Annotated in this window: 33 protein-coding genes; 2 read left to right on the top strand and 31 right to left on the bottom strand. The window is 45.2% G+C overall.

Annotation, left to right across the window (positions count from 1 at the left end; translation table 11 throughout):
- Positions 1 to 135: 135 nt before the first annotated feature.
- The 11 genes from ABZD21_RS12525 to ABZD21_RS12475 form a co-directional block, all read right to left on the bottom strand.
- Positions 136 to 2,349, bottom strand: coding sequence for an alpha-galactosidase (locus ABZD21_RS12525; RefSeq protein ID WP_372775358.1), 2,214 nt, complete (start codon positions 2,347 to 2,349; stop codon positions 136 to 138).
- A 72-nt stretch (positions 2,350 to 2,421) separates the two neighbouring features.
- On the bottom strand, positions 2,422 to 3,999 hold the full coding sequence (locus ABZD21_RS12520; RefSeq protein ID WP_372775357.1) for a glycoside hydrolase family 32 protein: 1,578 nt from the start codon (positions 3,997 to 3,999) through the stop codon (positions 2,422 to 2,424).
- A 36-nt stretch (positions 4,000 to 4,035) separates the two neighbouring features.
- Entirely contained in the window at positions 4,036 to 5,556 is a 1,521-nt protein-coding gene (locus ABZD21_RS12515) for a GH32 C-terminal domain-containing protein (RefSeq protein WP_372775356.1), read from the bottom strand.
- Between the two features lie 85 nt (positions 5,557 to 5,641).
- Entirely contained in the window at positions 5,642 to 7,384 is a 1,743-nt protein-coding gene (locus ABZD21_RS12510; protein ID WP_372775355.1) for a RagB/SusD family nutrient uptake outer membrane protein, read from the bottom strand.
- Between the two features lie 21 nt (positions 7,385 to 7,405).
- Positions 7,406 to 10,885 (bottom strand): TonB-dependent receptor, encoded by a 3,480-nt coding sequence (locus ABZD21_RS12505; RefSeq protein WP_372775354.1) that lies wholly within the window; start codon positions 10,883 to 10,885, stop codon positions 7,406 to 7,408.
- 206 nt (positions 10,886 to 11,091) lie between these two features.
- Entirely contained in the window at positions 11,092 to 12,075 is a 984-nt protein-coding gene (locus ABZD21_RS12500; protein WP_372775353.1) for a FecR family protein, read from the bottom strand.
- A 111-nt stretch (positions 12,076 to 12,186) separates the two neighbouring features.
- The gene (locus ABZD21_RS12495; protein ID WP_372775352.1) at positions 12,187 to 12,798 is read right to left on the bottom strand and encodes an RNA polymerase sigma-70 factor; all 612 of its coding nucleotides are present in this window, start codon (positions 12,796 to 12,798) and stop codon (positions 12,187 to 12,189) included.
- 266 nt (positions 12,799 to 13,064) lie between these two features.
- Positions 13,065 to 14,297, bottom strand: coding sequence for a sugar MFS transporter (locus tag ABZD21_RS12490; RefSeq protein ID WP_372775351.1), 1,233 nt, complete (start codon positions 14,295 to 14,297; stop codon positions 13,065 to 13,067).
- Positions 14,298 to 14,359: 62 nt separating this feature from the next.
- Complete coding sequence (locus ABZD21_RS12485) at positions 14,360 to 16,030, bottom strand: hypothetical protein (protein ID WP_372775350.1); 1,671 nt, start codon at positions 16,028 to 16,030, stop codon at positions 14,360 to 14,362.
- 69 nt (positions 16,031 to 16,099) lie between these two features.
- Complete coding sequence (locus ABZD21_RS12480; protein WP_372775349.1) at positions 16,100 to 17,053, bottom strand: hypothetical protein; 954 nt, start codon at positions 17,051 to 17,053, stop codon at positions 16,100 to 16,102.
- A gap of 88 nt (positions 17,054 to 17,141) precedes the next feature.
- Positions 17,142 to 19,799 carry a TonB-dependent receptor domain-containing protein gene (locus ABZD21_RS12475; RefSeq protein ID WP_372775348.1) on the bottom strand — a complete coding sequence of 886 codons (2,658 nt, stop codon included), beginning with the start codon at positions 19,797 to 19,799 and terminating at the stop codon, positions 17,142 to 17,144.
- Between the two features lie 325 nt (positions 19,800 to 20,124).
- On the opposite strand from ABZD21_RS12475, the gene ABZD21_RS12470 reads away from it, so the two are divergent.
- Entirely contained in the window at positions 20,125 to 21,138 is a 1,014-nt protein-coding gene (locus ABZD21_RS12470) for a LacI family DNA-binding transcriptional regulator (RefSeq protein WP_372775347.1), read from the top strand.
- Positions 21,139 to 21,444: 306 nt separating this feature from the next.
- Here the strand turns inward: ABZD21_RS12470 and ABZD21_RS12465 are convergent, their stop codons facing one another.
- Complete coding sequence (locus ABZD21_RS12465; protein ID WP_372775346.1) at positions 21,445 to 22,467, bottom strand: DUF1593 domain-containing protein; 1,023 nt, start codon at positions 22,465 to 22,467, stop codon at positions 21,445 to 21,447.
- A 19-nt stretch (positions 22,468 to 22,486) separates the two neighbouring features.
- On the opposite strand from ABZD21_RS12465, the gene ABZD21_RS12460 reads away from it, so the two are divergent.
- Positions 22,487 to 22,687 carry a hypothetical protein gene (locus ABZD21_RS12460; protein WP_372775345.1) on the top strand — a complete coding sequence of 67 codons (201 nt, stop codon included), beginning with the start codon at positions 22,487 to 22,489 and terminating at the stop codon, positions 22,685 to 22,687.
- Here the strand turns inward: ABZD21_RS12460 and ABZD21_RS12455 are convergent, their stop codons facing one another.
- The 19 genes from ABZD21_RS12455 to ABZD21_RS12365 form a co-directional block, all read right to left on the bottom strand.
- Entirely contained in the window at positions 22,688 to 23,659 is a 972-nt protein-coding gene (locus ABZD21_RS12455; protein WP_372775343.1) for a glycoside hydrolase family 43 protein, read from the bottom strand.
- A gap of 97 nt (positions 23,660 to 23,756) precedes the next feature.
- A complete protein-coding gene (locus tag ABZD21_RS12450; RefSeq protein ID WP_372775342.1) occupies positions 23,757 to 24,896 on the bottom strand; it encodes an endo-1,4-beta-xylanase in 1,140 nt (379 codons plus the stop codon).
- Between the two features lie 84 nt (positions 24,897 to 24,980).
- On the bottom strand, positions 24,981 to 26,444 hold the full coding sequence (locus tag ABZD21_RS12445; RefSeq protein WP_372775340.1) for an MFS transporter: 1,464 nt from the start codon (positions 26,442 to 26,444) through the stop codon (positions 24,981 to 24,983).
- Positions 26,445 to 26,478: 34 nt separating this feature from the next.
- Entirely contained in the window at positions 26,479 to 28,401 is a 1,923-nt protein-coding gene (locus tag ABZD21_RS12440) for a sialate O-acetylesterase (RefSeq protein ID WP_372775338.1), read from the bottom strand.
- Positions 28,398 to 30,944: a glycosyl hydrolase 115 family protein gene (locus tag ABZD21_RS12435; RefSeq protein WP_372775336.1), complete on the bottom strand. Its 2,547-nt coding sequence runs from the start codon at positions 30,942 to 30,944 to the stop codon at positions 28,398 to 28,400. Before ABZD21_RS12435 ends, ABZD21_RS12440 begins: the two co-directional genes overlap by 4 nt.
- Before the next feature lie 49 nt (positions 30,945 to 30,993).
- A complete protein-coding gene (locus ABZD21_RS12430; protein ID WP_372775335.1) occupies positions 30,994 to 31,725 on the bottom strand; it encodes a nucleoside hydrolase-like domain-containing protein in 732 nt (243 codons plus the stop codon).
- 20 nt (positions 31,726 to 31,745) lie between these two features.
- A complete protein-coding gene (locus tag ABZD21_RS12425; RefSeq protein WP_372775333.1) occupies positions 31,746 to 33,233 on the bottom strand; it encodes a DUF1593 domain-containing protein in 1,488 nt (495 codons plus the stop codon).
- A 70-nt stretch (positions 33,234 to 33,303) separates the two neighbouring features.
- Positions 33,304 to 34,572: an alpha/beta hydrolase family protein gene (locus ABZD21_RS12420; protein ID WP_372775331.1), complete on the bottom strand. Its 1,269-nt coding sequence runs from the start codon at positions 34,570 to 34,572 to the stop codon at positions 33,304 to 33,306.
- Positions 34,573 to 34,684: 112 nt separating this feature from the next.
- Positions 34,685 to 36,307: a glycoside hydrolase family 30 beta sandwich domain-containing protein gene (locus tag ABZD21_RS12415; RefSeq protein ID WP_372775330.1), complete on the bottom strand. Its 1,623-nt coding sequence runs from the start codon at positions 36,305 to 36,307 to the stop codon at positions 34,685 to 34,687.
- Positions 36,308 to 36,522: 215 nt separating this feature from the next.
- On the bottom strand, positions 36,523 to 37,317 hold the full coding sequence (locus tag ABZD21_RS12410; protein WP_372775329.1) for a sugar phosphate isomerase/epimerase family protein: 795 nt from the start codon (positions 37,315 to 37,317) through the stop codon (positions 36,523 to 36,525).
- Positions 37,318 to 37,546: 229 nt separating this feature from the next.
- Entirely contained in the window at positions 37,547 to 39,760 is a 2,214-nt protein-coding gene (locus tag ABZD21_RS12405; protein ID WP_372775328.1) for a glycoside hydrolase family 3 C-terminal domain-containing protein, read from the bottom strand.
- Between the two features lie 164 nt (positions 39,761 to 39,924).
- A complete protein-coding gene (locus tag ABZD21_RS12400; RefSeq protein WP_372775327.1) occupies positions 39,925 to 42,417 on the bottom strand; it encodes a glycoside hydrolase family 9 protein in 2,493 nt (830 codons plus the stop codon).
- A 112-nt stretch (positions 42,418 to 42,529) separates the two neighbouring features.
- On the bottom strand, positions 42,530 to 43,675 hold the full coding sequence (locus ABZD21_RS12395; RefSeq protein ID WP_372775325.1) for an iron-containing alcohol dehydrogenase: 1,146 nt from the start codon (positions 43,673 to 43,675) through the stop codon (positions 42,530 to 42,532).
- Positions 43,676 to 43,844: 169 nt separating this feature from the next.
- Positions 43,845 to 45,998: an alpha-glucuronidase family glycosyl hydrolase gene (locus ABZD21_RS12390; RefSeq protein ID WP_372775324.1), complete on the bottom strand. Its 2,154-nt coding sequence runs from the start codon at positions 45,996 to 45,998 to the stop codon at positions 43,845 to 43,847.
- Between the two features lie 188 nt (positions 45,999 to 46,186).
- A complete protein-coding gene (locus ABZD21_RS12385; RefSeq protein WP_372775323.1) occupies positions 46,187 to 48,136 on the bottom strand; it encodes a RagB/SusD family nutrient uptake outer membrane protein in 1,950 nt (649 codons plus the stop codon).
- 11 nt (positions 48,137 to 48,147) lie between these two features.
- The gene (locus ABZD21_RS12380) at positions 48,148 to 51,471 is read right to left on the bottom strand and encodes a TonB-dependent receptor (protein ID WP_372775322.1); all 3,324 of its coding nucleotides are present in this window, start codon (positions 51,469 to 51,471) and stop codon (positions 48,148 to 48,150) included.
- Between the two features lie 180 nt (positions 51,472 to 51,651).
- A complete protein-coding gene (locus tag ABZD21_RS12375; protein ID WP_372775321.1) occupies positions 51,652 to 52,650 on the bottom strand; it encodes a FecR family protein in 999 nt (332 codons plus the stop codon).
- Between the two features lie 69 nt (positions 52,651 to 52,719).
- The gene (locus tag ABZD21_RS12370; RefSeq protein WP_372775320.1) at positions 52,720 to 53,295 is read right to left on the bottom strand and encodes an RNA polymerase sigma factor; all 576 of its coding nucleotides are present in this window, start codon (positions 53,293 to 53,295) and stop codon (positions 52,720 to 52,722) included.
- A 309-nt stretch (positions 53,296 to 53,604) separates the two neighbouring features.
- On the bottom strand, positions 53,605 to 53,745 hold the full coding sequence (locus tag ABZD21_RS12365) for a mannonate dehydratase (RefSeq protein WP_372775359.1): 141 nt from the start codon (positions 53,743 to 53,745) through the stop codon (positions 53,605 to 53,607).
- Positions 53,746 to 53,782 lie beyond the last annotated feature (37 nt).

Raw genomic sequence — 53,782 nt, 5'->3', positions numbered from 1 at the left:
AATCCCAGCCATATTCAATCCGAAAAGCAGGCCGCCGTTAATGGCTACAAAAGTGGTCCAGTATAAATAACCTGCACCGGTTGGTTGATTCTGTTTCATAAAATTCGCGTATTAGCTTTTTTTCGTTTTTCAATTTTATTTCATTTCCTTCAGAAGGAAAACCGCGCTGTCAAACTGATCGGAGATGTTCAATTCGATACCAACATTCATCAGGTAATCACCTGCAAAAGTTTGTCCGTCACCCCAGAAACGAACGCGTCCATTCTTATTAATTTCTTTAACCTGATAGTGTTTCGTTTCGTCAAGACCATTCAATTTGACCGTTGGAAAAACACCCCGGGTATGCGGCGCAATGCTGAAGGCAAACAACACGGCCTCCGCTTTATCTTTGGCGACATACATTTGCGAAGCCCATCCCCCATCGTCATAAGGCGAAATCAAGCGGTACAAATCGCCGACGGTAACCAGCGGACGAATCGTCTGCTTATAGTTTCGAATGGACTCAACAGCAAATTCACGCTCCTTTCCCTGAATATTTTTAGGTTGAAGTTCCATCCCCAGACGGCCTGTTGTTGCCACATCAAAGCGAAACTTCAACGGAGTCATCCGTTGCGTCTGATGATTCGGGCTGGTTGAAACATGAGAAGCTGAACCGACAGGCGGATAAATTAAGCTTGTTCCGTATTGAATGAAAATCCGGGACAATGGATCGGTATTATCCGAAGTCCAGTATTCGTTGTGATATTTTAACGCGCCATAATCCAACCGACCGCCTCCTGACGCACAATCCTGGATCATAAAGTTGGGATATTTGGCCCGGATTCGCTCGTAAACCGTATACAATCCCTTGGTGTACAACACCCAGAAATGCGTTTGTTCCGAAGCCGGGAGCCAGGTCGATCCGGCCTGTTCCACATGGCGATTGGCGTCCCACTTGATGTATTCAATCCCCGGATGCGTTGTCAATAGACTATCAAACACGTTGTACACAAAATCCTGTACTTTTGGGTTTGACAAGTCCAGCAACAGTTGATTCCGCCAGGCAATTTTTTCGCGACCGGGACTTTGCACAATCCATTCCGGGTGATTTTCGGCCAACTCACTTTCCGGATTAACCATCTCCGGTTCAATCCACAAACCAAATTTCAATCCTTTCGAATGAGCGTAGTCGATTAAATAATCCAGACCACGAGGCAACTTATTTTTGTTCGTTTGCCAGTCGCCCAGACCGGCATCATCGTTGCTTCTCGGGTATTTGTTACCGAACCAGCCGTCATCCAGCACAAAGGTCTCAATGCCCAATTCAGCGGCATCGTCCATCATGCCGGTCAGGGTATTTTCATCAAAACTGAAATATGCACCTTCCCAACTGTTGAGCACGATATCGTGTATTTGATCGCCACCGACCATTCCGTATTTACGGCCCCATTCGTGCAAATTGCGTGAAACTTGTCCTCTCCCCTCGTTGCTGTAAGTATAAATCATTTCGGGGGTTGTAAAACTTTCGCCCGGGTTCAGACTCCATGCCGACAAAAAAGGATTGATGCCTGAAATGATATTCAACTTTTTCAATTCATCAAGCTGAAAGGCCAACCGGTAATTTCCCGACCAGGCCAGGCTTCCGCCATAACAATCGCCTTCGTTTTCCAGAGCCGGGTGGTTCAAGCTTAAAATGAAAGACGGATTTTCAGTTTGTGTTGTCCGAACGCCTTTTTTACATTCAATTACTTTGATTCCATTTTCCAGCTTTTCTTCCACCATTCCCATTTCACCTGCCCAAGCACCGTAGAAATGAGTCAAGTAGTAACTTTCAGCTTTGAGCGGAAGAAATGACGACGCAAAATTCGTCAAATGAACCGGTCCTTTTTCAAGGTTTCGGATGACTACCCACTGGCTGATTACATCTTCTGAAAAAAAAGCGTTCGTGTGTAATTCAACTTCAAAATCATAAACCCGGTCTTTCAGGTGAATGACTGTTTTTTCCAGATCCGACCGTGAATCATCCCTTTCAACCGAAAGAAATTCCAGTTCCGTATTCAAACTTCCATCGGCATGAATCGCCGCCAAGGCTGGCTCGTTAATATTGCCCAAGCCAAAAGTCGGATAGGCTTCGTACGAATAATCGCGGTTTGTATCCGGTTTCGGATACGCTTTTTGTTTCAAAAATCCGGCAGGCGATGCAGTTGCCCTCCCGAAATATTGAAATACCAGCCTGTTCGTTTGATCAACAGTGTAAACCAGCGATGTGGATTTGGTCTTGATCTCAATCACTTTTGTGGTTTGTGACATCGCCAAATCACTGAAAGACAGAATCAGACAAAGAATGAGAAGATATTTCAAGGATTTCATTTGCATTGTTTTATTAGTTTAGCCGAAAACAAGAACTGTTGTTCACACAGCGTTGCTTCATAGATCATACAATTACCAGATCGATTTTACGCTAACAATTTCTGATTTTGTGAGGGTCACCGGATGACCTTCGGCGAAAACGGTCAGTTTTGTAAACGGTTTTGTACTGAAGAATATCTCCGTCATTACCAATTCGCCTCCGTCAACAAAGATCTCTGCAGAAGCGGCATCGACAAAAATTTCCAGTTTCAGCTTGGCATTTGCCTCATAGGGCGCTATATCCACCCCTGTGAATTTATCGGAGAATCGCATATCGCCCGACTTCGTACGGTCGAAAAAGAATTGGTTATCGGCTGAAGAATAGCCGAGTTTGAGTTGTTCGCCCAAGTCGTTCTCGAACACCAGGCCAACTGATTCCGGAACTTGTTCTCCCAATTCAAATTCGAACGATAACCGACTTTGATTCAAATTGATGCCATGTAAATCCATTGCTTTCCCGCCTGCTATTTCCATCACTTCATTCTGAACTGTCAGCTTCCGGTCAGTAATCAGATCCATTTCTGCAACCGGAGCCGATTTCAGTTTGTAGCCTCCGTCCCCCTTCGCCAGGCTTAATACTCGAGGTAAAGTCATGGCGCTGCGCCACCTTTCGGTTGGAACGACCTGCGCATAATCCCAGTTGCTCATCCAGCCCATGAAAATCCGCCGTCCGTCTTCTTTCGGCACATCCGACCAGGTTACGCCCGCATAATTGTCGCGCCCCCAATCAACCCAATTCGTTTCTTTCGAGTCTGCCACAAACTGGCGGCCGTCAAAGTCGCCCAAAAAATATTGTGTCCCGGAGCCGCCGTTTGGTCCCCCGGGATTGATGTTGACAATCAGCACCCACTTAATCTCGTCGGTCCCTTCAACAGTCATCGGGAAGATATCAGGACATTCCCAAACGCCGCCGTGCGCGCCGGCATCGGCACCAAACTCACTCTCGAATTGCCATTCTCTCAGGTTGGTTGATGAATAAAAATGAACCCGATCGGCAACCGAAAGCACCATGCTCCAGCGCTTGGTCTCCTCGATCCAATTCACTTTCGGATCGCGAAAATCGGGAACACCCGGATTACCCAGCACCGGATTCCCGTCATATTTATTCCATGAACGCCCTTTATCCAAACTGTAGGCAATCCCCTGGGTTTCATCTTCCACCACACCAGCTTTTTCCTTTTCCATGTCATGGTAGGTGAAAATGGCGATCAACGGAGGATTTTCTGCGGTGCCAAAGCCACTGGAATTGTTCCAGTCAACCACCGCACTTCCTGAGAAAATGTAGCCCAAACTATCGGGATACAAAGCAATTGGCATATGTTCCCAATGCACCAAATCGGTGCTGATGGTATGCCCCCAGTACATGGGGCCCCATACGGTGCTATCGGGGTAATATTGATAAAACAGGTGATACTCACCATCGTAATACACCATCCCATTCGGATCGTTCATCCAGGCCGAATCAGGTGAGAAATGGTACTGCGGACGATAATTCTCACTGTAATAGGCATTCGCTCCGTCGGCATCTGCTTGCTGCTTTGAATTGGACGTACACCCAAAAACAGCTATCAACAGCAGGAAGAAAATTGAATTAATATTTTTCTGATACATAGTTGATGAATTTTATCTGTTAGTATAGTTTTAAAATTATTGCCAAACTGAGTTTAGTTCCGTGATGCTTCCTCCGTTTAACCTGATGGTTCCTCCATCAGCAAACAACTCGATGGAGTTCCAATCTCCGGTAAAAGCAAATTTTCGCGTTAAGGTTACAAGCCCGTCCATCGCATACAGTTCAACCGATGTCTGGTCGACGATGATCTTAAAATTCATCGTTGGTTCGCTCGTCACATAAGGAGCATAGTTAAAGCCGTCCCAGGTATCGGGATGTTGCTGACTGATTGCCGGCTCGGCGATGAAAAAATAGCGACGTTCCGAATGGTAGCCCATAATTAGTTCTTGTCCTTGTGTGTTTCTCATGCGAACACCAAACACCTCGGCCATACCTAAGTAAAGCCGGTTATCGACGTCAAAAGAAAGATTTATTTCAAATGGAATACTCAGTGTTTCTTTGATTTTCAGATTGCCTGACATGTCCGTTTCTGCCAGCTGTTGTGTTTTATTTTCAAGGCTTTTCAAACTCGCCATTGGCTTCGAAACCAAATAATAATCATGGTACATTTCTTTCAGCGACATTTCCCGCGGAAAGCTGAAGACTCCTGATTTTTCAGGATGAATGTTGAATTTCGTGTAGATTGAATTCTCAATAGCGGACATAAAGCAGGCTGGTTGGCTATTCGCAAAATAGTCGCCTAAAACAACTCCGGCATAGCTGTCGCTGCCATGGTCAATCCACTTGGGTTTGTTGTGGCTCGCCCGGTAAACGAAACCGTCAAAATCGCCGACAAAATACTGAATACCGCTTCCTTCGTTCGGAGAGCCTGCATCTGAGCTGATTGTCAGTACCCATTTCAGTTCTTTCGATTCATCCAGTTCCATCGGAAAGAAATCAACCGTTGTCCAGTTGCCATCTTTCAGGTAAACATCGTCGCCAAACCGACTTTGGTATTCCCAGTCCACTAAATTACCGGAAGCATAAAAACGGATTTCGTAACCGGCCAATACAAGCATGAGCCATTTCTGGCTTTCCTCGTGCCAAAATACCTTGGTATCGCTAACCCGGTCATAAAGGTTGTCCAGAACAATTGACCGATCCGCTGCCGCATGCCAGCTAAGGCCGTTATCGCTACTGTAGGCAACCTCTAAAAACTGCGCCGATCCGATGGCTAAATTTTCAGGATCAACAGTATTGTAAAATGCGATCATCGTGGGTTCACCGGCAGACAGGCCACTAATATTATTCCAGTCGTACACCATGCTGCCCATTCCCATTGAGAGGGTTGAATCAATCTCTAAATCAAACGACTGATGTTCCCAGTGAGTTAAGTCATTACTTACCGATTGTCCCCATCTGTAGATGGATCCGTTACTTAAGTACCGATAAAAAAGATGGTAATTCCCGTCCTGATAAAGCAGATCAACCGGCAGATCCAGTTCGTCACCAGACAGCCTGAAATGAATGGCTGATTCTGTTTCGTGCTCTTTTTGGGACGATTGGCAAGCTATCAGCCCCAACAAAATCATCAGGGGAATTAGAATCTTTCGTTTCATTGGTTTTAGTTCAGGTTTCTATTTTAAAAGCGGTTTTAAACATGGAGTAAACCCTATTTGTCCACTCCATGTTTTTTATAGCCGGTTAGTATCCGGTATTTTGTATGTACAATCCTTTCGTGAAGTCAATTTCACGCTGTGGAATCGGGAAATATTCATCCCTTGCAGCTGTGAACTTGGCATTGTTCAGAAAATCCTTTCTGGTTTTTTCTTTGGCCAGATAAGCATTCAGCGTTGGCTCAGCAACTCCCCAACGAACCAAGTCGAAGAAGCGTGGGCTTTCCAATGCGAATTCCAATCTTCGCTCCCAGCGCAAAGCCATGCGGGCATTCTCCTGAGTCCAGGATAAATTGACACCATCATATTCAGCAATCTCGTAATTTGAAGGTGCAGTTCCATCGGCAAAACGGGTTCTGCCGGTACTTTCGGAAGCACGCTGACGAATTTGGTTGATCAGCGGCCGGGCCATGTCCTGCTGTCCTAATTCAATATAAGCTTCCGCCTGCATCAATAGCACATCAGCGTACCGAATGATATCGATGTTTTTGGAAACCCCCATAAACGGGCCTTGCTTTTTGTAGCATGAGCAATCGGCAGCCTGCTGCTCTTTCATACTTTGGAAATAACCGTAAACACCGGCATCGCGAATCCAACTGTTTTTGAAAATATAGGCCTCTTCGTTCCGGTATTTGTAGGGGTGTCCGTCCATACCAACTGAATGGTCGATACGCGGATCAACCGGAACGCCTGTTGGTGTGAAATCAGCAGCGCTCAGGGCAACATCATTAAACGTGTTGAACTTTGGCAGCCCGTTTCCATCGGTAGCAAATGCATTCACCATATTCTGACTCGGCTGGTGAAATCCACAGCAACCGTATTGCGGTGCTCCGTGCGGATAGTTCAATCCGTTTTCAAAATTCAAACGTCCGGCAGTTGTTCCGTCGCTAATCGAGAACTGGATCGCAAAAACCGATTCGGTTCCGTTATCATAGCCATTGAGGAAGTTTTCGCCAAAATCAGGCTGTAAGCTGTAGTTGCCCGATGAGATTACCATTTGACAAAGCGTTACAACTTCCTGTAATCTTGTCTGGTTGATACTGGTTACCTGGTGATTTTCATTTTGCTCGTAGGCTTGATACAAACGCAATTTGGCAAGGTAGGCAGCAGCAGCATATTTATTGGCACGGCCTACTTCAGCTTGCGTTTCGGGCAAATTATCCAATGCAAACTGGAAATCTTCGGCAATTTTGTTCCAAAGTTCATCATTACTGTATTCCCGATTCGACGTTTGAAGAATTTCCTCATTGCTTTTCACTTCGTCGATGTACGGAATGTGCTTAAACAAAACTTTCAGCATAAAATGAGAATGAGCTCTCAGGAAACGTGCTTCGGCAATCCGTGTTGTTCGCAAGGCGAAATCATCATCCGTCAATTCATTCAAGGTACGCAAAGCTGAGTTGGCGCGCGAAATAGCACGATAATAATTTTCCCAGGTGTAAGGCAAACCAGCCAGCCAGCTTTGGAAAGGCTGGGTCAGGTTATATTGCTCATAAAAGTTAAAGGGTTCCACATCCGAAACTCCACCGCCTCCTTTGTAGGCATCGTCGGAGCGAACACTACCATACACCCACATGCTGGCAATCGGGCCAATCATATCATCGTTACCGATGCCTGCATAGGCGGCCGTAACCAAGCCTTCCGCTCCTTCGGCAGTTGGCGAGCCAGCAGAAATAAATCCCTGAGGTTCGGTTTCCAGGTAATCCTTACATGATACAGCCAGTAAACTGATCATGGCGATTAATGCGATATTTAGATATTTTATATTCATAATTCTTAAATTTTTAGCTGATTAGAAAGAAACATTAACACCAACTGAGAAAGTCTTTGGAATTGGAATCACATTCACATCCGTACGTTCCGGGTCGGGTCCCTGGAATTCTTTACTTTTGATCCAGAATAAATTCTCTGCCATGACGTAAAATCTCAGTTTTTCCATCCCTAATTTATTCATCGTTTGTGCTGGCAAACTGTACCCCAATTGCACGTTTCTTAATTTGAAATACGATGTGTTAACGTTGAAATAGTCAGAAGTCCGGGTTTCATTGTTACTGTCAGACAAGGTCAATGCCGGAACATCCGAATTCGGGTTTTGTGCTGTCCAGGCTCTGAACACGCCAGGCCCAACATTATCGCGTCCGCGGATGAAATCGTTATAAAAGGTATAAGGGTCGAAACCATATTTGCCGGCAACACCGGAACCAAATACCGACAGGTCGAAGTTTTTATAATTCAAATCAATTCGCAAGCTGTACTCCAGTTTTGGCAACAAGGTTCCGATGAATTTCTGATCCGATGAATTTATATCACCATCGTTATTCAAATCAGCATAACGAATACGGCCCGGAGCAGCGCCAACCTGAGTTGCATGTGCATCCACTTCAGCCTGGTTTTTAAAGATCCCCTCGGTTACATAACCAAAGATTGACAACTCGGAATGACCTAAGATTGTTTGTTCCGGATTACCGGGATAGGCTGTCCGTACTTCTTCGGGTAAGTCCGTAATTTTATCGGCGAAGTGGCTGGCGCTTCCGGCAACTTCGTACGAAAAATCATTGCTCACATCCTTGCGATAACTCAACGCAAATTCCCATCCGGTGTTTTTCTTTGTTGCGCCGTTCAGGAACTGCAATTGTCCTTCACCAAGGGCCGAAGCAACTGGTGGCTGAATCAAGATATCGGTGGTTTTACGTGTATACCAGTCGAACGAACCAACCAATTTGCTGTCGAAAAATCCAAAATCGATACCGAGGTTTAGTTCATCGGTTGTTTCCCATTTCAAAGCCGGGTTAGCAGCCTGCACCGATACGAAACCGGATGGTAAGTTACCGGTATCCTGACCACCTAAAGCATAGGCAGAACCAACGTTCCAGAAATCGTCGAAGAAGTCGTTGTGGAAAATAGCCTGAATCTGACTGGCAACAGCTCCGTAACGAGGTTCGAATAATCCGAGACTGGCAAAATCACCCACATCCTGATTACCAACGCGTCCAACACCTGCACGAAACTTCAAATTGGATAGCTTATCCATGCCATCCATAAACGACTCTTCGCTCAAACGCCATCCGAAGGTGGCTGCCGGGAACAAACCATAACGATTTTCCTGACCAAATCGTGAAGAACCATCGCGGCGCAACGTGAACGAAGCTAAAAACCGTTCGTCGAAATTATAATCAATTTTTCCGAACTGCGAGAAAAGGCGACTACCAGTGGCCGTTCCAAAACTGTTTCCGTTGCTGGTACCAGCGCTCAATACAAAAAAATCTTCTGTTTGCGTTGAGAAACCTTCTTTGTAACCTGTGAAATCCTTGAAGTTATCTTTCACGGCTTCAATACCTAATAAGAAACCAAATTTACTTTTACCAATCTCCAGACTATATTGTGCCGTATTTGACCAGGTGATACTGGTAAAATCGCTGTTATAGATGGTCATGTTATTGACCGACCGTGCGATAAACCCATTGGTAAAGCTAGGTTCAATGTCTTTATCTTTCACCATTGAATAGTCAATACCAACAGTTGTCCTCAATACCAAATTATCAATTGGTCTGGCTTCAGCATAAATACTGGAGAACAAATAACTGCGGTTGGTATTATCCCAACGGTTGATGTATTGCATCATCACCGGGTTATTCCGGTCGGAATAGCCAGCGCCGATTGGGCCGCCATATTCACCGGTTTTGGTATACAACGGAATTGTTGGTGCCAATGTGATTGCCAGGCCAGGAGTAGGCGCACTACCCAAGTCGGGAGTTTCAAGGGTTTCGTTCGATGAAACAACTTGCGCGTTAATTCCAAATTTCAGTTTATTGTCGAGCAGACTGGTTTGTCCGTTGATACGCGCTGTGATACGGTCGTAGTTGGTATATTTCAACATACCCGTATTTTTGATGTAGCCAATATTCATCAGTACCGATGATTTTTCGGTTCCACCGGAGACAGTCAGGTCGTTACTAATAACAAAGCCTGTTTCGTAACTTGCGTCCTGCCAGTCGGTGTCACCAACCGGTACATTCATATCTCCGCCAACAAAGGGTTGCGGAGTTACACTGTTCAATACCGGATTATTGAAATCCCCATTCCAGTCGAAGTTGTAGATTTCGCCATAACCACCTGCCGGATCAACACCATCGTTAACAGAAGCCTGCCACAAAGCACGACCACGATCAGCAGAATTCAGCATATCAAAACGTTGTGATTTTTCAGATTGAGTAGAAAAGTTAGAGTTGAACTCTACGCGAACTTTCCCTTTCTTCTCTGAGCCGTTTTTGGTGGTAACAATGACCACACCGTTTGATGCCCTGGCACCATAAATAGAAGAAGCAGAAGCATCTTTCAAAACCTGAACGGATACAATCGATCCGGCGCTCAGGCCCTGGAACACTTCAGGCCGTTTTGTTGGAACACCATCGATAATATAAAGCGGATTGTTGTCGCCAAGGGTGTTGACACCACGAATAAGAATCCGGCTGTTGGCTGCATTTGGCGAACCCGATTTTTCAATATACAACCCCGGAACACGCCCTTGCAATGCTTGCATCGGGTTTCCGGAACTCATACTCACGTTCTCAATTGATTGCAACTCGATGACTTCAATCGCACCTGTCAAGTCGGCTTTCCGTTGAACAGAATAACCAACGGCAACAACCTCAGCCAAGCCAATTGTTTCTTCCTCCAGTATGACGCTAATGACGGATTGTCCTGCCACCTCAACTTCTTTAGATTGCATGCCGACAAAGGAAAACACCAGCACATCGGTGCTGCTAACTTTTCCCAAGGTGTAGTTTCCGTCAAAGTCGGTAATCGTTCCGTTGGTTGTACCTTTTACCACGACCGTTACGCCTGGGAGCGGAGCACCTGAAGTATCGGTTACTTTTCCCGATATTTTTTCTTGCTGCATGATGTTTTGTACTTGTGTTGCACCCTCAGTCACCGCAATATACCGGTCAATAATTTTATACGAGTAGCCGGTATCTCTGAACAGACCTTCCAAAACCTGATCGATGTTCTCATTTTGGAAATCCACCGATACCACTTTGTCCAGAATAGCCTGGTCAAATTTTAAAACAAAATGATAGCCAGAAACCTCTTCGATTTGTTCGATGACGTCTTTCAATGCCGAATTCATGTTTAAGGAAATCTTACCGGACTGACCGAAAGATGACGCATAAATCTGCATACTAAACAGAAATACAAGGAAGGCCGTTAGTTTCATAATTCGCATAATTTGTTTGAGCCCCACATAAGCGGAGGCGTACTCAATTTTTTTCATAAATTTGAAATGTTTAAGTGACTACTTGCCTTTTTGCCGAAGGCTTGATTACTTGATGTATAATCGCGATGCTTCCAACATCTGATTATACCTTGCAGGCCGGTTATACTCTTCGTGTTTCCGGTCTGTTTCTTTTGATTAGTCTGTCATGATCAGTTTTTCGTTTTAGGTTATTCGTTAAGTTTTTCTTTTCCAAAATCCGTAGCTTATTCCCAGTAGATTAAAGTGGGCTCACCGGGGCGGGGTATGATCCGGTATTTGAGTGATGAAGTCATGCTGAACACCTCCAAAATCTGATCAATTGGCTTATTTTTCATGATTGTTCCGAAGTAGGTTTCATCAGCTAATTTTTGATTTTTAATCTGAATCTCTACATTATACCAGCGTTCCATTTTTTTTGCGATATCCTGCAGTTTTTCGTTGCGAAAAGAAATCAAACCATCTTTCCAAGAGGTATAAATGTCCAGTTTAACATTCTTAATTTGAAGCTCCTGTGAATTCTTTGCGTAGTTTGCATTTTCGCCCGGAACCAAGCGGGTAATCTCTTTACCGCTTTTCCCTATTACAGCAAGACTACCTTCAACCAAAGTGGTATTTACCTCTATGTCTAACTCATACGCCTGAATATTAAAAGATGTTCCATAAACTCTGAAGTCGAGCGAATTGGTTTTCACAATGAAGGGATGATCGGGGTCTTTGGCCACATCAAAAAATGCTTCGCCATCCAAATGAAGGACACGTTCACCAGCGCTGAAGTTGCCAGCGTAGCTCAGGCGGCTTCCTGAATTCAGCTGGACTGTCGTTCCATCGGGTAACTCTACATTCGACATTTGCCCAAGCGGCACATCAATAAACAGGGCTGCTTCATAAACAGGAATCGGTTGATCGTCTCTGGTCAGTTGATTTTGAATGATCATACCCAGGCTGAAAAACAAGACAATCACCGCAGCATAGCGGACAAAAGTATATAAATGGCGAATCTTGTCTTTACGGCGAATACGTCCAACCATAACCTCATTCCAAACTTTTTGAGTATTGTCATTCGATTTTGCGGTTAACGCCCAGGCTTTTTTAAGACGGATGAATTCGTCCCGGTTTTCAGGTGATGCATTGATCCAGTCATAAATAGCCGAAACTTCTTGTTCTGAAGCTTCACCTGCGAAGTATTTATAGATGATGGTGTAGTCCATTTTTGCGGTCTTGTAGTTTAAGTACACGCATCCGCAGATGAACCCTATATGGATTTGGTGAAAAAATTAAGTTTTTTTTAAGAATTGCGGAAAAATGGGAATTATATTCGATTAAGACATGTAGCTAAGTATGATTTCGACTAACACAGCCGGAAGGTATTCAGACAGTCGCTGGCTTAATGTTTTCAATGCGCGGGTAATATTGGCTTCGACCGATTTTGGGGAGATCTGAAGTTCTTCTGCTATTTCCTTATTTTTCTTCCCATCGAACCGGCTCATGATAAAAACCTGCCGGCACTTTTCGGGCAACTCGCGAATTGAACGATGAATCAACTCTTCCATCTCCGAAAACTCCAGCGCATCAAAGTCAAAGCTTTCCAAAACTTCATTATTGATTTGAGATTCCAGCTTGTGAAGTTGTTTGTCTTCGTACTTAGCCTCCACCTTTTTGTGCCGAATGTAATTCAAACAACTCGACTTGGCATAGGTGTACAAAAATGATTTGATACCGTTAGGCGATTGAATCTCTTCCCGGTTCAGCCAAAGGTTGATAAAGGCTTCCTGAGCCAGACTCGCAGCTTTGTCGTGGTCGAAAATAAACTGATTGCAAAAGCCAACTATGGGATTGTAGTGAGCTTTAAAAATTTGTTCAAAAGCAGATTCATTTCCATCCTTAAACTGAAGAAAAAGAAAATCGTTCAGGTCGCCAGGTTTCACTAACATCGTAGTTCAAGTACAGGTTTGGTTTTGTAAATATGTTGCTTTTTCCGGAATTGATCACATTTTATCCTCCAGAAATTCATGTGCAATCCCGGTTCAATGCAATAACACCCCAATATTTCCAACACAAAATAAGAAAAAAGAAGCGGAAGACATAAAGCCTTCCGCTAACCTTCTCATCTAACTAAAAAAATAGGGGGAAACGAACAACTTGGCCGGGCAAAATGCTATCCGCATTGAGTTTCCACCCTCCCTTAACTATCTAAAAACTAATATTCACTCATTTCCAACTGCAACAAACGCTGCTTGGTTGGGTCGAAAAACAGATTGTACAAGGTTCCAAAAAACAACACAGCGGCAAACACTGTCGCCAGCATAAAGCCATAGATCGCATTTTGTCCGAAAGCATCGCTAACAGCTCCCATTGCCAAAGGCCCCAGAGCCGCACCTGCTGCCGTAAAAAACAAAATAACTCCTGCAACCGACCCATGTTTTGCCTTCGGGAAACAGCTGATTCCCTTTGAATTGATTGTTGGATAGATGACCGACATAAATAGTCCGGACAGTGGAAGAAGCACAACTGCCGCTTCAATTCCGATAATCACACTAGCCAGAAAACATATTAAAATGAGGAAACTGAATATGCTTAGTACAGCAGACCAGTTGAAGTGCTGCATGAGCCATGCCCCCATGAAACGCCCCCCTGCCCGCAGAACAAAAAAGATTGTTAACGAGTAAGTAGCAATCAATACCAGGTTTCCTTCGTAATTGGCTATCAGGGTTGGCATCCAGACATAGATGGCGCATTCAACCGCTACATATAAAAAGGCACCAAATGAAAAACCTAGTGCATAGGGATCCTTAAGCATCAACATGGCACCTTTAAGGTTCACCGGTTCTTCTGAGGTTTTGATTGTTTTCGGGTATTTCACCACCAAGGCCATTAATATCAGCAACACACACATGGTTCCGGCTACAACATAGAGCCATTGCCAGGCAACACCTTGAGTAAGAAAAAAAGTGACAATGAAGGGCCCAATAATCGCACCAACTGCGAAGAAACCCTCAACAGCATTCATCATAGATGTGTGTTCTTTGGATGACTTGCTGATATCGCCGATCAAAGCCAAAGCTCCGGTCTTAAATACACCAATTGATAATCCACCAATAGCCATCAGCCCCAGAATCAAGCCAAAAGTATTTGCTGCAATATACATATAGGAGTTAACTGCAAAAATTGCAAGGCCTAACATGATGGTTACTTTTCGCCCCAGCCTGTCGGCCAGAAAGCCAAGTAACACCCCAGCCAGCGCAATAGCAATCATCGGTGTGTAATGCATCAAACCTGCAGCGGTCATGCTCACCTGGAATTGCTTCATCACTTCCGGAATGATGACACCGACTGCATCGGTTGTCATGGCAAACATCATGAACATTAAAAATGTCAGCCACTTGATTATTCGCAGATTTTGACCATCCTCTGCTTGTGCTTTTGTTGTCATAAGTATTCGTTCGTTAGTTATTGCTATTGTATATCTTCAGTATTATTGTGGGGTTGATTCCCTCAATCAAACTTATAAACAAGATCGCCTTTTTCATCTATTCCAGTAATCTTGTATGTAAATTCTTTCAGGTTGGCATGCAGAGTTGCAACACAATTGTTGTTCTCCCAGCGAAGGTATAAAGATTCCGTTCCTTGTTCTTCAATACTCAGCTTGGCATCGAAGCCAAAGGCTGGAAAACTCTTTCGAAACTTCAGCAATGAAATTTGCTTTTCAACCACGTTCTTCGCCAAATTCCCCAGAGCTTGTTCTAAGCCAAGGTTTGTCCGGTTAATCTCTTTATGACCTCCCGAACCTGCTTTTGCTACAGCCTCGTGGTCGTTTTTTCCGGCCAAAAGATCCAGGTACCAGACCTGTGGTTTGCCAGGCATAAAAATCTGAATAGCACGTGCTAAAAGGAGTTTTGCATCATCTTCGCCCAAAGCACTGTAATAGGTTGCATTTACCTGGTAGTACATATTCTTCTTTCCGTGCAGATCTTTTACATATCCACCACGTTTAACGACTGTATCAATCAGCATTTGAATTTGCTCGTCAGCCAACAAACCTTTAAGATCGAGCAGCGGGATACCATCGTGGCAACCAAGCATGTTGACAACCTTAATGTCTTTTTCCAGCATGTCATTGATCCATTTGATCAACACCTCGTTGGTATTTCTTTCGAATGCATCAATGATCAATCCGGGCAGGAAGAAATCGTAGGTTAAATAACCTTTTTCTGTGAGCTTCTCATGGATTTTCTCTTCGTATTTTGAATGAATTTCGGGCAAAAGTGTCAACCCATAATTATCGGCCAGATTTTTGATTTCCTCCAGGAAATCCCAAGTTCCGGGATCATTCAGAAAATTTTTGGCGCCCGGCTCCTTGGGAGCATAAGCAAAAGCATCAAGCCTGATAATTTCAGCACCATAGCTTGCCAGTTTTTTCAGTGTATCTTCGTAAAATTCCCAAACCAGCGGCGATTTAATGTTCAAATCCATTTGTCCAAGATATCTGCGTTTGGATTCAAGCAAATTGATCAACTCTTTGCTGTAACGCTCAAATCTTCCAAATTCAATATCGGAGGGTTTCTTGCCTTCAACTAAAGCTGTATTGGCTGTTTCTGCGAGCATTTGGGCCACACTGTACTGAATATCCATAGCTTCCATTAAATCCTGAGCATCAACTTTTCCATAGTTGACTTCCTGGTAAAAAGTATTCCAGTAAGGCACTTCTTTCCCGTCCGGCATACGTACCATCAAAATGGGTAACCCCGGCTTGCGAAAAAACATATCCTTGATATGCTCGGCCTCCGGTTGAATGTATCCTTCATCAGTCATTTTCCCAAATCCATCCCAGAACTTATTCCACTGAATAAAAAAATCCTTGAATATTGAATTTTCACCATTTTTCAGGATATCCCTGAACTGGGGCGAAAGTACCGATGAATGATTTAACACAAAATCGAATTTCAGGGCAATACCCATTTTTTTCAGCTCTTTCAAATCGTCAGGCGAAGCATAAAGTTGGTTCAATTCATAATCGATAACCGAAAATCCCCGATCCAAATCGGTGTTGAAAACGCTTGGCAAAATGTAGAAGGATTGAAAAACTCCTTGCACGTCAGGGTGCTGAACAAATTTAACTATATCGCCTAAAGTCCCTCCCATGCTATCCGGATATGCATTCAGCATGGGTCCGGAATTTATTACTGGCTTACGCCGTATTTTTGTGCTTTGTCCCATAAATTCTGTTTTCTGCAATTATACTTCTGCCATGAGTTTCCGGAAATCACCGTAGCTCAACAGTTCTCCGTTTTTTGATACAATTAATTTGGCTTTGTGTGCCTGCGATATGAGCAAGCCCTGCTCCAACTCCAACACCGTTGTAATAAAAGTGCTGTCGGTTCCACCGTCGCGGTTACGCGATTTACGGTGTTCCAATGTTTCAGCCGGGGTACTATTGAGCAAAATCGGGATATCAACCCCCTGAAGATTATCGTTGTTTCCATGGGTCCATTCAATGATGAGAACCTGTTTTTCGCTGAAGTCAACGGAGTCGTACCAAAGTGAACATTCATCTCGCCCCATTCGCTTAAGAAATATCCCGGATGCTCCGTTTTTGAATTGGGAGACAATCGAGGACAACTCGGTAAAGTTGATCTCTCTTTCAGTTCCGAGGTAATTTTTAAGACCGCAGCGTCCGGCATGCTGATACAGAGAAAGCCAGGGATAACGCGTGGCATATTCAGGATTTGAGTCCTGCCCGCTTTCCTGAATCTCTTTCAGGATGGTGTATCTTCCCTGGTTGTACTGCCCATTGGCAATTAAACCATCGATTCCGCTTTTTCTGAAAATTCGTAATCTCTCTGCATCATTATATTGAGGCAACCGGTGCGGATAATTATCACCAGACAACGTATAGCTGCCTACCCCTATTTGATTGAGGTAGTGTGCCAATAAGGAAGCTGTTTCTGATTTTCCGACGCCCGATCCTCCGCAAACAACAACGACTGCCCTCTGGGAAGGATTTTGCTCCATAACAGGTATTAGCTCCTCCAGTAAATGAGGGAAAATAACCTGTGCCTTCTCAATATGTTTCGGGCCAATCTCAATTTTATCCCCGGGCATATCTCCCTTGGGAATGCGCTCTGTATCCTTTATTTCGAAGGGCCTCCAAGGGATATTTTCTCTGATTTGGTCGATAATATTTTTCATAAAACTTGTGTGGATTAAACTAAAAACTACCAGCTTCTGAAAAGAAATCCGGAAGAAATGCCCTCCGGATTTCGATAGATGCTTTCACTTAAAAACTATAGGTAATTGTAACACTGGTGGCTGTTCCGGTAATCGGTCGTGCACGGAAGTAATTGGTACTATTGTCAACAAACGTATCGCCTTCCATCTCTGTGAAACCTAAAGTATTTGTCAGGTTATTCACGTTAACCCGGGCTGTAAGTCCATTAACAATTTTATAACTGGCAAAGGCATTTAAATAAGCATAGGCAGGCAGTTCAATTGTGTTGTCATCCTGTGCATATACTTTGGTTGTTCCCACCAGACTGCACCCCAGAATAAATTTACCATTCAACAGCGGATAAGACGGATTGATGTTGTAAAGCAGAGCAGGTACCCGCCGTGGAACATTTCCTTCTTCAGCTGAATTTATGCTTTTCAAAATTTCTGCATTGGTATAAGTCGCACCTGAGGTAATATTCAATTTGCCAAGCTGAGCAACAAGTTCCAATTCTACACCCATCGTACGAAATTCCTTGTTGATGGAACGACCAAACTCCTCGTTCTGCTCACTAATTTTAGTGTAAAATCCGGTCGCAATCAGTCCAATTTTAGGAGATTTATATTTGTAGCCTAGTTCCGCCTGAGAAATCTTATCGGCAGAAAGTCCGTCGATGGTATTCCCCTCATCCGTCAGGAAGGGCGTATAAAGCAACCTGTCGGCATTAGCGCGTCCACCTTTACTGTAGCGAGCATAAACGGCTTTGTCCTTATCGATCTTATAGTTAGCCCCTACTGAGTAGGATACATAGTCGTAGTCATAATCTACCAGGTTCGGATTGGCATTATCCAAGGTCGGAACGCTTGATTCCACCGGAGAAATATCACCATCTTTGTTCACATCCACTGCCGCTGTGTGATTGTTCAGGTAATAGCCATTGGCACTACCGAAATCATATCGAACACTGGCGTCAACATTGAGTTTGTCTGATACTTCAAGCTCCATATTGGCATAAGGGGCATCGATCGAATAGCCCACATCATACCCTCGAGTGATATTGCCCCAATAAGGTGTTCCATGAGAAATCAATCCATTCTCACTGTAAAAAGAGCCGTCTGCACTTTCGATATTCATCAGCCTTGGGCCGCCATGTGAGCTGACATCTGTAAGGAAGGTTTGCCACAACCATGTCATCGCAATTTTCTGATAAGCTTTGTAATAACCAAGTGTTACCTTCAACTTATCAATCGATTTGGTAAGGTAAATGTCATTGGTAAAGTTATTCAGGTTATTCATCTCTGTGTCAAACAAATGGATGCGCATCAACAAGCCATTGCCATTTAGGTTTTGAATTTCACTTCCGGATAAGGCTACACCGGCATTGGCACCGTTTGCGTAACTCAACATATATCCGGCTCCGGCAATATCCTGAGCAATTCCATCAGCAGCACCAACCTGGGCCGGAAACGGAGAGTTAAATGTTCCCTTGGTGAACGACATACGAAACTTTTCTTTCAGGTTCCACCCCTCGCCAATATCAAAGGAGAATTCTCCCCCAACTGAGCTCGACACCGGATGCATTCCGTCTGAAATATTACTGGTGCGTGAATTTCCCTGACCGTCAACTCCGTTCACCAACAAGAATCCGGCACTTTGCATAGCACCATGCTTGAGATCGAAGCCCGGAATAGAACTGTAACTTGGATTGTCGGCTGTTCCGGTAATCATTACCGGCATCGGCATGTAGCTAATCGCTTTATCATTCAAATACTTGAAATATAGACGGGCATACCCCTTCTCAAATGTTTTAGTGATGTTGGCCTTTATCTGGCCTCCAAAGTTAGCGGTGTAGCCCGGATCACGAGGGCCTGTTCCCTGGCGAAAGAATCCGCCAACGTGAAACTTCAGGTCTTCACCAACCGGAGAACCGTATTCAAAATCAGTTCGAAATGAATTGTAATCAACTCCGAAGGTTGTTCCAATACTTCCACCCGCGAAATCACCGGTTTTGCTGATAAAGTTAATAATCCCTGCAGGCGAATTACTGGCGAATGTAGAGGCACTACCACCTTTTATAGCTTCGACACGACCAACCGTTTGGTCGGCACGCAGGAAGATATCGGCATTACCAAAAGAGATGTCACCGAACTGAAGGATTGGCAAACCGTCTTCTTGCAGCAACAAAAACTTGGAACCACCTGAGGCAACAGGAACACCCCGAACTGCAATATTTGCATTACCTTCGCCACCGGAAGATTCGGAACGTATCCCGGGGATCGCTTTAAACATTTCGGCTGTAGTAACAGCACCAAACTCTTTCATAAATTTCGGCTTGATGGTTGTCATCGCCACACTTGACTCGAGGGCTGATTTCTGATTTACCACACCGGTAACAACAACCTCATCCAAACCAATTAAATCCTGCGACAACTGGACATCATAGGTAACCACTTGGTCGGCAATGATCTCTATTTTTTGTTCAACCGGAGAATACCCAATGAAAGAAGCCTGAAAAACATAAACACCCGGCTCCAGCTTATCTATTGTATATTGTCCGTCAAAATTAGTGATCGTCCCGGTAGTACTGCCTTTTATCATCATGGTAGCACCAATCAATGGATCATTGTTGGCTTTGTCGGTAAACATCCCAGTTAAGGTCCCCTTTTGAGCCATCGCCCCAAAGACACCGAAACACAGCAGAAGAAAAATTGTAACTACTCTTTTCATAAGACTAAATTTTACAGTTTAATAATTCGATAGGTTTTAAATCTTTAACACCCTACAAAATTACCTCGACAAAAGCTTAAAAACAACACCCATTCGACTGCTGTACTGCCACTTACACGCCGCAACCGGTTGCACAACCGGTTGCACTAAGCACATCTTAACTATTTCTTAACATACAATTCTCAAACTTGACCACCCTCCCCCGATTTATTCAAAACACGCTAAATACCCTAAACTAAACCCGGCAGGCAGAGAATTCGTGGCTAACCATGGCTATTCCAGCGATTTTATTTTTATATTTTGAAACCATTTCAAATCCTGACCTATGATTAATAATCCGGCAACAATACTGGACATTGCCAAAAAATTAAACCTTTCAAAATCGACTGTAAGTCGAGCTTTACGCGACCATCCGGACATTAGCCAGAAGACCAAAGATGCTGTTCGCAGGGTGGCAAAGGAACTAAACTACATGCCAAACGCCATTGCGGCTTCATTCCGGTATAAGCGAAGCAAAATCATTGGCTTAATTGTTCCTCAAATTTCCTATTTCTTCTTTCCTTCTGTCATACGGGGCGTTGAAGAAATTGCACACAAAAATGGTTACAAGTTGCTTATTTTACAGTCGAACGAGTCCTATGAGCGAGAAATTGCCAATCTGGATATCCTGGTCGCGAACAACGTGGAGGGAATTCTGGCTTCTGTTTCGAGAACAACCAAAAAATTCGACCATTTTGAAAGGATCATCAACATGGGTATGCCGATTGTATTCTTCGACCGCGTTGTGAAAGGCCTGAAAGCCTCAACAGTTTTGGTTGATGATATTACTGCCTCATTCAACGCGGTGAATCATCTGCTTGAAAGAGGTCGCCAAAGAATAGCCATCTGCACCGGCAACCTTAACCTGCTAATTAGCAACAACCGATTGCAAGGTTACAAAATGGCTTTACTCGAACATGGCCTTCCGGTTAACGAGGAACTTGTCATTTCCTGCGAAAGCCCAGAGGAAGCAGAAGAGGAAACCATCAGACTACTAAGTTCACCAAAGCCGCCAGACAGTATATTCGCAATCAGCGACTTAACCATGACAGGAGTGATGCGAGGCATTCACCGAAAGAAAATGCGCGTGCCGGAGGAAATAGCCGTAATTGGCTTTTGCGAGGATCCTTTCCGCAGCATGTACGAACCACCACTTTCGGTCATTCAGCCAATGGGATTCGAAATAGGCCAAAAATCAGCGGAGATCTTGTTGGAACAAATTAAGAATGAACCGTATTCTCATAACGAGCCGAAAGTTGTATATCTCGAGGGGAATTTGGTAATCGGTGGATCAACTTAGATCTTTACAAAAAATGGTCAGAAAAGAATCAAAAACGTTCTATTCTATTTAAGCTGAATTATTCAACCAATGCTACAATTAAAAAACCGGGTAAAGCAATCTCCTCAGAGATGCCTCACCCGGTTGTGGGAACAGAGCTGGCTAGCATCGGTACAAAGCAGATGGGTGGCCGCGACACCATTGATACAACCTAAAGACAGGGTGGCGCTTGAACGAATCCCGAAAATTGCCAAAGCATGCAGAAAAGTTCGCGATAATCTGAAAAAACATGAAGCTGGCTTTTCAACCGGTGATGAAGTAGTCGGTCTATTCAGATCTTCTTTGGTCAAACGGCTTAATGCAACGGTCCGCGCGTTCCATAAACTCTTTCTGAAAGTCGTTTTTCCATTTCGAAATAGTTGATCCGCCAAGCCCGTCAACATAATGTTTCGTACCTTTTTTGTGAACATACTGCCCACCCCAGCTTGGTTGAGTTGGATCTTCAGGATCATTGATTCCCCTCAAGGCGCTAACCAGATAAAGAAAAGCTGGCGAATCTCCTTCAATCACTCCGGGCCCACCCATTGCCTTAGGAGGATATATCGCACAAAGGGGGCCATGGTTGTTGATGATATTTTTTTCGACCCACTCCTGACTATCGCTCCGAAAAATGCCCTGATAAGTTTTTTTCGATTCGATGATAAACAAGTCGGGAAACTCATTCATCAACCATTCGTGTGAAGCGTCCTGACAGGCAATCAGAAAAATTCGAAGTTTGCTGATAAAAGCTTTGGTTTCCTTCTCGCTCCGGGTATTTCTAACATCCCAGATGGCCTGTGCAACTTCTCTCGGACCTCCCCAAACACTTACCCAAACCGGGCGCGGATCTGGTTTATCAACCGAAGCGATTATGGCATTTGAAGCTTCGCTGTCGAGGCCTTTTCCGATAATTTCACTCACTGGTTGCTTGCCACAACCCCATTTGATTTTAATCCCATTATTATTGCCTTTTCCTTCGTAGGTAACAGCACGCAAGGCATCGGCAGTTGGGTATTTTGGATCGTGTTCTCTAAGGATTTCATCTACTTTATCGTATTCGTCGAGTGCCGCAAGCATTGTTTTCTTATCGGCAACCATATCAAAAGTTCCGGCTGAAACAACCAGACCTTCCACATCAAATTCATTGGAGTAAAGCAAAAAACGCACAATCGACTGAACATCGTCGGGATCGCTGTTGGTTACCGGAAACGACGGAAAGTCGGAAGTTACTATGATTCGGAATTGCGAAAATCCAATTTTACAGGTAAGCAGCAATATTGAAATTAAAAGTATTTGTTTCAATTTTTTCATCTTAATATAAAATTATCGCATGAGTAACATACTATTAGTCACGCATAAATTAAAAGGAATCTTAGGTTACACACTTTTAGGACAGCATCTGGCTCTCCGTTCTATTTTACTATCGGCTCAGCAACTACATTTGAGTCTGACAAAAGCCAAACCAAAATGGCTGGTCATCCGACATTTTCGAATCCAACCAGCCATTCAAGTTCTACCTACTACGATCTAATTATGAATTAATGCCTTCAATCGTCTTTATCGTTCCATCGTTGCTGTATTCCAGTTCTACCACTTTCATACTTCTCAACCAGGTTTTACCACCTGACGGCACGCTGTCGTGATGAAACAGATACCACTTGCCCTTGAACTCCACAATCGAATGATGGGTAGTCCAACCAACTACGGGTGTTAAAATCACCCCCTTATATGTGAACGGCCCGTATGGATTATCGCCCACCGCATAACACAATTTGTGTGTATTTCCGGTAGAGTACGAAAAGTAGTATTTCCCCTGATATTTGTGTATCCACGAAGCTTCGAAGAAGCGGCGATCGTGATCTCCGGCGGTAATTACAGCACCGTTTTCATCCAGGATAAGCAACTCTCTGGGTTCCTCACCAAATTCCAGCATATCATCGCTAAGTTTCACAACCCGCGAAGGCAATGCCGGTTCATGATCTTTGGGCTCGTGACCACACTCGACGGCCTTGTTGTTCCGGTAGCGTTGCAATTGGCCACCCCACAACCCGCCAAAGTACATGTAATGCGCTCCATCCTCATCTTCAAACACACATGGGTCGATGGAATAGCTACCCTTCATTGGGGCATCTTGCGGAATGAAAGGCCCTTGAGGCTTATCGCTGATGGCTACTCCAATGCGGAAAATATCAGTTTGATCTTTCAACGGAAAATATAGATAGTATTTGCCGTCTTTATGCGCACAGTCGCAATCCCACAACTGGCGGCCTGCCCAGGCAATATCTTTCACATCCAACCCCACGCCATGATCGGTAACTTCACCATCGATGTCATCCATCGAAAAGATGTGGTAATCACGCATGTCAAAATGGTCGCCATTGTCATTTTCAGGAATACCCGACTCTACGTCGTGCGAGGGGTAAATGTACAGTTTGCCGTTGAACACATGCACGGCCGGATCGGCGGTGTAGAGGTCTGGAACCAGGTATCTTGCTTTCTTCATGATATAATTTTTAAGTCTGTTATTCTTCTGTCATTCTGAACATGTTTCAGGATCTTCAATTAATAATGGAAGATTCCGAAATGAATTCGGGATGGCACTACTCCTCTTTCGTTAATTGTATAATCTTCGCCACCACCGACTTGGGTTGAAAATTGCGATCGAACAAAAGCGGATAATCCGTACGTCCATGAATCGGAAAATCATTTTTCCAGGAGTCACGATCCGAAACGCCCCAAAGTGTAACCCGGCTCACATCGTCAGCATGTTTCAAAAATAAGTTGAAGAAATCCACCATTCGTGCATCCCATTCATCTTGTTTTTCCTGTGGAATCACTCCGTCTGTATACGGATTCAGTTCTTTCTCGTATTCGATTTTCGTTGAAATATCGGCACCAACATCCTGGCGACGGTTTGGTAGAATCGACATATCGAGCTCGGTTACCATCACTTTCATACCTTCGCCGGCGTAAGCAACCATGGCTTCTTCATAACTTTCCAGCGAAGGGCTGTTCAGACCGATGTGTCCTTGCATGCCAATGCCGTCGATGCGGATTCCTTCAGACTTCAAACTACGGATTAGTTGCACGATGGCATCACGTTTTCCCGGGAACCATTCGTTGTAATCATTGTAATACAATTCGGCTTCCGGGTCGGCTTCGTGGGCAAACTGAAATGCCAGTTTAATAAAGTCTTCTCCCACGATCTGGTAAAACTTGCTGTTCCGATAAGAGCCGTCTTCCATAATAGCTTCGTTTACCACATCCCAGCCTTTAATGCGACCTTTGTAACGGCCAACCACTGTATGAATGTGTGTTTTCATGCGCTCAATCATCAGCTCTCGCGATGCGTCGTTACCCAAACTATCGGTAAAAAACCATTCGGGAGCTTGCGAATGCCAAATCAAACAGTGTCCAGTAATAAACATATTGTTTTGCTCTCCAAAATCAACAAATTGATCGGCCAGCGTGAAATCAAATTCTCCCTCTGCAGGGTGAATTTCGACACTTTTCATGCAGTTTTCAGGAACAATTGCATTGAATTGCTCTTTAACGACTTCAAGCGAGGCCGAATCCTGCCCGGTGATCTGCCATTCATTTAACGCTGTACCAATATAAAATCTACCGGCAAAAGCATCTTTCAGTGTTTGAGTTTTTTCCGATTGAGTCCCGCCTGTGCAGGAAGCAAACAATACGACCCCAAGCACAAACAAAATTTGGTTTGAATTAAACTTCTTCATTTCTATCCTACTTTGTTAAAAATTATTTCTATTATTGAACACACCCATATTTAGAGTTTATTTCTATTATCATCCTTCGAGGAACTACTTCCTTCTGTCCAGCAACTCTTCCTGAATCTGAATTTCTTTCTTCTTGTTAATTTCGTAAAAGAACAGGCAAACCACACTCACACAGAAAGTTAGGGTCGGATAAACGCTAAGCGACAGTTTGATGCCGTTTATTGTCTCCGGAGTTTGAACCACCAACTGTTCATCGTATCCGTAAAACGCCAAGATTCCGGCAACCAGCGCACCACCAACGGCGAGCCCAGCTTTTAGCCCAAATATCATTGCAGAGAAGATGATTGCTGTCGCCCGACGGTTATTTTTCCATTCCGAATAATCAGCCACATCGGCAATCATAGCCCATAACAACGGTGTGCCAATGCCATAGAAAAACCCGTGTGCCAGCTGCGTCAAAAACACCAGTGCGATTGATTGAGGAGCATAAAAATAAAACAACAGCAAACACATTGCCGAGATAAATAAACTTATGCCAAACACATCGCGTTTGCCATATTTATCGGCGAGCTTTTTTGATACTGTAATTCCGACTATCATCATAATGATCCCTCCGGCGTTAAATAGGCTGAACCCGGAAGTCGGGGCATCTTCAGGCCAGGTAAATCCATGCAGCCCCATGCTGGTCAGCATACTGTTCAAGCCCGCAATAAAGCCGTTAAAACCTATATCTTCCAAAAAACTGGCCAGATGCTGTTCACTCAGAAAATTCTCGAAATAGTACACATACATCCCACCTTTCAACGAAAGGGTAACAAAAATGAAAATCGTAATTATCAGCATCATAACCCAAGGCTTGTTTTTCACCAAGTCGCCCAGGTCCTCTCTCACGCTCGACTTTTGTCCCGCCTTTGGGATAATTCGCTCTTTGGTCGTCAAAAAAGTGATGATAAAGAAAATGACACCGATAATTGCAAACAGGGTCATGGTGTTTTCGAATCCTTTGGTTTTATCGCCATCGCCAAAAATGAGTACCAGAGGCAAAAGCAAAGCCTGCACGATAAACTGGGCAATCATAACTGCTACAAAACGGAACGATGAAATGCTGTTCCGTTCTCCCATGTCACCGGTTAAAACCCCGCTGAGCGAAGCATACGGAAGGTTGTTGGCCGAGTACACAATGACCAGTAACATATAAGTTACCAGTGCATAAACAATTTTACCACCCGGACTAAAGTCAGGCGTACTGAATGCCAGCATGGCCATCACGCCAAAAGGCACAGCAGTCCATAAAATCCATGGTCGGAATTTACCCCAACGGGTCACCGTGCGGTCGGCAATGATCCCCATCACCGGATTGAAAAAGGCGCCAATCATCCCACCTGCAAAAATAATGGCCGACGCCGTGCCCGGCGGAATTTTATACACGTCGGTATAAAAGAAGGCCAAAAAGGTCATTAGTGTCTGGAAAATCAGATTCGCAGCCAGGTCGCCCAGACTGTATCCGATTTTCTCGATAACAGAAACTTTCTGTGAAGTTGAATTCATTGTTTTTTTTTATTGGTTTTTATTCTATAAGTTTTTATTCTTCTGTGGTAAAAGGCGATGCAGGCAGGCCTCTCTTGTTCTTTAGATTGGCACCGGCAGGATTGTCATCCCAGGCATAACGCACCACTTTGGGGTCGGATACAGTTCGACTCCAAACCTTGACTGTGTTTCTGCTCAGAACAACAGCATTCGCCCATACAAAGACACCATCGTCTCCGGCAATTTGGAAGCCCTGCAACAGGCTGTTGGCAAACAAGCCTGAACCAACCGAATTAAAGCGAAGAACGATGCTGCCATCCTCAACCTTCATCGACTCATACAATGGTCCGGAGCTAACAACCGAGCTGTCGCCATAGGCAACCCGCCGCGCTTCGAGGAACAAGCGACGGGCAACTTCTTTTTTCTTCAGCGGGTGAATATCATTCCATTCGCCCAGGTCAAAAGCTACGGCCATCCCGGTATTTGGCAATTCAAGCGTCCGTCGCTGCGCATCGCGCAAGGTGGCCCAGCCACTTTCAACCGGTTGTTTGTTGGGAATACCCAGATTGGCCAGTTGTACGAATACGAACGGTAGTTCGGGTTGGGCCATTTGAGTGCGCCAGTCTGTAATCATGTCCTTGAAAAGCTGCCGGTATTCCTTGCCACGTCCGGCATTGGATTCGCCCTGGTACCAAATCACTCCTTTTAATCCATAGCCGACAGCCGGACTGATCAGGCTATTAAATAACCCCCCAGGCACGAAACCACCACCTCCCAATCCTTGTGGAGGGTTTAACACTGCACCAATATGGTAGTTCCAATCACCAGTCAAATCAATGGTTTGCGATCCAACGCGGACTTCGTAAGGTTTCTCTTCAACAAATCCGCCTCGTCCGCCTTGACTAAATACCCGAACCATCAGTTTGTTTTTGCCTGGTTTCAATACACCTTCAGGCACCTTGTAAATACGTGGTGGGTATTGGTATGAAATGGTTCCGACGAAGGTACCATTGACAAAAGCCGAATCACTGTCGATGATTCGCCCCAGACGCAAGACAGCCTCCCTGGCCGCCAATGAATCGGCCACCTCGAATTCTTTATAAAACCAGATGGATCCGTTACGCAGCTCAACGCCTTTGTCGGACCAATAACCGGGCAGAGAGATCTGAGGCCAGTCGGAAACATCCACATCCGCTTTCGACCAACGACCGGCACCCGGATCGTTTTTATTCACTTCAAGCCCCCAGTTAAACGGAACTTGCTCGCCTTCTTCGGCTTGTCGTTTGGCACGAATGGAGTCGATACGGGCCTCGTTTGCTTTCCATTGGTCCAAATACCCGGCAACCTTGTCTTTGCTTAACCACGATTCGGCAGGAGATCCGCCAATCGCTGTGCTGATAATTCCGACCGGAACATGGTACTGTTGATACACATCATCAGCAAAGAAATACGCAACTGCCGAAAACTCCATGATGTTTTCAGGAGTCGCGGTCAACCAATTTCCATCGGGATAATCAGGCTGCGCATGTTCAGGCTCTTTTCGCGTTGATGAGCGGAACAACCGGATATTGGTATTGTCAATCTGCTTAATCTCGTCAGCATACAAATCCATTACCCGGCGAAGCTGCAGCTCCATATTCGACTGTCCCGAAGCCAACCAAACATCGCCCACCAGGATATCCGAAATTTCGATGCTGTTCACTTGCATCTTATAGGGACCTCCGGCAGTCAATGCCGGAAGTTCCAACTCCCAATTCCCTTTTTTGTCAGCTTTGGTCTGATAGCTCTTCCCCAAAAAATCGACCTTTACCTTTTCTGAAGGATCAGCCCAGCCCCAGATTTTGACCGGAACATCCCGCTGAAGCACCATGCCGTTACTGACCAGGCGGGGCAATTTAACGGAAGCTCCGGCACCTAAAGGTGCCATCGCTGCCATCAAGAAAACAAATATGCTTATGAAAAAAAACTCTCTTCTCATCGTCGGGTATTTATCAATTTACTTTGAGGAGCCCCCAGGTAACTCGGCTTCAAATTGCCGGTATCTATCAGAATCTTTTGCAAGACAATTCCCGGCTCCAACACTCTTACGCGCAAACGATGCAGACCTTCTTTGCCAATTTCGTGCTTTGTTTTGGTTGAAATGATCCGATCTGCTTGCCATTGCCCCAACTCACCTCGATATGCCCCATTTGTGTTAACGATCTGTTCTTCGCCTCCATCAACGGAAACAGCATAACGTAGTCCTTTATTGGCATTGAAGTTTAGTGTCGTTGAAATCAAGACATGCACATCGAATTTGCCGGTTGATTTGAAATTGACATCATATTCCAGGTAAACCGAATCGCTTTTTGTGGGATAAACATTTTGCGGGAAGGTTGTTACTCCCGAGCAGGTTTTACCCAAATCCGGTATAATTTCCCAGTGAATTTTGTCGGTATCTTTGGCTCTTTGATAGTTGCCGGCTTCAATCGATACATAACCATCTGCCTCATCAAAGGCCAGTTCTGAGTTTGGCACTTCCGGTTCTTTAACACGAGTCACATCAGGCATTTTAGCTTTTCGGGGCTCCTGCCAGGAGGTGTAACCAATCCGGATCTGATCCATCGTGTGGTTCCATTTTCCGTGAGCAATTTGCTGATTGTAATGCACTGTGAACAGCGAATCCCGCTCAAAGCATTCCGCTACCTCATCCGCCCAATGGTTTGCTTCGGGATCGTTCGCTGCGGCCAGTTGCTGGTTTTTTGCCACGGCATAATACATCTCGTACAGGTTCGCACAGGCATTGGTTGGGAAAAGAACCAGTTGGTCAAATGCATCTTTATACTCATTCGGGATGAAATTATAGAGACGCAGCGCATCCAATGCCAGATCCCGGTATTCGTTGCGAACCCGTTCAAACTCGTTGTAGTTTTCCAGACTGTATGTTTTTGAATTCAACAATTCCGGGGTCACCCGGTGGTTGTATTTTGTATAGAGGTTGATGATACGGGCAGCCTCTTTGGCATATTTTTCACCAAACTGTTCGGCACACCATTCTTCGGTATGCTGAAGTAAGTTCTGAGCATTGAATTTTGTAGGATCCCAGGCCATATCTAAAAAGAAGCTGATGGGGTATTCCATGGGTTTCAAATCACCCACGTTCACAATCCAAATGCGGTCGACACCGTGACTGTAAGTCAGGTTCATTTGCTCCCACACCCGCTGAATCTGACTAACATTCAGCCATTTATAATTACGCGGACCACCCACATAGTCGAAATGATAGTACATCCCAAAACCTCCTTTGTGCGCCGGAGCATTCAAATTGGGTAACTTACGCACGTTGCCCCAGTTATCGTCGCAAAGCAACAAAGTGACATCATCGGGCACCCGCATGCCATTGTCGTAATAATCTTGTACTTCCTTATAAAGCGCCCACACTTGAGGTGTTTCTTCGGGTTTTGTGCCAGTAACTTTACTGATAATTTTGCGTTGATCGCGAACAATTTTTTCCAGCAAGGCAATGTTGGTTCCCTCGCTCATTGCCTCATCACCATCACCACGCATACCAAGTGTTACCACGGTTTCATAGTCTTTCATGCGCTGCATACCTTTGGTCCAAAAGTCGGTAAGTACTTTTGGATTCTTGCTGTAGTCCCAGGCACCAGAGCCATAGCGATTCCATTCCACATGGGCCTTCCCCAGTGGTTCGTGGTGCGAAGTACTGATCACGATACCTAGTTTATCAGCCAACGAACCGTTTTCCGGATCATCGTCGTAAAAAGCCTTTCCCCACATGGCCGGCCAAAGGAAATTACCACGCAGGCGAAGAATGAGTTCAAATACATGGACATAGAACTTGTGGTTCACACCACCGAATTTTTCGTTGGCCCAGCCGGTTAAAGCAGGTGCTTCGTCGTTCAGAAAAATACCCCGATACTTCACTTTCGGGCTTTCAGTTACAAAACGCCCTGGCTTCACAAAAACTGCTTCGCGCTTTACTACCGGAACATCGGCCCACCAGTACCAGGGCGAAACACCCATCTCTTTTGATAAATTGAGCATGGCATAAATAGTTCCGCGCTTATCGCTGCCGGCCAGCACCAACGCCTGCTCCACGCCAGGGAACGGATAGTCGACCACCTGCGTCAGGCTTTGCTCCCACTGCCCCTGAATGCCTTTTACATCTAACTTACCTTCCGCAATCAACTGGTCGATCCATTGGTTTTTTCCAATGGTACCAACCAAAATCAATTGCTTGGCTTGGGGTAATTCATTTTGAAAAATACTTGCCGTTAGTCCGGTTACCATCTTCAGGTCGTTGACAAACCAGCCACCGACCTCAGTAATACCCGGATAGTCGTTCGCATCAATCACAACTGGAGAGACGTGATTGTCAGCGGCTAGCGTAAAACTTCCCGGTTCTTGCCTTAAGCTGATATAACTATCCGGGACACCAGCCATTGCTTTCCCTAATGAAAGAGTAATGCTCAACACCAGAAAAAACCGCATAAGATTAATTCTCAATAATTTCAGTTCCATAGTTCTACCTTTCCAATTTTTAGTATTCTGTTTTTTGTGATGTGAAAAATCAGGCTATTCCCATCCAATGATATAACCGAGGGACTTCCCCCCAATGATCGTTCACCCTTCTCTCTATTTTTGTCCAATATTTCAAGTTTGCCTCTCTATTCTCAAATATGCTTTCAGGGCAACATCCAATCTGCATGTTTGGCGAAATCGTCCTGTACCTGGGAACGCCATTTGAAGACGGTTTGACGTCCCGACGGGTCGTCAAACCCTGAGCTAAGTCGCACGAACCGCCCCACACGCAAAACCAAACCAGTCTGGAATCGGGTTTTTCCAACAATGCGATTATCTTTTCCGAAGCTTCGCTATCCTTGCCTGCTCCGATAATTTCCATGGCGGGACGGCTATAGGTTTTCGATGTTCCCTGCCAGGTAACCGAACGCAGGTAATCTGCAGTTGGATAACGACTGTCATGCTTGCGAAGGTTTTCGTCAACACAGTCATACAGATATAGCATGTCCAGTATGTTTTGTTTGTTGGCAAAGTTTGCGAAGGTGCCGGAAGTTGCCACCAAACCTTCCACATCCAAATCATTGGTATAAAGAAGAAAACGAACCATGGATTGCACATCGTCGGAATCGCTTCGTTTTTCGGCAGGTCCGTATCCTGCTCCCCCGGGAATAACATCCACAGGAGGAAAGTCGGTTAAAATTACGACCCGGGGTTGGGCATATAAAACCCCGCTTACCAGGAAGAATGCGAGAAAAAACAGATATGATTTGATTGTATTCAATTCAGACTAATTTCAATTTTCTATTTCGGTGAGATAGTTACAATAACTCGCCTATATCTCGACAGTTGCGGTTCTCCTTTATCGGTGACTTTCAATATAAAATGAGCCGTAACCTCTTTCTCAACCACAGGAGCCACGATATAAACACTATGTACATTCTCTGCGCCCCCAATTTTTATCTCTTTCTTATAGGTACCAGCCTCAGGATAGTTGAACCATAAGAAACTGAGATTATCACCATCCGGATCGAATGAATCGAAGGCGTCCAAGCCAAATCCTTCTCCTGATTTTACCCTAATCTGCCCGGGATGACTCAATATAGGAACCGGAGGGTGATTGGCGCCCTCATAGCTTTTAGTACACCAATCCATGCGAGCCGCAAAGTCGTTCTGAAAATCATCGCGCCAACGCCACAAGCTTACTTTGTTGCCTGTAAATGTTGTGGTATCCGTTTTTACAGCCCGCCCATGTTCGCTGGGAATATAGGGCTTATAACTTTCAACGGCGTCGGTCCATATTTCACGCGTTTCAGGCTCAAATGGAACACCCGAATTACCTTGTTGCAGAGTAGAAAAATCGGGTTTCGAAAGTTCGTAGCGGCCACCCCAGCCGCCCCACTCCGGATGCTCCGGAACATTCAGTCCGTTTGGAATTAGTGATAAAAAGGATGGTGTATCGCCTTCAACACCCCAGGCGACATCAGGATATGCTGCGCCTAATGGCCCGTGGCTCTGCTGGATGTTTCGCGCGATCCAGCTATTGCTGATTGACTCGTTATTAATACCTTCTACATAAGTATTGATGCCTGTCCAGGTCGCATTGGCGTAGTAATCGCCCGGACTTACAATGAAAAACAGATCTGGAAAATTATTCCTAATCCAAATTCCGCTGTCATCCTGGTCCGAAATAGTATAGACCCTGAGTTTGGCTATCAACTTCTGCGCTTCTTCTTTTGATTTGGTGCGCTCAATGGTGTACAGCGCTTGGGCCAAGGTATTTGCACCACCCCAAACCGAAATCCACAACGGACGTTCGTCCTCTTCTTCCAATGTTTTGATAATCCAGTCTGAACCGTCTGAATCTTTTCCATCGCCAACACCCTGCATACCATATACCGGCAAGCCTTTTTTGACAAGCTTCAAAAGCGCTTCTGCAGTTGGGAAACCGGCCTCATGTTTCGAAAGGTTAGGTTGAACTTTCCCGTAAGCCTCAATCACTTTTTTGATTGATTCAGGATTCACCTGCGATTTATGCCAGCAAGAAGTCGTCGCCACTAATCCTTTCAGGTCAATTTGATTGGAATATAAAAACAGCCGCACAAACGACTGCGTATCGTCGGGATCGGCTTCGATGTCGGATAGTATAATGACCCTATTTTTATGTTGAATTTCCGCCAAAACCGTTTGTGAACATAATATTCCCCAAAATGCCAGTAGCAAAACAATGACTCTCCCGGTTGAATCCGTCAAAGTAGTACCTCCAATTTGTTCCAAACTATTTGTCTTCATTTTAACCTGCTTTTTATATGTTTCGCTTCTGCTTTTTATGACTCGTTTCTGGTCGGGAATCACCCCGGATTCAGTTATTTGTCTCGCTTTTCGCGGGAAGAACAGGATCTCCTGTACCCCACCAAGCTGTCCATCGCGAAAAATCAACATCAGGAAACGGATGGATTTCGACATTGGTATCCGCAGCAGTATCGCCAAGCAGAAACTTGTCCACAAAAGCTTCAACCTCAGGATACTGAATATCCGGCAATCTGCAGTGACCATGCCCGGCAACAATAGAATAACCAAAGCGATCGGATATTCCGAAGGTATCCCAGACGCGTTTTGCTGCTTTGCAGGACACATAGCCCGACTCATCGGCCAGCCATTCGTAATCAGGATTTCCAAGAATCAACAAAGCACGAGGGGCCACCATGGCCATCAGCTCATGGTGGTCGAAGGGTAGTTTTGCAACGTCTTTTGAAAACTGAAACATGGATTCCATAAACCAGACATGACTTGTACGACCGAGGGTTTCCACATTGCCCAAGGTTTCCGAGACTCTCCAGGCTGCTGCACCGCCGCCACCTGATTCCTGTGCAATTGTGAGGGCAATGCGTTCATCAAATGCGGCTGCGTACAAGGCCATTTTACCGGCGAACGAGCAACCGGTTATCGCCAAATGCTTTAGATCGATGGGCAATTCGTCAGATACAAGTTCAAGTCCGTCGATTAAACAGCTAACGCCCCAAGACCAGGCGCTGTAGGCCCCCATGTATGTCAGATCGGGGTAAAGTTTGTTGATCGGTTCACTACCGCGGGTTTGCTGGTGGGCCATCACTTGTGTGAAATTGAAGGCAATTTGCGCAATGTTCCGGCTGGAAAAAATATCGGACGGAAGACTACCTGAACTTCTTCCCACACCGATCACTGCGGGGAATGGTCCGTCGCCTGCTGGCAGGGCAACTTTCGAAGTCAACCTGAGTGTGTCGTCATTCTCAACGATAATCACGGTGAGCATGCTATCCGTATTGGAAAAGCTTGCAGTAATATTATCCGGACGATCCGGTTTGGGACCTATTTCGTAATGTTGAATCTCTGCGCCAATCTCTGCTCGCCGACGGTTCCAATCTTTAAAATCGGTGGAACGGCCACGTCCATCGGACCAGGCAAACGGATCGGTCAATGGCGCGACAACCGACAGCCCGGCAATATCCGGCAGAACAGTTTGTACATTATAAGCACTGGTATTCTCGACGTCGTAGACAAGCGGAATTGTTTGAGCAGATAAACGAACAATGCTCATTGTAATCAATAAAATGAATGCCAAATACATAGTTGATCTCATTTTTGTCTTCATTTATTTTTTATTTATCAGTTTAAGTTTGTCAATTAGCCCCGATCAACCGGATCATTTTGTAGCTGGACAATTTAAAATTGAATCTCATCCGATTTTTCATCTGCTTTTGGTTTTAGTTACTGATTACGACTGTTGTAATACTTTTTGCAGGTATCGTAAAGTTGACCGTAGCATTGTCCGTCATCAGCGATTCCATTTCCCGGTTGACAAACTCTGATGTCGTATAGGCTACCGCAGTAAATGAAGCGCCCTGCATATTAATTGTCACGCCGGAGATGTCGGAGTCAGAAGGATTAATGGCAACAACCACCAGTTTATTGTCGCCTTGATAAGCTGTCACATTCAACGCAGTTGATGGATTGTCGAGCTCTGCTTTAATCCGTACATATCCGGGACGTATAAATTTAGAAAACTGAGACATGGCGTAACCGCGCTTCAGAATCTGACCGCGGGTGGTTCCTTTCTCGCCGTCGCCCAGAAATGAATAGTAACGACGGATGTACCACCAGATGTAGGCATTCCAATTGTAGCTCATACAGGATTGGATTTCCGTCACCATCTCCATCGTTTCATTCCAAATCGTAGCGGCAGGTGTGTTTGTGGTCCAATTATCAGGATTGTTGCCACTGTTCAGGTTCAGGAGATGTTCGGTCATCCAGATTTCTTTTCCTTTCTGTTCGGCCAATGTGTACAGCGCTATACCTGAACCATACAGGTGTCCTCCAACGATATCCAGCTTTTCTGCGGCCTGAGCGTCGTTCAAAATATTATCCGTGTAAGAATGCTTTGAATTCAGCGATTCGGCCGCAAGCACCTTGGCTCCTGTGATAGTTCCGGCATAATTCTTCACAAAGTTGTACATCCCGGACGTCGTGTATTCGCATCCTTCGTAGCCAGCCACCCAGTCCGGTTCATTTTGGATTGAAACCACATCTACCTTGGCGCCTTGTCCATCCATATATTGAACAAACTCATTGATATAATTGGCAAAATCAGCGTAGTGCTCCTCCAACAAATATCCACCTCCGTTGACGCTGTTGTTGCTTTTCCACTCGGCCGGTGGAGACCAGGGGCTTGCCAACACCTCTACATTACGTTCGTTGGCTCCTTTGATTGAGCTTACCAACCCGCCCCAGTCATTCTTATTGGATGACAAACGCACCCTGTAAATCGAAAGTCCCAGTCCATTTTCGCCCGTACCAAAGGCCAAATCCATTTCGCTTTCAGTCAGGTAATCCGTTCCCCAAATCATATTCGCCCCGCCAAAACCTGAAATAGTCTGGTAGCTTGTATTCGGATCGAATGTTACGTTTATTTTCTTTACTGCCTTTGCAGCCTGAAAAACGAGAATAGTATCACTCAAATCTCCGGCTGGCGAACTTAATACGATCTTTTGCTGATTATCCGTGGCTGTCAGGTTGGCATCAAAAACGACAGTAACCGTCGTCTGAGAAGTGCCGTGATCCGCTGAACCACCTGCTCCCGGGCTAATTGTGTTTATAAATGCTTTACCGCGCACAACATCTCCCGCTCTTGCAGTCCATCTCGTGAAAGCCCAATTTACATCGAAAGTCAACGTTCCGCCATCACTTGAAACTTCGCCAGCGGCGATCGGGCTATCCGAAAAGGAAAGCGAAGCCGGCGGGGCCAGGTCCTCCTCACTATTATCACAGGCGACAAGAAAAAGAACCAATACAAGTAAAATCCACCTAGAAATATTTTTACATTCAGTCATTCAGTAAGACTTAAATTTCTTCTGTTCTTTCAAACCATTGTTTTTGGTCGGGAAAACAGCTGGGACACGTCCCGGTTTCCAAAATTAATTTCACTCCCATCAAAGGGACTTTAATATTGGATATTTGTTTTACAAACAGGGACACAATACCCGACATTACACCTCTCCAGCCCAAATTCACAGTGAAAAAATTCATTGTTCCGAAACCTCATCCTTTATTTTGACAAAAGCTTGTTCAAATAATTAAAACTTCTCGTGATGCTGGTCAACGGGTCTGTATTCTGAATTTCATCCTGTTCGACAAACACTTGTTCCATTCCCGCTGGTATTGAATATTGAAAAATTCCGGCCCAGTCAATAATCCCGCCACCCACTTCTGTAAAAGACTGTTTCGGTGTGTCGTCCATATCTTTAATATGCCACACAGGGAATCTCTGGGGATATGCATTAATCAGTTCATCCGGGTTTATCCCGGCCTTTTTAATCCAGTAGAAGTCAATTTCCATTTTCACCAATTCAAGGTCAGTATTCGCAAGAAGCAATTTATAAGGGACCTGGTTTTCCATTTCTATGAACTCAAAATCATGGTTATGGTAAAGCAGTTGAATACCTGCTCGTTTGGCCATTTCCCCGCATCGATTCAGGAGGTCGGCCAAGGTTTTGTACTGATCTAAATTCTCCCGTTCTTCCGGGAAGATGTAGATACAGCTAATGTATTCTGCCCCAAGGGATATAGCATCTGCGATGACCTTCTCCCAGCGATTTATCAGTGTTGCGCTGAGTTTCGGATTGTGCCGGCCTGTAAACGTACACAAGCTCCGTGGAGCCAATTGATGACGCCCCAAAACTGCCCGTACTTCCGATATTGGCCGGTTGAAGATTTTTCCGTCTTCATAATTCATCAGCTCCAAACAGCTATAGCCGATATGTGCAATCGCTTCGATTGTTTTTTCAAAATCCCGAAACAACAGGTCCCGAACGGTATAACTTTGCAAGCCAATATTCTTCATAATAATGTTCTTAACGTTGAATAACTGCCGCCAAATACCCTTTTTTTTCGTATCTAAAACTTGATGCTAATATCCAGACAAACAGAAACGCCGGCTATCTGGCAGGGTACAATAGCCTCATTCCGGTTCATCGGCGATTGATCCCGATTTCAGGTTGATATCAACGGCCTTGCATTCTGATAAAACAGGAAACAACTGGCCAGTAAAAAAACGAAGCAGCCGACAACAGCTATTTCAGTAATTTAACAGCATTAACTGATGTTACCACGCTTTTCGAAGCCCCGAGCGTTTCGCTTCTGCTTACGGGAAGTGATCCTCCGACCCACAGTTTGTAATCACCTTTTCGAAGCACGCGTTCGCCTGAGTCGTCAATCTGCACAAATGTTTTTTCGTCCAATTCGAACCGTACGGTTTGGGACTGACCGGCCGGGATCGCCAAACGTTGAAAGCCAACCAACGAATACAACGGATCTCCAGCCCCTGCCATTGGCGAGCTGATGTACAGCTGGGCTACTTCTTCCGCATCAGATTCTCCTGTATTTTCAATCGTCACGCTGGCAATCACATTCCCTTTTGAAGCAGGCTCAATTGTCAGTTTGCTATACTCGAACTGCGTATAAGATAACCCGAAACCAAACGGGAACAGCGGCTCTTTTTCCATATATTTATAGGTTCGGCCCTTCATGGAATAATCTTCGTAAGGAGGAATGTCGTCGACCGATTTTGGCACAGTAAAGGGCAGGCGACCCGATGGAATAACATCGCCAAAAAGCACATCGCCTACGGCTGTTCCGCCTTCCTGACCAGGGTACCACACATACATTACCGCATCGGCTATTTCATAGATTTCAGGAATCGCGATTGGCGATCCACCAGTTATGATCACGACAAGCGGATTGCCCTTACTCTGTTCTTTGATCCGTTTTAAAAAGTTGATTTGAGGCTCCGGCAGACGAATGTCCTTCCTGTCCCCCTTATAATCTGAAGCAATGGCTGCACCTTCTTCTCCTTCAACCAAGCCACTGAGTCCCATTACCGCGATGCAAACATCAGCCGACACGGCAGCGGGAATCACGTAATCAATCGGGTTGACATTCTCCTGATACGGAAGCTGGCCATACCGGTAATTCACGGTAGTACCCAGGCTTAACTTACTGACGATACCATCGAGAATATTCACCGTATTATCCGTCATTCCGTAATAATTCCCCAGAAGAACTTCCTCGTTGGCAGCCTGAGGTCCAGTTACAAATACGTTCTTCAGATCTTTCCTGAGTGGAAGAACGTGGTTTTTGTTCTTCACCAAAACAATCGATTTTTGGGCTTCTTCGAGCGCGAGTTTCCGATGTTTTTCCGATCCGATTACATCCGGGGAAATCCGGGCATACGGATTATTTTCGTCGCCATCAAAAAATCCTAGCTTGAACTTAGTCCTTAGTAAGTCATACAAAGCTTTGTCGATATCCTCTTCCGTCAACAGGTTTTTATCCAGTGCCTTTTGCAGGCTCTCAAAGGCATTGCCGCAATTCAAATCCAGCCCTGCCTTAATAGCCATGGCCGACGCTTCCTCGGGTGTAGCAACCATTTTGTGGTATTTCCAGATATCCTCAATCCCTCCGCAATCCGAAACGATGTGCCCTTTGAATCCCCATTGTTTTGTTAGTACTTCCTGTAAAAGAAAAGGACTGGCGCAGGCCGCTTCGCCATTGGTGCGGTTATACGCCCCCATAATGGCTTCGACCTTAGCCTCTTTCACCAGGGCTTCGAAAGCCGGGAGATAGGTTTCCCACAGATCCTTGGGCGAAGCAACGGCATTGAACTCGTGCCGAAGTTCTTCAGGCCCGGAATGCACGGCAAAATGCTTGGCACAGGCTGCAGCCTTCAGATACTTGGGGTCGTCACCCTGCAATCCTTTTACAAAAGCCACCCCGATGCGCGAAGTCAAAAAAGGATCTTCCCCATAGGTTTCCTGGCCCCGTCCCCAGCGCGGATCGCGAAAAATATTGATATTGGGCGTCCAGAAAGTAAGACCGGCATATTTGCTGTAATTACCCATTTTCTGGGCAATGTTGAATTTTGCACGGGCTTCGTCGGATATGGCAGTGGCCACTTCCAAAGCCAGTTTTTCGTCGAAAGTTGCCCCAAGCGCGATGGCCTGCGGAAAGACAGTGGCGCGCCCGTTGCGGGCAACCCCGTGCAGGCATTCGTTCCACCAGTCGTATTCCTTCACACCCAATCGCGGAATAGCAGCATTCGAATTCACTAATTGGCTGATCTTTTCATCAACCGTCATGGTCGAGATCAATTCGTCAATGCGGACATCCATCGGCAGGGACGTATCGAACCATTGAAACCCACTTTCATTTTCGTTCTTTTCCTGTGCCATCAATCCTGTGCCTAAAAACTGCAACAGGATAAACAAGGCGGTTAATTTCATTTTCATAAGTGTTAGTGTTTTATATCGTCGCTTGAATGCATGTTTATTGTGTGGTACCGTTAAAAATTCAGGTCCAAAGCCGGGATTCGTTTTTCACAACTCTTCAAATCGAAACCCCAAAATCGTTCCAAAACTATTCGTCAGTTTTAAGGTAAATTCGCTCTTAAACTTCAAATATTATTGGCCAGCTCTATTGCTGCCTGTACCAGCAAAATATAGCTGGAACCCACATTGACCACATACTCGTTTTCGCCCCACAGGAATGGCCAGTCTTCCTTGTTTTCAGGGAAATCGGGAGGCAGGATCAATACACCGGGAACAACGCCGCCCGCGATAAATGAATAATCGGCCCGATTGTTTCCATAGGCCACTTTTTTGGAGACAGTTCCTACCGCTGATACGAACGAAATGTCGGAGCCCGGGTGACAGCCGTGAATGTATTCAAGCGCTTTGAAGGTGAGGTCGGGAGTAACCAAATCAGGAAAAGCCTTGTGCAGAAAATAGTTCTCAATGCCTATTTCGATGATCCCACCGTTACCTGCCCAGCCACCCCTGGAAACAGGCAGGCCAAACGGAGTTTGTTCGTTCATCTGATCAGCGCTGTTTTGCATATCTGCGACTTTGACACGCACCTGAGCTTTAAAATCAGCATTCATCAATGGCATGGCACGCAAAAAGTGAACAGCATACCGCCTGAAACTAGTTGACAATTCATTCCATAATTCCAGAATCCGCTGGGCATATTTTTGATCTTTGGTGCTTATAAGCAGTTCGACCGCGGCTTTCAGTTCTTCATCCTGTAACTGGCCACCGGTTGTATTCCCGAAGTGAAAAAGGTCGGGTTCGTGGCTGTGTTCCTCATCCCAGACCTTGCGGGCAACACCCAGGCACTCCTCCGCCAGCTGGTCATTGTAACCACGCAGAGCCCGGCTGGCTGCAGTCAAAGCTGCAATAGAACCGTAATTCAGCGGTGTAGATTTACTTGTAAAGGCCCATCGGTCGTCAAACTTTCCGCTTTCGAAACCGGTGGTTTCCTGTTCACCCAGATTTTTATTGTAAATCAGGTTGTCGGTCATCGTCAATGCATCGCCCAGGTGAGTGTATTGCGAGATATCGGGGACAATAATTCCGGGAATTGCATGTCCGCAGTATTTATGCTGGGCCAGCAATCCCAGCACTCCATGTTCGATTTGTTGCAGGACATCTGGTTTTCCGTCCGGCTGGTGTATGTCCACATAGCGCTTTTCCTGACTGATGGTGGTTTCATCGCGCATGGGTTTGAAAAGCTCCCAGGTTTTAACCAGGTTGCTTACAACATGGTACTGGGTTTGAGTTCGAATGTCGAAGTCACCGGCATCAAACCAGCCACCAACGTTCAACCCCGGAATATGTTCTCCCGGCTTGTAAGGTGTATCGGTTGTCGGGCCTTGTGCGTACAGATCGAAGTGCTCATGCCCGACCGGGGCCTGAAGGGCATCATCCAAATGTGCGGCGCCATGCCACACGCGGTAAGCCTCATTGACTAACATGTGGTCCATCTGGACGGGGAAAAAGATATCAAGCGTGGGTTGCCAGGTCGTTTCGTAAACATCTGCGGAGATCCGAAAAGGTTTGGTTTGAACATCGGCGTATTCCAACAAGTATAAACCCGGTTCTTTCACCTGGGAAAAATCGAATTTCCCATATTCGTAGCGAAGGTAATTTTCGCGTTTGGCAATTTTTGATGAAAAAATTTCGAGTCTTGTTCCATCCGATTGAATTTTAACCAGTTTCACCGGCAAATCCGACTGATCGTTCCGGTCAAATTCAATGACTGCCACTTTCTGTTGACCGGGAGTGTATCCAACCTGCGAATGAGCAATCACCGGCTTGCGGGTCCATCCATCGATGGTATTGGCTGAAACAAACCATTCGATCACCTTCCCGCTTTTATTGGCCGGAATTAATTCCCGCACAACATACCATCCGTTTTGTGCTTTATTCCGTCCGTCGTAGATGTGTAATTTCCCGGTTTTTGAGTTGACAGTCACCCGCCGTTCTGGATCTTCAGGGGCCAGCACGATCTCACTCCCTTCGGCCAGGGACATTGGATTCCAAACGCCCTCAATAACCGTTGTAGGGCCGGAAGGATAGAGCGGGAACAGGTGACTTTGTCCATCTGCCAGGTAGGCCTTTTCAAAATAGGCAGCTGGTAAAAACTCGAAATTAAACCCGGCTTTTCCCTCCAATACTTTGGGAAGCGGTGTGTCCAGATTGATGGATATCACCATGCCATCATCGTATGGAACAGCCTTAATACGATAATTAAAATTGTAGTCGGGGTATTTCAGAGACGCCTCGATGGTTCCTGATTCTTTGTACACCTTCCGCTCCACAAACACAGGGATCGGGTCCCATTGCTCGGGTGTCGGGCTCAGACGAATATCTCCATTGGTAGCTGTTCGAACTTCGTGATGGATCAGCTCGACACCGCTCATTTTCGAATCGCCAAAATTTCCATTGTACCAGTTACTGAAAACCAGCACATTTAGTCCGCGGGTTTCAAAGTAGTCTTTTTCATTTAATTTCAGTTCCTGTGCTCTCAAGGGAGCTTTGGCCGACAGAACGAGGCCGACAACCAACAGGACAGCCAATAAGCATCTGTCTTGTTTCAATTTAGTCATAGCAGGTGGTTGATTAATATTGATTTCAGGTTTTCAAGGTTTATATCCTTGAACCCGGAAAACAAGACAAACTCATCTCCCGGGTGCAAGCATGCTACAAATTTCCTTCGTTTTAGGAGAAGGAATTTCTCAGGATCTTTTCTGCATCCTGATCAGACAAGGGAACCGGATCAACCTGGTAGAGTCCTCCCATTGTTCTGCGGGCATTCAGCGCCAGTTCCGGAAGTTCGCTTTCCAAAATGCCATAATCCGACAGCTTCAGGTCGTGAACACCACATTTTTTCTGAAGCTCAGTCAACGCTTCAATGAAATCGTCCTTACCCATTGCTCTGGCCATATCTTTAAGGCGCCCGGGAATTTTGTCCGAAAAGTGCGAGAAATACGCTTCCGACAAAATAATCAAGCCAGCGCCATGGGCCAAATCAGAATTTCTGGCGCTTAAAGCATGCTCCAGAGAGTGTTCTGAGGTACAACTTGAAGTTGATTCAACCAAACCGGACAAGGTGTTGGCCCAGGCCACTTTCCCCCTTGCCTCAATGTCAGAGCCGTCAGCTACAACTATTGGCAGATACCTGGCAATCAGGCGAATACTTTCGAGCGCGTAAAGGTCACTAATCGGATTTGCCACATTGGCAATGTAACCTTCGGCAGCATGGAAGAAAGCATCAAAACCCTGGTAGGCAGTCAACAATGGCGGCACAGAAACCATTAATTCAGGGTCAACCACCGACAATACGGGGAAAGTGCATGATACATCGCCGTAACCGATCTTTTCGTTGCCGTTGGAAATCACCGTCCACGGATCAGCTTCCGTTCCGGTTCCGGCTGTAGTGGTAATTGCCACAATTGGTAACGCTCCGTTCTTAATAGGTTGTCCTTTACCGGTTCCTCCGTGGACATAATCCCAGTAATCGCCGGGATTAACAGTCATTATGGCAATCGATTTGGCACTGTCGATTGAAGACCCTCCGCCCAAGCCAATAATAAAATCGCAAGCGTTGTCGCGGGCTATTTGGGCGCCTTCCATTACATGGTCCTTAATCGGGTTAGGCAAGATCTTGTCAAAAACAACCGATTGAATATTCTGCTGATCCAGTAAAGTCTGAACCCTTTTTAAATAACCAAACCGATGCATCGACTGCCCTGCAGAAATAACGATCAATGCTTTTTTTCCAGGTAGTTTTTCAGTTGCCAGCTGGTTCAGTTTTCCAGCTCCGAATAAAATTTTTGTCGGAATATGAAAATCAAAAGTTATCATGGTTTTTCTTCTTTAAATCAAATCAATAAAAAGGCCAATCTTTGTTTATCAGTTTTATTTTTCAAGAGTGAAACGATCAGCCAGTGTGCTTACTCCACAATTGCGTCGCCCATCGGGTTCCGACGCTAAAAATTAATTTTTCATTTCCAGCATCGGATTCTACGCTCATTTAATTATGATGCGTCATGTCGAATTTGAGCTTTTTCAGCTCATCGAGCTCATGCGCCGGACGGTCCAACTCATGAGGAATTTCCATGCCGGAGAACGTCTGGAAGTAGAGCAAACAGGCATCACGCCACCAAATGGCTTCCTTTACCTGAATGGCCAGCTTCGCCTGTACCTCTTCAAATCGCTGCGCATCAACTTTACCCTTCATCGAATCCCAGTTGTTCTGAAATACTTTCACCCGATCAACTCCGTTGGAATACCGGTAGCACAGCTCCTGCCACAGGGTGTTGCCGTTGTGCAATACATAATCCCAGGGTAAGTGGTGAAACCACAGCAAATACATTTCGGGACAGGTTGCCGGGTTGTCGTAGATTGACCGCAACGGCTCAGCATACTGCAAAACTGCCTGACTACCGGTTGAAGATCGATCGAAGCCAATACCAAAGGTGTCGGCTTTGTGGTAATAGGTTGGTAACCAGTCGGGCCGTGCCCCGGGCACCTCGCACCAGGGTTCCGGGCCGTAGTGATGCCCCCACCCCATCAGGTGATGTAATCCAATGGGTGTCATATAGTTGACAACAGCTTCGCGCGACTGCATCATCGTGGTTGTCATCGAAGCCAGAAAATCCTCATCATGGGAAAACGTCTGTTTCAGCCATTCATTGGCGATCGTTTTAGCGGACAAGTCACAATTCCATGCCAAACGGCCAAAGGCATACCAGCTTGATTGCGCGAAATGATGCCCGCACCAGTTGGCATCATCTCCGATATTGGCAACGCCGGCAATAGCTGTAATGGAGTCATTGAACATTTCGCCGTTGGTAATACTTGCTACGGTTGAGTTCCGCCCGTCGACGTAGGTGTCGGCATCGAGCGATTCCTCGAACAGTGTTCCCAGGTATACCAGATGATCCGAAAACCCAAGGTATTCCTGGGTGATCTGCAATTCGGGCATCAGCGTAGTGTGCTTCATAGCACCAAATAGCGGGCTGAAAGGCTCACGAGGCTGAAAATCGATCGGCCCGTTTTTGACCTGGATAATCACATTTTTATGGAACTGACCATCTAACGGAACAAACTCTTTGTAAGCCTGCTTGGCCCGGTCGTCGCCATCGGGATTATACACGAAGGCGCGCCACATCACAATTCCGTTATGTGGAGCTAAGGCATCGGCCAGCATGTTGGCACCATCAGCATGCGTACGACCATAATCCTGTGGCCCCGGCAAACCTTCAGAATTGGCTTTCACCAGGAAACCACCAAAATCGGGAATCAGGGCGTAAATTTCATCTGCCTTATCATTCCACCAGACTTTTACCTGATCATTCAGAGGGTCGGAATTTTCCAAACCACCCAGCTCTTTCGGTGACGAAAAATTAACCGACAAATACACCTTGATACCGTACGGGCGGAAGATATCAGCCAATACTTTTACTTTCTCCAGGTATTCTTTAGTAAGGATGTCGGGATTTGCATTCACATTGTTTAACACAGTTCCATTTATGCCAATAGACGCGTTTGCTCTGGCATATTGCTCGTAACGAGGGCTGATAACCGAGGGTAGCTCGTCCCATTTCCAGATCGAATAACCGGCATAGCCACGTTCCACAGTCCGGTCAAGGTTGTCCCAGTGGTTAAGAATTCGACGCTGGTAAGAGGGTTTCTCTGTGATGTTTATGGATTGGAGCGAAGAATCGGATGTTTGCAACAAGCGCATATAATGCCAGCATCCGTAGAGCACGGCTTTGTCGGTGTTGCCCGCAATCAGCAAAATCCCGGATGTTGAATCCGCACGAATAATAAATCCGTCATCGCCGAGCGCCTGTAATTCGGTCGAATCAATTTTTTCACGGATAATTTCCTGGTCGGCCGTGCCCACAACAACGGTTCGTTCCTCCACTTCGGAGGAAAACAAAATTGTAGTGTTAAAAAGGGTATTTAAACCGTTCTCCAATTCCTTCCTGATAATATCGAAGGTGACTGATTGCTCCGGAACATAAATGGATTTCGGATGATTTACGGGAACTTCACCGGCAGCCTTCATCTGGCTGAACCAAAGTTCTGCGCCATTCTGCCCAGCCTCTCGTTGAATACACCCTGGCTGCAGGCTAATGAACAGAATTCCGATTAAAACGAATAGGTTAGATATTTTCATCGTTATTGGATATTATTTTTTGTTACTCATGATTATACTGTTCGCCTTTAAACGATGATGCCAGCGAAACATAAATACCGGACTTCCCAAAGGCTTTCCGTAGCTGGATAATGAAACTGCTATTTGGAAAAAAAGGAGTTGTTGGGAACAACTCCTTTTTATATATCGACTATTAACAGAATCAGTTACTAATTATAGCCCGGGTTTTGATAGGCCGCTTTTTCGGCATCGCTCATCTGCATACCATCAATTTGTCCTTGCGGAATTGGACGCAAATAGTGGTAGGATTGAATATCGCGTGTTACAGTTTGTGGTGTGTGATCGCCGTAGCTCGAACCGCAAATTTCATACGAACCTGCAATTTCAGACCACTTTTGCGTGCGAACAAGATCTAACCAACGATAACCTTCACCAAAATATTCACGAGAACGCTCGGCCAAAATGAAATTGATGTCAATAGTGGCCGGAGTTGCAGCAATCATTGATGCGCTATTGTCCTGTACTTTGGCTGTATTGCCATTGTTGTCCCAGCGCCATTTTCCGGCACGTGCCCGAAGAACATTAATCAATTCCTTAGCACTTTTCCCAGCTTTTGTGGTTGCACCTTTCACAGCTGCTTCGGCGGCTACAAAGTAAAGCTCTGAGAATTTTGCAATAACAAACGGACGCGTAGAGGCAGCATTTGGTTGTCCCAACCCATTTCCGTTGTCGGTGCGGTAAACACCGAGCTTCCATAGCCCAGGATAGACAATCCGGCTTATTCCGCTTGGAGATACGACATAGTCAGCTCTTCCTGGTAATACACCTGCACCGATGTTACTCTTAAAAGTCGAATTGGAGTAATCAATGGCAGTAGCTGGTTCTTCGTCAAGGAAAGTAAGAATCGGATCGCCCGGGTTAACCGGCAAGTAGTTTGCATTATACACCGGATCGCTGATACCGGCTTTATCCCAGTTACCACGGTAAACGGTCGTAAATGTCCCATCGTAACGGGAATCATTCGTTTTGTCTGCAAAAGTGTTTTCGATAGCACCAATAGTCGGACACATCCGCGTCCATGGACGTCCCAAATGTTGTTCAGCTTCACGCTGAACCGAACTCATGGCAGTCCATCCTGAATTTGAGAAACTACTTCTAATGTTTGTGTAGTTCCAGGTCATCATCCATACAGCAAAATTATCGGGAGCACCTCCACTACCATAGGTAAGACTGCCACCATTGTAAAATTCACTTGTCTCGGTGTGATCAGCGTACAATAAGGTTTCCTTGTTGCGGTCGTTTGGCGCCCAGTTAACGTCATAATAAGTTTCTTCCAATCCAAAATCTCCCGGATTTTCAATACCTGATGTTGCCACATCGTAGGCTTGCTGGAAATACCATTGTGCATCGTGTCCGTCCAGGTCTGTCCGGTCGGTTTCGGGATAGGTTGGAATGTTGTTTGGGTTTTGCAACCACCAACCGTATGTTAAGTAAGCTTTTGCAAGGAAAAGGCGTGCCAATGTTTTCGTAGCACCGCCGGTTACACGACCTGATTCAGGTAAATCCGCTACTGCTTTCAACAAATCCGGAAAAATGGCTTTGGTATAGACTTCAGGCACGGTATTACGTACAGAGGTCCTTGCCGGGGCGGTATTAAACTTCAGTTCCCCTGCACCTAAATCCAAAGCTACTCCACCAAAGGTTTGCACGAGCATAAAGTAATCGAAAGCACGGAAAAACCGGGCTTCGGCGATCAGGGCGTCCGAAATTGTCCCCACAGCAGCAGCATTCTCAATAATACCGCTGGCGGTGTTGATGTTAGAAAATGCGGCTCCCCATAGTACATCGGCACGGCTACTTGTCGGGGTAATTGAACCTGCACCAGAAAGGTCCATATCCTTAAAATTTGCATCGGCACTCTGTGCGTAAGTTACTTCGTCGGTACCTGTAAGACAGGTGTTATAGTAGTAAGCTTGTCCGTAAACATAGCGCAGGTGGGCATACATTGAGGTTAGCCCTCCATAAACCCCTTTTTCGGTTTTGAAAAACCCAGGTTCATAAATACTGCGCGGCTGTTCTTCCAAAATATCCGAGCACGACACCAGGAATAATGTTAGTACTACGGTTCCTATCAACGTTTTTATCTGTATACGTTTCATTATTGTCCTTTTTAGAAATTCAAATTAATACCAATCATGTAGTTTCGCGTTGCAGGCGAGTTCGTCCCCAGAGTCAGCAAACGGCGCTGATAACCAGTAGTTACCGCTGAATTTTCATCGCCATATGAGTTGGTCTCGGGATCCAAACCCGACTCTTTGTGGAAAGGAGAGAACATCACAAATGGATTTTGGACGGTAAAATAGACACGAAGTCTGCTAATACCTGCATCTTTCATCCAACTGGAATTTTCGAAATTATACCCCAGCGACACCGTTCGTATTTTCAGATACGAGCTATTGAAATACCCGAGAGTACTTCCATATTTTGGATTGTCACCTGCGGTTATACCACCGGGTTTTGGGTATTTAGCGTCTGTATTCTCCGGAGTCCAATAATCGACCTTCACGTTACCACGACGTCCGCTCAACATATTAAGATATCCATAGGATGAGTGAAGTGTGCTAATCAGCATTCCACCACTTTTAAACGTTCCGACAGCACTCAGGTCGAATCCTTTATAAGCCACACGGGTATTGAAACCACCCTGGAAATCCGGATCTATGCTCATGATTTGCCGGTCATCTGGCCCGATTTGTCTTGTCGGTGTGCCATCTTCATTATAATCGCCGGCATATTTCACTTTAATCATACCAACATTTCCGCCTGGTTCCAGAATATCACGGTGGAGATCATTCTCCTGCCAAAGTCCGACTTTTTCATAGTCGTAAATCACGTTAATTGGCTGACCAACAAACCACCAGTTTGATCGATCCTCGTCTGAACCTGAGGCAAGTGCCTTAATTTTGTTTTTGTTGGCATACAGGTTGATTCCTGCCTCCCATGTCCACCCGTTCTTGTTGTCGATAATGGTTCCATTAAAAGAGAGTTCCACACCATTGTTTTGGGTCGCACCGATATTAGCCGTATAGCTGTTCACGCCCGATGTAGGAGGCAAACCAACGCTCAGCAAAATGTCTTCGGTATTGGTCACATAGTACTCTATTGTACCAGACAAGCGATTTTTCAGCATGGTAAAATCCAAACCATAATTCCATGTTTTAGAATACTCCCATCCTAAGTTGTCGTTAGGAAGCTCTGACACGTAGTAACCTGTTGAGTAGGTTTCGTTTCCAAAGTTGTATGGTCGGGTATTCAGTCGTCCAAGTGTTGCATAGGGGCTGATAGCCTGATTGGAAGTTTCTCCGTAACCAACACGCAGCTTTAACCTGTCAAGCACCCGGACATCGTCCATAAACGACTCGTTTTTAATATTCCAGCCAGCTGACACGGCAGGATAACTATGCCATTTATGGCCTTTGGCCAACCTTGATGAGGCATCAGAACGGAATGTTGCTGTCAACATATATCGATCGTCGTACGTGTACATCGCCCGTCCCATCCACGACATCAACCCGCTAACCTGATAGTCCTGGTTGTTTGGATTAACCGTAATTTCACCTGCGGCCTGGCCCAGGTTGTAAAATTGGAAGTCGTCCGAGGGAATATCCTTTGCGGACATGGAAGAACGGTTGTATTTCGTTTCCTCAGCAGAGTACAAGGCGACGACATTCACGTGGTGTACATCGTTAAAAGTACGCTCATAGGTCAGTAAATTCTCTATAGCCCAATTGGTTGTGAGCGAATTACTAACTGACGCAGTTGAAGGGGTTGTTGGATTGGTACTGGTTATTCCCTCGCCGGTGTAACTACCGCCATTGCTCATGCGAAAGTTCAAACCCAGATTCGCACGATACTTTAATCCTTCAACTCCCGGAATTTTCACCTCGCCATACAAGGTGTTGTACGACCCGAATGCCTTGGTCTGGCTCAACCATTTGTCACCAATATTTTTAATTATATCTCTCGAATAAACCCACTGTTCATCCAGAGGCATCTTAATGGTTCTTTTCCATGTTCCGTCCTCGTTATAGGGATCCGCTATTGGCGATGCAGCTAATGCGCCGTACAGTCCAACGTTGCTACCTTCGGTGACGTTAAAGTTATTGTTTGTTGTAAAGCCAAAGTGGAATAACTCGCCTACTCCCTGGTCAATACTACCACGCATTGAGAAACGGTCGTATTGTTGTGTTGGTACCACAGCTTCATCGTGGTAGTAGCCAGCGCCGAAGTTGTATGTACCTTGCTCTGTACCTCCTGAAATGGTTACGTCATGGCTTGTCACCACACCGGTCCGATATAACAAGTCTTGCCAATCGGTATTTACGTCGTCCGATTCATCCAACGCATTTGTGAACATATCGGCAGCTTTTCGGAGTGCCACAAATTCTTCCCCGTTCATCATGGGGTATTTGGCAAAAACGTTTTTCACACCATAGTAGCCGCTGTAGTTGATTTGCGCTTTCTGACCTCTCTGCCCTTTGTTTGTAGTTACCAAAATAACACCGTTAGCACCACGCGAGCCGTAAATAGCAGTTGCTGACGCATCCTTCAGGATATCGACGCTTTTGATGTCATTCGGGTTGATATCGCCAATCGAACCGGCGAAGGGGATACCGTCAAGTACAACCAACGGATTATTGCTGGCATTCAACGAGCGTGTACCGCGAATACGAATCTGCATTTCGGCGCCCGGCTGAGACGATGTTTGCGACATTTCCACCCCAGGCATACGTCCTTGTAAAGCCTGCGTGATGTTCGACGATGGAGTTTCGCGCAATTCATCACCTTTCATTGATGCCACTGAGCCCGTTACTGCTTCTTTTCGCTGAACGCCATAACCAATTGCAACAACCTCCTCAATACCAATTGTTTGCTCTTGCATCACCACATTAACCAGACTTCTTCCTTGTAATGGAATCTCCTGTAGTTCCATCCCAACAAACGAGAACACCAATATCGCGTCTCCCGGAACGTCTGACAGCGCATAGTTCCCGTCAAAATCAGTAATGGTTCCGTTTGTGGTTCCTTTCACCACAATCGCCACACCGGGCAACGGTAGCTTTCCGCTGTCAGTCACTTGTCCTGATATTTTTCGCGGTTGCTGCGACTGAGCAGTAACAAGTGCCGTTTCACCTTCAGACTTGGAGATCACAATGTAACGGTTCATAATTTTGTATGAAAGACCGGTGTCTTCCAATACCTTGTCCAAAATATCTTCCACCGATTGCTGCGTCGCCGAAATATCGACCTTCCGCTGAATATCGATCGAAGAAATATCATATGCAATTTGCATATTCGATTGCTGTTCAATTTGTGAAAACACCTCCAGTAAGTTGGCATTTTTCAGCTGGATGGTATAGGCTTTGCCTTGAGAATAACTTCCCGAAGCAAAGGAAACCATTGTAGCCGTTAGTAAAAGAATAAGTACTTTCATAGTTCGACTAATTTTTTCCCATGGGACAATATCGACCCATGAAAAAATCTTCTTGTTTTTTTTCATAAATTTGGAATGAATTAATTAAACGTTTTAAATAATGTTTTCGATTCTAAGGGGAAGTGGTGGGACACTTCCCTTTTCATTTTAGACTGGTCTACTTAGAGCATAGGCAAAATTTTATTTCTTTGTGATATATATTTTACTGCCGTTCACCGTGCATTGCGCACCTACAGCTGATTCAATTATTTGCAGCAATTTATTGAGTTGCTCTCCTTCCAATAATTTTACCGTGAGTTTGTTTCGTTGGAAATCCCGGGGATTGTATACAACTTCCATGTTGTACCATCGCTCAATCTTTCGGGCAAGCTTAAAAAAATCATCATTAATAAAGATCAGCCTGTCATCTTTCCACCCTATTGCAGCCTCCCGATCCAATGTTGATGTCGAAATTTCATTGGACTTGCCAGAATAAGCAATTACGTTCCCCGCTTTCAACTCATATTTTTTGTTTTCTTTATCTTTTAAATACAAATTGACATGCCCTTCGATCAAGGACGTTTCCGTAACCGCTTCGTCGTTGTAGGCATTCAAATTAAATTTTGTGCCTGTTACTTCAATATCAACATTTGCAGTACGCACAAAGAACGGTTTGCCGGCATCTTTGGCCACATCAAAATAGGCTTCTCCTGTCAGGTTTATATCTCTGGTTTTCCGGTTATAATCAGACGAATAGGTGATTTGCGAACCTGAATTCAACCAAACGGAACTTCCATCTGGCAATTCCACTTTGGCTTTCTGCCCCATAGGAGCTGCTGCTGTAAAAATGTTTGTTTCAGGCTTCTGAGCAAATAGCCCATACAAAACACCTAACACTAAGGGGATAAGCAACACTGCAGCAACCTGCTGATAGTAGCGCACAAAGAGCTTTAGATATTTTCCTCCCGAATGTTTGCTCGTATTTTTTTGTTCGTATTGCTGAATCCTGTTTTTTAGGCGATCGTAGTTAAGGGGCAAATCGTCAGAACTGGCTGCGATCCATTGATCGGACAACCATTGTTCAAGTTCTTTTGCCTTAGTGTGGTCATTCATTAAAATTTTTAGTTCCGCAATTTCGGAACCAGCTAGTGGCTGGCCGGAAACCAGTTTATCGATGAGGGATGAGAGTATTTTGTCCATACGAATTCGGTTCGTTTTATTATGAATACGAAAACCTGATGGACCTCCGTGACAGCAAAGGTGTTTTTTTCAGAAAAAAAAGAATAAAAATGATTTCAGTGCTTTCAACTCAGTCCTGAAAAACTGTAAAGCTCTTCGGATCTGGGTGTCTACGGTATTTTCAGAAATATTTAATTTGGAGGCAATTTCACGATAGGACAATCCTTCGAACCGATTCATCGTGAAAATCTGGCGGCGTTGATCGGGAATTTTTTGGAGCATCGCTTCAAGCCAGCTCTGCAACTCCTTTTCCTCTATTTTTGTGTCTATATTATTTACACCAAAATCAGCAACTAAAGCTCCATCCTGGATATAGACCGTTTGTCCGAGCTTCTTCCTCAATTGGTCAACTACAATATTTCGGGCTGAGCGGAACAGGTAAGATTCAAACGGGCGTTCCGAATCGAGTTTCTCCCGATTCATCCAAATGCGCAGAAAGACATCGGAAACGAGTTCTTCCCAGTCGGAGCCAACAGGGATGGCTCCCTTCAGGAAATTGCCCACCTTGCCGCGATAACGGTAAAAAATGAGCTCGAACGCCATTTCATCACCCTTATTCAGACGTTCAATCAGCTTTTTTTCTTCTATTTTGTTTCGAATACTCAAAATTGAAATTGATAGTTGGTAAAAGATACTATTTTCCCTGAAATTAACTGCACTTCCGTAAAATGTAAAGATAGATGGCAATTAAATTTTCACCAAATACCCCGACAGCACAGCTTATATTTTCCGGAATAACCAAAATCAATATTACTGCATTGCCTTCATATTCTCAAGCCTTTATGTAACCCTTTTATGGTCGACGTCACTGAAGCGTATCAGAATGAAGCCAAAAACGAAACAATCAATAGGACAAGGTGCACCAATCCACCTTGCACATCATCAAACATTAGATTAAGCAAGCGAATCGTCAGTTCAAAGCATCCGTTCAATTCCCATCTCCAGGCCCGACAATTCGGCTAAGCCTTTCAATCGACCGATCAACGGATAACCCGGATTAGCCGATTTGCCATAGTCGTCGAGCATTTTGATGCCATGATCCGGACGAACCGGAATTCGGACATCCGGACGACCTTCAGCCTTCCTTCTTTTT

The sequence above is a fragment of the Mangrovibacterium sp. genome (assembly GCF_041596335.1).
In the GTDB taxonomy this organism is placed as follows: Bacteria; Bacteroidota; Bacteroidia; order Bacteroidales; family Prolixibacteraceae; genus Mangrovibacterium.
The sequence above is the reverse complement of the archived record's forward strand: the minus strand, read 5'-3'. Positions and strand labels throughout refer to the sequence as shown.

Coding starts and splice junctions, on each gene's coding strand:
- ABZD21_RS12525 (WP_372775358.1), bottom strand. CDS start 2,349: ATGAAATCCTTGAAATATCTTCTCATTCTTTGTCTGATTCTGTCTTTC.
- ABZD21_RS12520 (WP_372775357.1), bottom strand. CDS start 3,999: ATGTATCAGAAAAATATTAATTCAATTTTCTTCCTGCTGTTGATAGCT.
- ABZD21_RS12515 (WP_372775356.1), bottom strand. CDS start 5,556: ATGAAACGAAAGATTCTAATTCCCCTGATGATTTTGTTGGGGCTGATA.
- ABZD21_RS12510 (WP_372775355.1), bottom strand. CDS start 7,384: ATGAATATAAAATATCTAAATATCGCATTAATCGCCATGATCAGTTTA.
- ABZD21_RS12505 (WP_372775354.1), bottom strand. CDS start 10,885: ATGAAAAAAATTGAGTACGCCTCCGCTTATGTGGGGCTCAAACAAATT.
- ABZD21_RS12500 (WP_372775353.1), bottom strand. CDS start 12,075: ATGGACTACACCATCATCTATAAATACTTCGCAGGTGAAGCTTCAGAA.
- ABZD21_RS12495 (WP_372775352.1), bottom strand. CDS start 12,798: ATGTTAGTGAAACCTGGCGACCTGAACGATTTTCTTTTTCTTCAGTTT.
- ABZD21_RS12490 (WP_372775351.1), bottom strand. CDS start 14,297: ATGACAACAAAAGCACAAGCAGAGGATGGTCAAAATCTGCGAATAATC.
- ABZD21_RS12485 (WP_372775350.1), bottom strand. CDS start 16,030: ATGCTGAATGCATATCCGGATAGCATGGGAGGGACTTTAGGCGATATA.
- ABZD21_RS12480 (WP_372775349.1), bottom strand. CDS start 17,053: ATGAAAAATATTATCGACCAAATCAGAGAAAATATCCCTTGGAGGCCC.
- ABZD21_RS12475 (WP_372775348.1), bottom strand. CDS start 19,799: ATGAAAAGAGTAGTTACAATTTTTCTTCTGCTGTGTTTCGGTGTCTTT.
- ABZD21_RS12470 (WP_372775347.1), top strand. CDS start 20,125: ATGATTAATAATCCGGCAACAATACTGGACATTGCCAAAAAATTAAAC.
- ABZD21_RS12465 (WP_372775346.1), bottom strand. CDS start 22,467: ATGAAAAAATTGAAACAAATACTTTTAATTTCAATATTGCTGCTTACC.
- ABZD21_RS12460 (WP_372775345.1), top strand. CDS start 22,487: ATGAGTAACATACTATTAGTCACGCATAAATTAAAAGGAATCTTAGGT.
- ABZD21_RS12455 (WP_372775343.1), bottom strand. CDS start 23,659: ATGAAGAAAGCAAGATACCTGGTTCCAGACCTCTACACCGCCGATCCG.
- ABZD21_RS12450 (WP_372775342.1), bottom strand. CDS start 24,896: ATGAAGAAGTTTAATTCAAACCAAATTTTGTTTGTGCTTGGGGTCGTA.
- ABZD21_RS12445 (WP_372775340.1), bottom strand. CDS start 26,444: ATGAATTCAACTTCACAGAAAGTTTCTGTTATCGAGAAAATCGGATAC.
- ABZD21_RS12440 (WP_372775338.1), bottom strand. CDS start 28,401: ATGAGAAGAGAGTTTTTTTTCATAAGCATATTTGTTTTCTTGATGGCA.
- ABZD21_RS12435 (WP_372775336.1), bottom strand. CDS start 30,944: ATGGAACTGAAATTATTGAGAATTAATCTTATGCGGTTTTTTCTGGTG.
- ABZD21_RS12425 (WP_372775333.1), bottom strand. CDS start 33,233: ATGAAGACAAATAGTTTGGAACAAATTGGAGGTACTACTTTGACGGAT.
- ABZD21_RS12420 (WP_372775331.1), bottom strand. CDS start 34,572: ATGAAGACAAAAATGAGATCAACTATGTATTTGGCATTCATTTTATTG.
- ABZD21_RS12415 (WP_372775330.1), bottom strand. CDS start 36,307: ATGACTGAATGTAAAAATATTTCTAGGTGGATTTTACTTGTATTGGTT.
- ABZD21_RS12410 (WP_372775329.1), bottom strand. CDS start 37,317: ATGAAGAATATTGGCTTGCAAAGTTATACCGTTCGGGACCTGTTGTTT.
- ABZD21_RS12405 (WP_372775328.1), bottom strand. CDS start 39,760: ATGAAAATGAAATTAACCGCCTTGTTTATCCTGTTGCAGTTTTTAGGC.
- ABZD21_RS12400 (WP_372775327.1), bottom strand. CDS start 42,417: ATGACTAAATTGAAACAAGACAGATGCTTATTGGCTGTCCTGTTGGTT.
- ABZD21_RS12395 (WP_372775325.1), bottom strand. CDS start 43,675: ATGATAACTTTTGATTTTCATATTCCGACAAAAATTTTATTCGGAGCT.
- ABZD21_RS12390 (WP_372775324.1), bottom strand. CDS start 45,998: ATGAAAATATCTAACCTATTCGTTTTAATCGGAATTCTGTTCATTAGC.
- ABZD21_RS12385 (WP_372775323.1), bottom strand. CDS start 48,136: ATGAAACGTATACAGATAAAAACGTTGATAGGAACCGTAGTACTAACA.
- ABZD21_RS12380 (WP_372775322.1), bottom strand. CDS start 51,471: ATGAAAGTACTTATTCTTTTACTAACGGCTACAATGGTTTCCTTTGCT.
- ABZD21_RS12375 (WP_372775321.1), bottom strand. CDS start 52,650: ATGGACAAAATACTCTCATCCCTCATCGATAAACTGGTTTCCGGCCAG.